This window comes from Cupriavidus sp. PB-02 (assembly GCF_058252315.1).
In genome coordinates this window covers 2490191-2546774 of record NZ_CM177695.1, presented here as the reverse complement: position 1 = coordinate 2546774, position 56584 = coordinate 2490191, and the positions used below count along the sequence as shown (strand labels likewise).

49 protein-coding genes and 1 pseudogene (2 of these 50 cut by a window edge) are annotated in these 56584 nt (G+C 68.0%); 15 read left to right on the top strand and 35 right to left on the bottom strand.

Translation table 11 applies throughout. From position 1 onward, the window contains the following. The 4 genes in view from AC10V3_RS32330 to copD are tightly spaced (at most 37 nt apart) and all read left to right on the top strand, a layout consistent with a single transcriptional unit that may run on beyond the window. Nucleotides 1-1739, top strand: partial view of a copper resistance system multicopper oxidase gene (locus tag AC10V3_RS32330; RefSeq protein WP_022539482.1) — the 3' portion only. Its footprint begins 148 nt before the window's first position; only the last 1739 of its 1887 coding nucleotides appear in the window; its start codon lies beyond the left edge, outside the window; it ends in the stop codon at nt 1737-1739. Continuing rightward, the gene (locus AC10V3_RS32325; protein ID WP_022539481.1) at nt 1739-2779 is read left to right on the top strand and encodes a copper resistance protein B; all 1041 of its coding nucleotides are present in this window, start codon (nt 1739-1741) and stop codon (nt 2777-2779) included. Before AC10V3_RS32330 ends, AC10V3_RS32325 begins: the two co-directional genes overlap by 1 nt. 37 nt (nt 2780-2816) lie before the next feature. Continuing rightward, a complete protein-coding gene (copC, locus tag AC10V3_RS32320) occupies nt 2817-3203 on the top strand; it encodes a copper homeostasis periplasmic binding protein CopC (RefSeq protein ID WP_022539480.1) in 387 nt (128 codons plus the stop codon). 6 nt (nt 3204-3209) lie between these two features. Beyond that, nucleotides 3210-4133 (top strand): copper homeostasis membrane protein CopD, encoded by a 924-nt coding sequence (gene copD, locus AC10V3_RS32315; protein WP_022539479.1) that lies wholly within the window; start codon nt 3210-3212, stop codon nt 4131-4133. Between the two features lie 27 nt (nt 4134-4160). Here the strand turns inward: copD and AC10V3_RS32310 are convergent, their stop codons facing one another. From AC10V3_RS32310 to AC10V3_RS32295, 4 genes are all read right to left on the bottom strand, one after another. Continuing rightward, nucleotides 4161-4673 (bottom strand): c-type cytochrome, encoded by a 513-nt coding sequence (locus AC10V3_RS32310; protein WP_022539478.1) that lies wholly within the window; start codon nt 4671-4673, stop codon nt 4161-4163. Between the two features lie 74 nt (nt 4674-4747). Beyond that, nucleotides 4748-5260, bottom strand: a complete 513-nt coding sequence (locus AC10V3_RS32305) for a DUF6644 family protein (protein ID WP_022539477.1) — start codon at nt 5258-5260, stop codon at nt 4748-4750. Between the two features lie 15 nt (nt 5261-5275). Then, on the bottom strand, nt 5276-5644 hold the full coding sequence (locus AC10V3_RS32300) for a DUF6152 family protein (RefSeq protein WP_022539476.1): 369 nt from the start codon (nt 5642-5644) through the stop codon (nt 5276-5278). A 68-nt stretch (nt 5645-5712) separates the two neighbouring features. Next, nucleotides 5713-7041, bottom strand: coding sequence for a tetratricopeptide repeat protein (locus AC10V3_RS32295; protein ID WP_022539475.1), 1329 nt, complete (start codon nt 7039-7041; stop codon nt 5713-5715). Between the two features lie 233 nt (nt 7042-7274). Here AC10V3_RS32295 and AC10V3_RS32290 point away from each other — a divergent pair, with 233 nt between their 5' ends. Beyond that, complete coding sequence (locus AC10V3_RS32290) at nt 7275-7727, top strand: FKBP-type peptidyl-prolyl cis-trans isomerase (protein WP_022539474.1); 453 nt, start codon at nt 7275-7277, stop codon at nt 7725-7727. Between the two features lie 33 nt (nt 7728-7760). Here the strand turns inward: AC10V3_RS32290 and AC10V3_RS32285 are convergent, their stop codons facing one another. Continuing rightward, nucleotides 7761-8609 (bottom strand): MlaA family lipoprotein, encoded by an 849-nt coding sequence (locus AC10V3_RS32285; RefSeq protein ID WP_022539473.1) that lies wholly within the window; start codon nt 8607-8609, stop codon nt 7761-7763. Nucleotides 8610-8664: 55 nt separating this feature from the next. Then, nucleotides 8665-11301: a hopanoid transporter HpnN gene (hpnN, locus tag AC10V3_RS32280; protein WP_022539472.1), complete on the bottom strand. Its 2637-nt coding sequence runs from the start codon at nt 11299-11301 to the stop codon at nt 8665-8667. Between the two features lie 178 nt (nt 11302-11479). On the opposite strand from hpnN, the gene AC10V3_RS32275 reads away from it, so the two are divergent. Next, nucleotides 11480-12115 (top strand): MlaC/ttg2D family ABC transporter substrate-binding protein, encoded by a 636-nt coding sequence (locus AC10V3_RS32275; protein ID WP_022539471.1) that lies wholly within the window; start codon nt 11480-11482, stop codon nt 12113-12115. Nucleotides 12116-12289: 174 nt separating this feature from the next. Here the strand turns inward: AC10V3_RS32275 and hpnH are convergent, their stop codons facing one another. Both hpnH and ispH read right to left on the bottom strand, forming a co-directional pair. Further along, nucleotides 12290-13459, bottom strand: coding sequence for an adenosyl-hopene transferase HpnH (hpnH, locus tag AC10V3_RS32270; protein ID WP_022539470.1), 1170 nt, complete (start codon nt 13457-13459; stop codon nt 12290-12292). Nucleotides 13460-13480: 21 nt separating this feature from the next. After that, on the bottom strand, nt 13481-14500 hold the full coding sequence (ispH, locus tag AC10V3_RS32265; protein ID WP_022539469.1) for a 4-hydroxy-3-methylbut-2-enyl diphosphate reductase: 1020 nt from the start codon (nt 14498-14500) through the stop codon (nt 13481-13483). 237 nt (nt 14501-14737) lie between these two features. On the opposite strand from ispH, the gene hpnA reads away from it, so the two are divergent. Continuing rightward, nucleotides 14738-15742: a hopanoid-associated sugar epimerase gene (gene hpnA, locus AC10V3_RS32260; protein WP_022539468.1), complete on the top strand. Its 1005-nt coding sequence runs from the start codon at nt 14738-14740 to the stop codon at nt 15740-15742. Nucleotides 15743-15766: 24 nt separating this feature from the next. Here hpnA and AC10V3_RS32255 read toward each other — a convergent pair whose 3' ends face one another. The 5 genes from AC10V3_RS32255 to AC10V3_RS32235 form a co-directional block, all read right to left on the bottom strand. Continuing rightward, nucleotides 15767-16915 carry a glycosyltransferase gene (locus AC10V3_RS32255; protein ID WP_022539467.1) on the bottom strand — a complete coding sequence of 383 codons (1149 nt, stop codon included), beginning with the start codon at nt 16913-16915 and terminating at the stop codon, nt 15767-15769. 9 nt (nt 16916-16924) lie between these two features. Continuing rightward, nucleotides 16925-17335 carry a hypothetical protein gene (locus AC10V3_RS32250; RefSeq protein WP_349608723.1) on the bottom strand — a complete coding sequence of 137 codons (411 nt, stop codon included), beginning with the start codon at nt 17333-17335 and terminating at the stop codon, nt 16925-16927. Nucleotides 17336-17550: 215 nt separating this feature from the next. After that, on the bottom strand, nt 17551-18930 hold the full coding sequence (locus AC10V3_RS32245; RefSeq protein WP_022539465.1) for an amino acid permease: 1380 nt from the start codon (nt 18928-18930) through the stop codon (nt 17551-17553). A gap of 332 nt (nt 18931-19262) precedes the next feature. Further along, a complete protein-coding gene (locus AC10V3_RS32240) occupies nt 19263-20045 on the bottom strand; it encodes an AraC family transcriptional regulator (RefSeq protein ID WP_022539464.1) in 783 nt (260 codons plus the stop codon). Beyond that, complete coding sequence (locus AC10V3_RS32235; RefSeq protein ID WP_022539463.1) at nt 20029-20940, bottom strand: DMT family transporter; 912 nt, start codon at nt 20938-20940, stop codon at nt 20029-20031. The genes AC10V3_RS32240 and AC10V3_RS32235 overlap by 17 nt, the downstream gene beginning before the upstream one ends. 195 nt (nt 20941-21135) lie before the next feature. Between AC10V3_RS32235 and AC10V3_RS32230 the strand changes: the two genes are divergently transcribed. Both AC10V3_RS32230 and AC10V3_RS32225 read left to right on the top strand, forming a co-directional pair. Continuing rightward, nucleotides 21136-22731: a DUF1800 domain-containing protein gene (locus AC10V3_RS32230; RefSeq protein ID WP_022539462.1), complete on the top strand. Its 1596-nt coding sequence runs from the start codon at nt 21136-21138 to the stop codon at nt 22729-22731. 18 nt (nt 22732-22749) lie between these two features. Next, nucleotides 22750-24072 (top strand): DUF1501 domain-containing protein, encoded by a 1323-nt coding sequence (locus AC10V3_RS32225; protein ID WP_022539461.1) that lies wholly within the window; start codon nt 22750-22752, stop codon nt 24070-24072. A gap of 42 nt (nt 24073-24114) precedes the next feature. Here the strand turns inward: AC10V3_RS32225 and AC10V3_RS32220 are convergent, their stop codons facing one another. Beyond that, on the bottom strand, nt 24115-26742 hold the full coding sequence (locus AC10V3_RS32220; RefSeq protein WP_022539460.1) for a penicillin-binding protein 1A: 2628 nt from the start codon (nt 26740-26742) through the stop codon (nt 24115-24117). Nucleotides 26743-27099: 357 nt separating this feature from the next. On the opposite strand from AC10V3_RS32220, the gene AC10V3_RS32215 reads away from it, so the two are divergent. Next, on the top strand, nt 27100-28170 hold the full coding sequence (locus tag AC10V3_RS32215; RefSeq protein WP_022539459.1) for a porin: 1071 nt from the start codon (nt 27100-27102) through the stop codon (nt 28168-28170). A gap of 170 nt (nt 28171-28340) precedes the next feature. Here the strand turns inward: AC10V3_RS32215 and AC10V3_RS32210 are convergent, their stop codons facing one another. Beyond that, complete coding sequence (locus tag AC10V3_RS32210; protein ID WP_022539458.1) at nt 28341-28826, bottom strand: DM13 domain-containing protein; 486 nt, start codon at nt 28824-28826, stop codon at nt 28341-28343. Between the two features lie 186 nt (nt 28827-29012). Between AC10V3_RS32210 and AC10V3_RS32205 the strand changes: the two genes are divergently transcribed. Then, the gene (locus AC10V3_RS32205) at nt 29013-29246 is read left to right on the top strand and encodes a hypothetical protein (protein WP_022539457.1); all 234 of its coding nucleotides are present in this window, start codon (nt 29013-29015) and stop codon (nt 29244-29246) included. Next, nucleotides 29234-30031 carry a CDP-diacylglycerol diphosphatase gene (locus tag AC10V3_RS32200; RefSeq protein ID WP_022539456.1) on the top strand — a complete coding sequence of 266 codons (798 nt, stop codon included), beginning with the start codon at nt 29234-29236 and terminating at the stop codon, nt 30029-30031. Before AC10V3_RS32205 ends, AC10V3_RS32200 begins: the two co-directional genes overlap by 13 nt. Before the next feature lie 12 nt (nt 30032-30043). Here the strand turns inward: AC10V3_RS32200 and AC10V3_RS32195 are convergent, their stop codons facing one another. Both AC10V3_RS32195 and gltS read right to left on the bottom strand, forming a co-directional pair. Then, nucleotides 30044-31588, bottom strand: a complete 1545-nt coding sequence (locus tag AC10V3_RS32195) for a TAXI family TRAP transporter solute-binding subunit (protein WP_022539455.1) — start codon at nt 31586-31588, stop codon at nt 30044-30046. A gap of 1 nt (nt 31589) precedes the next feature. Further along, nucleotides 31590-32780 (bottom strand): sodium/glutamate symporter, encoded by a 1191-nt coding sequence (gene gltS, locus AC10V3_RS32190; protein ID WP_022539454.1) that lies wholly within the window; start codon nt 32778-32780, stop codon nt 31590-31592. 317 nt (nt 32781-33097) lie between these two features. Between gltS and AC10V3_RS32185 the strand changes: the two genes are divergently transcribed. Then, nucleotides 33098-34489: an IS4 family transposase gene (locus AC10V3_RS32185; protein WP_022535542.1), complete on the top strand. Its 1392-nt coding sequence runs from the start codon at nt 33098-33100 to the stop codon at nt 34487-34489. A gap of 192 nt (nt 34490-34681) precedes the next feature. On the opposite strand, the gene AC10V3_RS32180 is transcribed toward AC10V3_RS32185, so the two are convergent. From AC10V3_RS32180 to AC10V3_RS32120, 13 genes are all read right to left on the bottom strand, one after another. Beyond that, the gene (locus AC10V3_RS32180; RefSeq protein ID WP_022539452.1) at nt 34682-35848 is read right to left on the bottom strand and encodes an ABC transporter permease; all 1167 of its coding nucleotides are present in this window, start codon (nt 35846-35848) and stop codon (nt 34682-34684) included. Nucleotides 35849-35859: 11 nt separating this feature from the next. Beyond that, the gene (locus AC10V3_RS32175; protein ID WP_022539451.1) at nt 35860-37014 is read right to left on the bottom strand and encodes an ABC transporter permease; all 1155 of its coding nucleotides are present in this window, start codon (nt 37012-37014) and stop codon (nt 35860-35862) included. Nucleotides 37015-37020: 6 nt separating this feature from the next. Beyond that, complete coding sequence (locus AC10V3_RS32170) at nt 37021-37734, bottom strand: ABC transporter ATP-binding protein (RefSeq protein WP_022539450.1); 714 nt, start codon at nt 37732-37734, stop codon at nt 37021-37023. A 10-nt stretch (nt 37735-37744) separates the two neighbouring features. Further along, nucleotides 37745-38962 carry an efflux RND transporter periplasmic adaptor subunit gene (locus tag AC10V3_RS32165; protein WP_022539449.1) on the bottom strand — a complete coding sequence of 406 codons (1218 nt, stop codon included), beginning with the start codon at nt 38960-38962 and terminating at the stop codon, nt 37745-37747. A gap of 139 nt (nt 38963-39101) precedes the next feature. Beyond that, a complete protein-coding gene (locus AC10V3_RS32160; RefSeq protein WP_022539448.1) occupies nt 39102-39461 on the bottom strand; it encodes an ArsR/SmtB family transcription factor in 360 nt (119 codons plus the stop codon). Continuing rightward, entirely contained in the window at nt 39430-39894 is a 465-nt protein-coding gene (locus tag AC10V3_RS32155) for an SRPBCC family protein (RefSeq protein ID WP_022539447.1), read from the bottom strand. Before AC10V3_RS32155 ends, AC10V3_RS32160 begins: the two co-directional genes overlap by 32 nt. Nucleotides 39895-39996: 102 nt before the next feature. Then, nucleotides 39997-40950 (bottom strand): PDR/VanB family oxidoreductase, encoded by a 954-nt coding sequence (locus tag AC10V3_RS32150; protein ID WP_022539446.1) that lies wholly within the window; start codon nt 40948-40950, stop codon nt 39997-39999. 73 nt (nt 40951-41023) lie between these two features. Further along, nucleotides 41024-42670 (bottom strand): trimethylamine N-oxide permease, encoded by a 1647-nt coding sequence (locus AC10V3_RS32145; RefSeq protein ID WP_022539445.1) that lies wholly within the window; start codon nt 42668-42670, stop codon nt 41024-41026. A gap of 343 nt (nt 42671-43013) precedes the next feature. Continuing rightward, on the bottom strand, nt 43014-43316 hold the full coding sequence (locus AC10V3_RS32140) for a CBU_0592 family membrane protein (protein WP_022539444.1): 303 nt from the start codon (nt 43314-43316) through the stop codon (nt 43014-43016). Nucleotides 43317-43355: 39 nt separating this feature from the next. After that, nucleotides 43356-44246 carry a TorF family putative porin gene (locus AC10V3_RS32135; protein ID WP_022539443.1) on the bottom strand — a complete coding sequence of 297 codons (891 nt, stop codon included), beginning with the start codon at nt 44244-44246 and terminating at the stop codon, nt 43356-43358. Between the two features lie 169 nt (nt 44247-44415). Then, nucleotides 44416-46152, bottom strand: coding sequence for a choline dehydrogenase (betA, locus tag AC10V3_RS32130; RefSeq protein ID WP_022539442.1), 1737 nt, complete (start codon nt 46150-46152; stop codon nt 44416-44418). A 93-nt stretch (nt 46153-46245) separates the two neighbouring features. Beyond that, the gene (locus AC10V3_RS32125) at nt 46246-47712 is read right to left on the bottom strand and encodes an aldehyde dehydrogenase family protein (RefSeq protein ID WP_022539441.1); all 1467 of its coding nucleotides are present in this window, start codon (nt 47710-47712) and stop codon (nt 46246-46248) included. 28 nt (nt 47713-47740) lie between these two features. Then, a complete protein-coding gene (locus tag AC10V3_RS32120; protein ID WP_022539440.1) occupies nt 47741-48862 on the bottom strand; it encodes an aromatic ring-hydroxylating oxygenase subunit alpha in 1122 nt (373 codons plus the stop codon). A gap of 237 nt (nt 48863-49099) precedes the next feature. Here AC10V3_RS32120 and AC10V3_RS32115 point away from each other — a divergent pair, with 237 nt between their 5' ends. Together AC10V3_RS32115 and AC10V3_RS32110 are read left to right on the top strand one after the other, a co-directional pair. After that, a complete protein-coding gene (locus AC10V3_RS32115) occupies nt 49100-50578 on the top strand; it encodes a helix-turn-helix domain-containing protein (protein WP_022539439.1) in 1479 nt (492 codons plus the stop codon). 186 nt (nt 50579-50764) lie between these two features. Continuing rightward, nucleotides 50765-52108: an aspartate aminotransferase family protein gene (locus AC10V3_RS32110; RefSeq protein ID WP_022539438.1), complete on the top strand. Its 1344-nt coding sequence runs from the start codon at nt 50765-50767 to the stop codon at nt 52106-52108. 16 nt (nt 52109-52124) lie between these two features. Here the strand turns inward: AC10V3_RS32110 and AC10V3_RS32105 are convergent, their stop codons facing one another. The 5 genes and pseudogenes from AC10V3_RS32105 to AC10V3_RS32085 all read right to left on the bottom strand — a co-directional run. After that, nucleotides 52125-53222, bottom strand: coding sequence for a methyl-accepting chemotaxis protein (locus tag AC10V3_RS32105; protein ID WP_022539437.1), 1098 nt, complete (start codon nt 53220-53222; stop codon nt 52125-52127). 219 nt (nt 53223-53441) lie between these two features. Then, nucleotides 53442-54197: an anaerobic ribonucleoside-triphosphate reductase activating protein gene (locus tag AC10V3_RS32100; RefSeq protein WP_022539436.1), complete on the bottom strand. Its 756-nt coding sequence runs from the start codon at nt 54195-54197 to the stop codon at nt 53442-53444. After that, nucleotides 54160-54333 carry an anaerobic ribonucleoside-triphosphate reductase gene (gene nrdD / locus AC10V3_RS32095; protein WP_022539435.1) on the bottom strand — a complete coding sequence of 58 codons (174 nt, stop codon included), beginning with the start codon at nt 54331-54333 and terminating at the stop codon, nt 54160-54162. The genes AC10V3_RS32100 and nrdD overlap by 38 nt, the downstream gene beginning before the upstream one ends. Nucleotides 54334-54383: 50 nt before the next feature. Then, nucleotides 54384-56054: pseudogene (locus AC10V3_RS32090) on the bottom strand (ribonucleoside triphosphate reductase); the annotation flags it as partial. A gap of 283 nt (nt 56055-56337) precedes the next feature. After that, nucleotides 56338-56584 carry the final stretch of a flavodoxin family protein gene (locus AC10V3_RS32085; protein WP_022539433.1) on the bottom strand. The gene runs 377 nt beyond the window's last position, so the window shows 247 of its 624 coding nt (coding positions 378-624); its start codon lies off the right edge, out of view; it ends in the stop codon at nt 56338-56340.

Genomic DNA, 56584 nt, shown 5'->3' with positions numbered 1-56584 from the left:
CGGCCGCGGGTACGGCGCCCGTGCTGCGCGGCACGGAATTCGACCTGGTGGTGGGCGAGTCGCTGGTCAACTTCACCGGCCAGGCGCGGGTCGCCACTACCATCAACGGCATGCTGCCCGGCCCCACGCTGCGCTGGCGTGAAGGCGACACCGTCACCATCCGCGTCACCAACCGCCTGCGCGAGGCCACTTCGATCCACTGGCACGGCATCATCCTGCCGTTCGGGATGGACGGCGTGCCGGGCATCAGCTTTGCCGGCATTCCTCCCGGCGAAACCTTCACCTACCGCTTCAAGGTCGCGCAGCGCGGCAGCTACTGGTATCACTCGCACTCGGGCTTCCAGGAGATGACCGGCGTGTACGGCGGCATCGTCATCGATCCGCCCGCGGGCCAGCCTGGCATGCAGGCCGACCGCGACTACACCATGCTGCTGTCCGACTGGACCGATGAAGACCCGATGCGGGTGCTGACCAAGCTCAAGGTGCAGGGCGACTACTACAACTACAACCAGCCGACCGTGGTCGATTTCTTCCGCGATGCTTCGCGCGATGGGCTGAAGCAGGCGCTGGACAAGCGCCGGATGTGGAACCAGATGCGGATGAGCCCGACCGACCTGGCGGACCTGTCCGGCGCCACGCTGACCTACCTGACCAACGGCGTCACGCCGGCCGGCAACTGGACCGGGCTGTTCCGCCCCGGCGAAAAGGTGCGGCTGCGCTTTATCAACGGCTCGGGCAATACCTTCTACGACGTGCGCATCCCCGGGCTGAAGCTGCGGGTGGTGGAGGTCGACGGGCAGGGCATCGAACCGGTCACGGTGGATGAATTCCGCTTCGGCCCAGGCGAGACCTGCGACGCCATCGTCGAGCCACGCGGCGATGCCTACACCATCTTCTCGCAGGCGATGGACCGCACCGGCTATGCGCGCGGCACGCTGGCCGTGACGCAAGGGCTGAGCGCGCCGGTGCCCGCGTTGGACAAGGCGGAATGGCTGACCATGACCGACATGATGGGCGAGATGGGTGGCATGGGTGGCATGGGGGGCATGGATCACGGCGGTATGGCGATGCACGGCATGAACCACGGCGCAATGCAGGGCATGGATCATGGCGCGATGGCGATGGACCACAGCCAGCACGGCGCCGGCGGCAAGGCAATGGACCACAGCGAGCACGCCATGGCGAGCATGGCCGGCAATCCGCTCAAAGTCCCCAGCAAGACCGCCCGCCATGCCCGCACCGAATACGGCGCCAGCACCGACATGCGCGTCGATATGGCCCGCACCAACCTGGATGACCCCGGCATCGGCCTGCGCAACAACGGCAGGCGGGTGCTGACGCTGGCCGACCAGCACACCATCGGCGGCGCGATGGACCCGCGCGGCCCCGGGCGCGAGGTCGAACTGCACCTGACCGGCAATATGGAACGCTACTCCTGGTCGCTCGACGGCGTGGAGTTCGGCAAGTCGACGCCGGTGTATTTCAAATACGGCGAACGGCTGCGCGTGATCCTGCACAACGACACCATGATGACGCACCCCATGCATCTGCACGGCATGTGGAGCGAACTGGAAGCGCCCGACGGCAGCTTCCTGGCGCGCCGCCACACCATCCCCGTGCAGCCGGCGCAGCGCATCAGCTTCCTGGTCACCGCCGATGCATTGGGACGCTGGGCCTGGCATTGCCACCTGATGCTGCATATGGATGCGGGCATGTTCCGCGAAGTGGTGGTGGCCTGATGTCTGCATTCCGATCCGCAATCCCCTTGCTGCAAACCACCAGGATCCTTGCCGCGGTGCTGGCCCTGGCCGCCACGGGCGCCGCCTCGGCGCAGGACCCGCACGCCGGCCACGCTCATCACCACAACGCGCCCGCCACCAGCGCTGCGGCCCCGATGACGGAAATGGACCACAGCCAGATGGAAGGCATGGAGGCAGCCAGCGCACCGATGACGGACATGAAAGGCATGGACACCATGGAGCAGGGCAGCGGCGTGTCCGCACCGGCCATGGACCACGGCGACATGAAGATGCAGGGCGGCAGCGCGCCGCCCGACGCCCGCGATCCGCATGCCTATTCCGGCGGCTACCAGTTGGGCGTCGGCAAGTACGCGCACGGCGACAAGCGCCAACTGGTGATGGCTGACGAGCACTTGTTCGCGTCGGTGCTGGTCGACCGGCTCGAATGGGCCCACGCCAGCGGCAGCAACGCCGCCGCCTACGAGGCGCAGGCGTGGTTCGGCACCTCGTACAACAAGCTGGTGCTCAAGGCCGAGGGCGAGGCATCGAAGGGCAAGCTGCACGAGGCCCGCACCGAACTGCTTTGGGGACACGCCATCGCCAGCTACTGGGATACCCAGCTGGGCATCCGCAACGACGCCGGCAGCGGGCGCCCGGCGCGCAACTGGCTGGCGTTCGGCGTGCAGGGACTGGCGCCGTACTGGTTCGAGGTCGATGCCACCGCCTATGTCGGCACCAGCGGCCGCACGGCGATGCGGCTTTCCGCGGAGTATGAGCTGCTGCTGACGCAGCGCCTGATCCTGCAGCCGCGCATCGAGGCCAACCTCTATGGCAAGAACGACCCGGCGGTCGGCATCGGCAGCGGTTTGTCCAGCGGTACGGTGGGCCTGCGCCTGCGCTATGAGTTCAGTCGCCAGTTCGCGCCGTATATCGGCCTCGAGCGCTACCAGGCCTTCGGCAACACGGCCGACATGATCCGCATATCCGGCGGCCGGGCAGGCGAGACCCGCTTCGTGGCGGGCGTCCGGATCTGGTTCTGACAAGACACGCTCACCAACAAAATTTCCGGAGTAGACCATGCAAGCCAAGCACCCCCTGATTCGATCGATGGTCGCCGCGACAGTCGCGCTGGCCAGCAGCATCGCCATGGCCCATCCCAAGCTGGTGTCATCCACACCGGCGGACAAAGCCGAGGTGGCCGCCCCGCAGAAGATCGAACTGCTGTTCTCGGAGAACCTCCTCACGCAGTTCTCCGGCGCCAACCTGGTGATGACCGGCATGCCGGGCATGGCCGACCATGCGCCAATGAAGGTCGCCGCGAAGGTCTCCGGCAGCGACGACCCGAAGGCGATGGTGATCACGCCCGCGCGTGCGCTGTCGCCCGGCAGCTATCGCGTGGACTGGCGCGCCGTGTCGTCGGATACCCATCCCGTTACCGGGAATATCGCTTTCACCGTCAAGTGAGCGCCGATGGACTGGGTCGCTGTCGGGCTGCGCTTCGCGCTGTATGTCGACCTGGCCTTGCTGTTCGGGCTGCCGCTGTTCTGCCTGTACGCGCTGCACGGCCATGAACGTGCTTCGTGGATCGCGGCCCGATGCCAGGTCATGGCACGGGCAGGTGCGATAGCCGGCATCCTGCTTTCGCTGGGCAGCATCGCGGTGATGGCCAAGGCAATGAGCGGGGCTGCCGGGTATTCGGCCTTGCAAAGCCATGTCTTCGGGATGATTGTCACCGGGACCGATTTCGGCGTGGCCTGGTCGGTGCGCCTGGTTGCCCTGGTGCTCTGCCTGCCAGCCGCCCTGCCAGGGCGAGCGCGGCCCGGTACGCGGCTGGCGGCGCTGGCAGCGTTTGCCGGGATTGCGCTTGCCACGCTGGCATGGGGCGGGCACGGTGCGATGCATGACGGGGCCGGGCGCTACCTGCACCTTGGTGCCGACGTGGCGCACCTGCTGGCCGCGGGCGCGTGGACCGGCGCGCTCGCTGCCTTTGTACTGCTGTCGCTGGCAAAGCCGTCATCGGGCCCGCAGGCCATGGCGTTGCTGAGCCGCACGTCGAACGGGTTTGCCCACATCGGCACCGTCATTGTCGCCACGCTGGTGCTGACCGGCGCCGTCAACTACTGGTTCATCGTGGGCCCGGTCCTGCCAGACCTGGCGCCGATGTCCTACGGCGGACTGCTGGCCGGCAAGCTGGCGCTGTTCGTGGCGATGCTGGGCCTGGCCGCGGCCAACCGCTTCCGTCTGAGTCCCCGGTTGGCACAGGCGCTGCAGGCAGGGAATCAGGGCGTGGCGATTCGCGCGCTGCGGCGCAGCCTGATGATGGAGTCCGGCGCCGCCACGCTGGTCCTGGCGCTGGTGGCCGTGCTCGGCACGCTGTCGCCGGCGACCGTCTAGCGCGCCGAAGGCAAGCGGCAGGGGGCGCTACTGTCCCGCCCTGGACTGCTCCGTCACGTCGCGCTGGGCTGCCGCCATCTTTGCCGGCCAGGTGCTCTTGATATAAGCGAGCACGGCAATGATCTCGTCGTCAGACAGGATCGCGCCGAACGCCGGCATATCGCTTGTATAGCCTTGCGGCGCCGTCACGCCGGGCACCAGGCCGTTCTTCGTGATCGCAAACAGCACGGCATCCGGGTGGTGCCAGGTGTGGCCGGACGCGTCATGCGGCGGGGCCGGCATGCGGCCGCTGGGCAGGCGCTCGCGCCAGTCCGGCTGGCCTTCCAGTTTGGCGCCGTGGCATGCGGCGCATTGCTGTGCGTAGATCAGTTTGCCGCGGCTCACGCGCGCGGTGTCCGAGGCATCGATGCGCAAGCCGCCGGCGCCTGGCGCCGACGAATCGAGATAGGACTTTGTCTTCAGCGCAATGGCCGTGGCTACAATCGCGCCCAGCGCGAGCAGGCCGCCCACGAGCCAGCGTGTTCTTGTCGAATGTTCCATCAGCGTTGTCTGGCAGTGCCAGGGGCTTGCAGCGCGGGCAAGGGACGGCAAGGCACGCCAGTGTGCCGCGCGGCTCAGACATAGGCAATCAGGCGTCCCGCACAGATCACCAGCGACCACGCCACCAACGACACGATCGCGCTGATCCGCGCGCCCGCCGGCGGCACGGTGCCGACGTCCCATCCCCGTTGCGCGTCGCGCAGGCTGCGATAAGGCCCGGTGTGGAACCACACCACGTTCACCAGCGCCAGCGCAATCAGGCACAGCTTGACGAGAAAGGCAGGGTTGCCGGCCAGCTCATCCGCATGGGCCAGGAACAGCAGCGCACCACTGCCCACCACCGCGACAAAGGCCGCGACGGAAAACGGCAGCGCGTGGCGCAGCAGCAGGGTCACCGGCAACTGCCGGCCAAGCCCCGCCAGGCGCATGTCCACCACAACGATGGAACCGAACAGCAGTGCCATGCCCGCCAGGTGGACGATCTCCACCGCAGGGTAGGCCCAGGCTGAGCCACGCAGCGCGGCCGAGAACGGCAGGCGCGCCAGCGTGGCGCCCCACTCAGTCCATTGCGCCAGCAATGCCTGCATGCCGCGCGCAGCGGGTCAGCGCAGCTCGACGGTCTTGCCGTCCACGGTGATGCGTTCGGCGCGCAACTCGTCCGCCTTTTCCTTGCTGGCGTAGCCGACCAGCGTGACCTCGCGGCCCACGGCGACCTTGTCGGCGGTGGCGCCGCGCGCCTCCATCCGTGAGACGGGGGCCAGGATGGCCAGCCAGCGCTTGCCGCCGGCCTCGATGCGGATGTGCGCGTGGGGGTTCTCGTAGTGGCTTTCGACGATCTTGCCGGTCAGCGTCAGCGGCTTGGTTTGGTCGTAGGTGGACCAGCCGTGATGCGCCACGGCGGGCAGGGCGGCCAGCGCCAGCGCAGCGGTAACCAGGGCGGGGCGCAGCAGGTTGCGGACTAGCTTGGGCATGGGGCAGGGCTCCGTTCAGGGCTTGTGCAGTATAAGCGGCGATGCGTTGTCCGGGGCACCGGGTCGCGCTACACGCGGCACGCGTCTGCGCGCTGCACCAGCCGGTACAGGCTGGGGCTCATCGGCTTGAGTGCGGCGCGTTCGGCAGTGAGCGCATTGGCCAGGTTCGAGCGGCCGGCGCGCAAGGCGGCCTCGATCAGGGTCAGGCTGATGACGTCGCGCTGCGCATGGCTGCCGCCGAAGCGGTGCGCGACCAGGCGCACCGGCGCCAGCAGCTCGATGGCGGTGCCGTAGTCGCCCTGCTCGAACGCGATCAGGGCGTCGGCCACCGGCAGGCCCACGTCATGCGACATCATCGCATTGGTGCCGTCACCGAGTTCCGCGCGCTGCAAGGCGGCACGCCCTGCGGCGGCGGCCTCGGGCCGGCCCGCGCCAAGGCTGGCCATCACGGCATGGACGTCGTTGAAGGCGTAGTAGCCGGCCGCGCCGCGGCCCAGCCAGTCATCCGCCACGGGCTGCCAGCGCTTGCCGACGTCGACGCCGCGCAAGCGCAGGCGCCACAGCAGCGCGGTGGCGTCCACCAGGTCCAGCGCGATGGCGGGCGCCGGGCGGCTGATATAGCGGTCGTAGAGCGCCAGCACGTCTTCGATCCGGCCGTCCTCCAGCTGGAACAGCGCCAGGTGCCACCAGTTGTGCACCGCCAGCATGTTGTCGTCGGCCCAGTCGTCGCGGCGCGCGTCCAGCCAGGCGATGCCATCCGCCAGCCGGCCCTGCATCTCCATCACGTGCGCCACGGCATGCACGGCCCACGGGTCGCGCGGATTCAGTTCCAGCGCGCGGCGCCCGCGTTCCTCGGCGCGCTCGTAGAGCTGGGTTTCTTCCAGCCCGAAGGCGTGCATGCCGAGCAGGTAGCCATAGCCGGGCATGCCGGCATCCCAGTGCGGCAGCGCCTGGGCGACGCGGTCGCGCAGCATGGTCGACTGCCCGAGCAGGAAGTCGCCGAGGTGGGCGACCTGGAGCGCCAGCAGGTCGCGTGGATGGTCGATCACGATTTCGCCGTACAGCTGGTTGGAGCGGCTGAAATCGCCATCGAGCCAGGCGCGCGCGGCAGCTATATGGCGGCGCTCGCGGTCATTGGCAAGGTGGTGCAGGGCTTCGCCGGCTTCCACGCTCTGGCGCAGCATGGGTTCTACCGTGCCGTCGCCCGAGGTCACCATCAGCGCCGCGCGCAGCGCGTGGCCCATGACGAAGTCCGGGTTCTCCGCCAGGGCCGCGTCGATGACGGCGAGCGGGTCGCCGTAATAGCCGTTCAGCAAGCGCAGGGCCGTCTCGAACCGCTCGACCGACCGGGGGCTCTGTGTCGAGACCGCGAGGTCCCTGGAATCCGTCTGTGCCATGGCACCCTCCGTGCGCCCGACAGGTGCCGGGCTGTCAACAACCATCGTAGACGGCAAAACGGCATGTGTAACGGGCGAGGGCGTGCAAATCCGGCCCAAAGGGCCAGGCGCGCGCATGTTGTGCGCTATGTGCCGCTGCGGCCAAGGGGCGGTCGCTGCTCTTCCCACCGGGGCCGGCTTCCGGCCTCGGTTAAACTGCCACAACCCCATCACGACATCACAACGGGCTACCCATGAAGACACTCGCGCTTTTCCTCGGCTCCCTGACCTTCGCCTGCGCCGCTTCCGCGGCTGCCCCGGCGGCATCGGCTCCGACGGCCGCGGCGGCCCCGGTCGCGCCTGCGGCCGCACCGCAGACGCTGCCTTCGGGCATGACCATCCAGCACCTGGTCAAGGGCAACGGCGCCTCGCCCAAGGCCACCGACACGGTGCAGGTCCACTACCGCGGCACGCTGGCCGACGGCACGGAGTTCGACAGCTCGTACAAGCGCGGCCAGCCGATCTCGTTTCCGCTCAACCGCGTGATCCCGTGCTGGACCGAAGGCGTGCAGGCGATGCAGGTGGGCGGCAAGGCCAAGCTGACCTGCCCGGCGTCCACTGCCTACGGCGCGCGCGGCGTGCCGGGCACGATCCCGCCGAATGCCACGCTGACGTTCGAGGTGGTGCTGCTGGGCATCGGCAGCTAAGGCTGCGGGTGTGCGACAGCAGCTTAGGCTGCCTTAGCGCGGCGCCGCTTGCTGCGCCGGCGCCGGCGTGCCCGTCGGTGCGGCTGGTGCGGCCGGTGCGGCTGGCGCGGCTGGCGCGGTTGGCGCGGCGGCCGGTGCAGCTTCGCCGCTGTCCTCGTCTTCGCCGTAGTCCGGCAGCGCCGTGCTCTCGCCCAGCAGGTAGCGGCGCCGCTGCAGGTACCCGTCGCGCACGAAGGCGTACCTGTCCAGCGCCGCCAGCCTGAGCAGGTCGGTGGCGCCCAGCAGGTTGGTGCGCACATCCACCACGTTCATCGCGAACAGCGAATTGCGCACCGCCGGCTCGGCATAGGTGATCGGGTCAAACTGGAAATTCACATACAGGCCCACGCCGTCACGGAACGAGCTGGGACCGAACAGCGGCAGTACCAGGTAGGGTCCCGATGGCACGCCCCACGTGCCCAGCGTCAGGCCGAAGTCCTGCGAATGCTTCAGCAGCCCCGCCGGCGTGGCGATATCGATCAGCCCGCCGATGCCAAGCACCGAATTCATCGCCACCCGCATAAAACTCTCCGCCGCGTCCACGCCCTTGCCCTGCAGCACGTTGTTGGCAAAGTTGCCCACGTCAGCGAGGTTCGAGAAGAAGTTGGTGACGGCGGTGCGCACCGGCTCAGGCGTGACCGCCTTGTAGCCCTTGGCGACGGGCATGGCCACATACTCGTCGAGCTTGTCGTTGACGGTGTACACCACGCGGTTCATGGGCTCAAGCGGATCGTCCGGATTGGCATTCGGGCCGGTCGCGCAGCCGGCAAGCATGGCAGTGGCGACGGCGATGGCGGCGACGACCGGGCGCCCGGCTTGCGAGAGGGGTGTGGGGGGAGGCATCGGGTAAGGCGAAGCGAATCGCTCTGCGGGGAAGGGGGGGCGTGATCGATGGGCGCTATGGCCGGACGGGTTTGTCATGGGCGAGGTGCGCGTCTTCGCGCGGCCGGCCCATCAGGATCGGCTGGAAGAACACCGCGCCGATCAGCGTGCACACCAGCGCCAGCGCCAGCAGCTTGCCCATGCTGGCAGTGCCGGGATGTTGGGACAGCCACAGGCTGCCAAACGCGGTGGCGGTGGTGGCGGCGCTGTAGAGCACCGCATGCGTCAGGCTCGACTGCAGCAGCTTGGTCTTGCCGTGCCGCCAGGCAATCACATAGTAGATTTTGAACGCCACGCCGATGCCCAGCAACAGCGGCAGTGCGATCACGTTGGCAAAGTTCAGCGCAATGCCGAACAACACGCACAGCTCCAGCGTGACGATGGCCGATACCAGCAGCGGCACCAGCGTGCGCAACACGTCGGCAAAGCGGCGCAGCGTGATCCACAGCATGATGGTGATCGACACCACCGCCCAGGCACCGGCCTGTGCGAAGGCAGTCATGATGGTGTCGGCCGAGCCGCGGATGGCGATGGGCCCGCCGGTGGCGTTGGGTTCCACGCGCTGCACGGCGGCGATAAAGCGGTCCAACGCGGCTTCGCGCTGCGCGCTGCCGGCCGGCGGCAGCCTGGGACTGATGCTGACCAGTGCACTGCCATCGGGCGTGAGCCAGTCGCGCACCAGTTCGGGCGGCAGCGTCTGCTGGCTGACCGGCTGCGGGCCCAGCGCCAGCTTCAACTTGGCAAGCGCCAGCTGCAGCGGCAGCGCGATGGCCCGTTCGGCGTGGTCGCGCATGGCGGCGTCGGCGGCGGCGAGCGTCTTGAGCGTGGCGGCCAGGTGCGCGGCCTCGGCGGCGCCGGGGCCGGGATGCTCGTCGGCGGCGATGGCCAGCTGGCGTGAAGCATTGCGCAGCGCATTCACGCGCGCCAGATCGCTTGCCGGCGTTGCGGTGGGTTGCGTGAGGGCCGGCATCAGCGCGGCCGATGCCTGGCCGATAGCCTGCAGCTTGGGGGGCTGGTCATCGGGGATAAAGGTCTGCAGCGTGACCACGCGCGCCACCTCGGGCAGCGCGGCAAGCTTGCCGGCTGCCCCGCGCGCGGCCTCCAGCGACGGTGCCAGCACGCTGACATCGTCGGTGCCGGCTTGCGGCGCGTCCTTCAGCGCCAGCAGTGTTGCCATCGATTCCGACTTCGGGTCCTTCAGGTGCAGTGGGTCGAAGTCGAAGCGCAGGTGCGGCAGCAGCGGCGCGCCCGCCAGGATCGCCAGCAGCGTGACCAGCAGCACCGGCTTGCGGTAGCGCTCGAAAAACAGGTCCACCGGCGCCAGCCAGGCAAAGCCCGGTGCCTCGGCCTCGCCGCCGGGGTGCAGCACGGTGATCAGCGCCGGCACCAGCGTAAAGGTGGTGGCAAAGGCCACCATCATGCCGACGCCGGCGATCAGGCCCAGCTCGGCCACGCCGCGATAGTCGGTCGGCAGGAAACAGAAGAACGCCGCCGCCGTGGCCGCCGCGGCCAGCGCCAATGGCGTACCCACCGCGCGTGCGGCCAGCCCGAGCGCTTCGACCACGTGGTTGCGCTCATGGCGCTCGGCGCGGTAGCGCACCCCGAACTGGATGCCAAAGTCCACCCCCAGCCCGACGAACAGCACCGCGAACGCCACCGAGATCATGTTCAGCGCGCCGACCATCGCCAGCCCCAGCGCGGCGGTGATCAGCAACCCCGCGAACAGGCTCGCCAGCACCGCCACGATTAGCCGCACCGAGCGCAGCGCCATCCACAGGATCAGCACGACCACCAGCATCGTCAGCACGCCGTTGAGCAGCGCGCCCTCGCTGACCGAGGCGAACTCATCGTCGGCCAGCGCCTGCGGGCCCGTCAGCCGCACCGTGGCCTGGTAGCGCTGCGCCAGCTGCAGGTCCGCGGCGGCCTGTCGGATCGCACGCGAGGCAGCGGCGCCGGCCTGCAGGTCGCTGTAGTCCAGTACCGGGCTGACCGCGACAAAGCTGAAGACCTGTCCATCGGGGCCGGGCTTGAGGCTGTCGTCGAGCATGCCGGCCCACGACAGCGCTGCGGGCTTGCCGGTCAGCACCTGGTCGAGCGTATCGGCACTGCTGTCGAGCATTTTCGCCATGTCGCCCAGCCTGACCTGGCCCATCTGCAGCGGCAGCGTCAGCGTGGTGGTGAGCGTATCGGCCAGGCCGCGCAGGGTGGGGTCGTGCGCCAGCGCACCGACCAGCGGGCGCGCCTGCGCGAGCTGTTGCGTAAGCTGGCGGACTTCGTCCGTGCTGGCGAACAGCAGCCCATTGCGTTCGAAGAACGGCCCGCTGCCGGGCTGGCTGACGGCGTTGAAACGTGCCGGCTGCCGGCGCAGCGCCTCGGCCAGCGCGCTGGCGGCGGCGTCGGCCAGTTCCGTCGCTGGCGCCTGCACCACCGCCAGGATCAGCTGGTTGCGCTGCGGGAAGGCGTCACCGATGGCGGCGTCGCGTACGGCCCAAGGCGCATCCGAGTCCAGCAGGCGGCCGATATCGGTGTTGATCGCAAAGTTGCGGGCCACGTAGACGCCGCTGACAGCAGTCAGCAATGCCGACAGGACGATGACCCGCCACGGCCAGGAGGTGGCAAGCCGGACGATGCGAGTCAGCAACGAAGTCAGCATGGGCGGATCCGGAAGGAGCACGAACCCGGAGTATATCGGCTGGCGCGCGCACGGGAGGGCGGGCGTGGCGCATGCGGCATGCCGGGGCAGAACCGAGGCGATCCGCTATAAACTGTCAGGCATGCGCCGTCATACAGCGACGACGCTGCCCCCACTGTCTTTTCCGGCACTCACGTCCATGAAGATTCACGCATTGTTTCCCCTGGCGCCGCTCGCGGCGGTGGCCATGGTTTGCACGGTGCACGCCCAGGCCGTCCAGCCCGGCGACCTGCGCGCCAGCCCCGAGCGGCTGGTCCAGGCCGCGGTGGAGGGTGTGATCGGCACCATCCAGTCCAACCCCGACACCCGCGCCGGCGACCTCGACAAGATCACCACGGTCGTGCAGAAGCAGTTCCTGCCCTATACGGATTTCCAGCGCACCACGCGGCTGGCGGTGGGCAGCGCCTGGCGCACGGCCACGCCTGAACAGCAGAAGCAGCTCTACGAGCAGTTCGAGGTGCTATTGGTGCGCAGCTACGCGGTGTCGCTGGCGCAACTGCGCGAGCAGAACGTCAAGTTCCGCTACCAGCCGGTCAAGGCCGCCAGCGGCGCGACCGACGTGGTGGTACAGACGCGCGTGATCAACAGGGTTGACGAGATGCAGATCGACTACCGGCTGCAGCGCACCGCCAACGGCTGGAAGATCTATGACATCAATATGATGGGGGCGTGGCTGATCGAGGTTTACCGGAAGCAGTTTGCGGATATCGTCGCGCGCAGCGGGGTGGAGGGGCTGGTCAAGTACCTGACCACTCACAACGCGCGCCAGGCCTGACACCTGAGCGCGGGGCGCTGCCAACACTTCGTGGCGCCGCGGGCCCGGTGACTTGATCTCGCGCCTGGCCTGGTAGCGCGAGCCGGCACCGCCGTCGAAGCCGTCGAAGGAGGGTGCCTGGAGGAAGAGGTTTTACGTCCGCCGCGTGTACGCCGCGGCCATCGGCAGTTGCCTTCAGTGGGTGACGGCGGCGTTGGCCTTGGCCCCCCGGTTGCGGTTCGCGGGCGGCTTCGCGCGCTGGATCTGCTCCAGCTTGATCTCGACGTGGCGCGAGAACACGTATTCCGCCGGCCGCTGTTTGTCCAGCGCAATATCTGGCGCCATCGGCCCGTTCGTGCGCACGCCGCGCAGGCTCACTCCCAGCGCCTTGAGCGGATGGGCAAAGGTGTCGGCGACCGCAGTGGCCTCATAGCCGCTGTGCACCATGCAGTCGGCGCACTTCTCGTAGTTGCCGGTGCCGTAGGCGTCCCAGTCGGTCTCATCCATCAGCTCACGGAAGGAGGCGGCGTAGCCTTCGCCCACCAGGTAGCAGGGGCGCTGCCAGCCGAACACCGTGCGTGCGGGGTTGCCCCACGGCGTGCAGTGGTAGGTCTGGTTGCCAGCCAGGAAGTCCAGGAACAGCGTGGACTGGCTGAAGGCCCAGTTCTTGCCGCTGCGGCCGCGGCTGAGGATGTCGCGAAACAGCTGGCGGGTCTTGCCGCGGTTCAGGAAGTGCTGCTGGTCCGGCGCGCGCTCATAGGCATAGCCCGGCGACACCGTGATGCCGTCCACGCCCAGCGCCTTGACCGAGTCGAAGAACTTCGCCACGCGCTCGGGCTGGGCATCGTTGAACAGCGTGCAGTTGATATTGACGCGGAAGCCTCGTTGCTTGGCCAGCCGGATCGCTTCGACGCAGCGGTCGTACACGCCTTCCTGGCAGACCGAGCGGTCATGCATCTCGCGGTCGCCGTCCAGGTGCACCGACCAGATGAAATAGGGGCTGGGCTCGTACTGGTCCAGCTTCTTTTCCATCAGCAGGGCATTGGTGCACAGGTAGACGAACTTGCGCCGTGCCATGATGCCGCGCACGATCTCCGGCATGTCCTTGTGCAGCAGCGGTTCGCCGCCGGCGATCGACACCACCGGCGCACCGCACTCGTCGACCGCGTCCAGGCATTCCTGCACCGACAGGCGCTGGTTCAGGATGGGATCGGGATAGTCGATCTTGCCGCAGCCCGAGCACGCCAGGTTGCAGCGGAACAGCGGTTCGAGCATCAGCGCGAGCGGGTAGCGTTTCTGCCGCGACAGATGCTTGCCGACGATGTAGGCGCCCACGCGGGCGACCTGCAGGAGCGGGATGGCCAAGGCAGCTTCCTCAGGTTGGGTTCAGCCGGCGATGTTCTCGCTGGCGGGCGCGGGCGCGGCGGCGGTCTCTGCCGTGGCAGCGCCCTTCCCGGGTTTGCGCGGGGCCGATGACGGCTTGACGTCGGCCAGCTCGGCCGGCAGGCGGAATTCGGCGTGTTCTTCGCGCCCGGCCATGGTGGTGACGTCCACCGGGCCCAGCCGGCGCAGCGCGGCAATCACGTCCTCGACCATTTCTTCGGGCGCGGAGGCGCCAGCGGTGATGCCGACCACGTTGGCGGCGCGCACCCAGGCGGGATCGAGTTCGCTGCCGTCGGCGATCAGGTAGCTGGGCACGCCGCTTTCGGTGCCGATTTCGCGCAGGCGGTTGGAGTTGGAGCTGTTGGTCGCGCCGATCACCAGGATCACGTCGGCCAGCTTGCACAGGTCGCGCACCGCGCTCTGGCGGTTCTGCGTGGCGTAGCAGATATCGCGCGTGTCCGGGCCGACCAGGTCGCTGAAGCGGCGCCCGAGGGCGGCGATGATATTGCGGGTGTCGTCCACGCTCAGCGTGGTCTGGGTGACATAGGCAACCGGCGCGTCTGCGGGCAGGTCGAGCTGCTCGACCTCGGCCTCGTTCTGCACCAGGATCACCTTGCCGGGGATCTGGCCCATGGTGCCTTCCACCTCGGGGTGGCCGGCATGGCCGATCAGGATCACCGTGCGGCCGCTGGCGGCGTACTGGCGGCCCTGGGTGTGGACCTTGATTACCAACGGGCAGGTGGCGTCGATCGCATGCAACTCGCGCTGGCTGGCTTCGGCGACCACCTGGCGCGACACGCCGTGCGCGCTGAAGATCGTCACCGCGCCGGCGGGCACCTCGTCCAGTTCTTCGACAAAGCGCGCGCCTTTTTCCTTCAACCCCTCTACCACATGCTTGTTGTGCACGATCTCATGCCGCACGAACACCGGGGCGCCGTGCTTGACGAGGGCGCGGTCGACGATTTCGATCGCGCGCACCACGCCGGCACAAAAGCCCCGGGGCTGAGCAAGAATCACCTGCATAGAGAAGACCCCCAACTCTTTGCAACGGGTTTCATGTATGGGACGGCGGGATGGAGATGCACGCAGATCCACCGCAGATCACATTTCCACCGCACGGTGGTTACTATATACCCGACACGCCGGCTTTGTCTGGCAGCGCTGCGGCCCTGCGGGCGGCTTCCGGGTGGTTCGTTGGCGATTGGCTGGCGATTCCCGGGCAGGATTGCGGCGCATTCATCTCACCGGGAAAACGGCTTTATGGCGATAAACGATGACGTGCTGGTGACAGGAGCCTCGGGTTTTCTCGGCTCGGCTGTGATGCGCCAGGCGCTGGCGCGCGGTTTCCGGGTGCGGGTGCTGGTGCGCCCGCAAAGCCCGCGCACCAACCTGGCCGGTTTGCCGGTAGAGGTGGCGGAAGGCGACATGCGCGACCCGGCCGCGATGGCCGCCGCGCTGCGCGGCATGCGCTACCTGTTCCATGTCGCGGCCGATTACCGGCTATGGGCCCCGGACCCCGAGGCCATCGTGCGCACCAACGTCGACGGCACGCTGGCCGTGATGGAGGCCGCGCAGCAGGCCGGCGTGGAGCGCGTGGTCTACACCAGCAGCGTGGCCACCTTGCGTGTGGCCGGCGCCCAGGGGCCGGTGGATGAAACCGCGCCGTTGACCCCGCACGAGGCCATCGGCGCGTACAAGCGCAGCAAGGTGCTGGCCGAGCGCGTGGTGGAGAAGCTCGTGGCCGAGCGCGGCCTGCCGGCGGTCATCGTCAACCCGTCCACCCCGATCGGCCCGCGCGACGTGCGGCCCACGCCGACCGGGCGCATCATCCTCGAGGCGGCCAGCGGCAAGATCCCGGCCTTTGTCGATACCGGGCTGAACCTGGCGCATGTGGATGACGTGGCCGAGGGCCATTTCCTGGCGCTGGAGCGCGGGCGCACCGGCGAACGCTACATCCTGGGCGGCGAGGACGTGATGCTGCAGCAGATGCTGCGCGATATCGCGGGGTTGTGCGGGCGGCGGGCGCCGACCATGCAACTGCCGCGCTGGCCGCTGTACCCGCTGGCGCATGCGGCGGAGGCGGTGGCGCGGTTTTCCGGCAAGGAGCCGTTTATCACGGTGGACGGGCTCAATATGTCGAAGTACCGGATGTTCTTTACGTCGGAGAAGGCGCGACGGGAGTTGGGGTATGTGCCGCGGCCGTATCGGGATGGGTTGCGGGATGCGTTGGAGTGGTTCCGGGCGCAGGGGTATCTTGGCAAGTAACGGTGCGGCCCTGAACCACAAACCTCAGGGCCGCACCGGCGCCTGCGCCCGCCCTTTCCACTGCCCACCCCGCCGCAACCAGTAGCGCCGCGCCGAATCGATCGTCGCCCCGAGATAGAACAGCGCCGTCACCGGCAGCAGCGGTGCCAGCCACGCCGGCTGCCGGTATTCGCGCAGCATCGGCAGGTAGGCGCACGCCATCGCACCCCACGCCAGCCACGCCGGCCAGAACTGCCCGCCCCCCGCCAGCGCCAGCACGGGCGGAAGCAAGTAGGTAATCACCATCCCCGCCCCAGCCCCCGCCAGCAGCAGCGGCGAGTAGCGCAACTGCGTATAAGCACTGCGCGCGATCATGTCCCACAGGCTGCGCCAGTCGTTATAGGGGCGCAATGAATGGCTGTCGTCCGCCAGGTCCAGCCGGATCGCGCCGCCGGGCTTGATGCGCGCGGCCAGGCTGCAGTCGTCGATCAGTTCGCCGCGGATCGCGGCAAAGCCGCCGATGCGCGCCAGCGCCGCGCGGCTGGCCAGCATGCAGCCGCCGGCCGCGGCGGCCACGCGGCTGCGCGGGTCGCGCACGCGGGCAAACGGGTAGAGCTTGGCGAAGAAGAACACGAAGGCCGGCACGATCAGCCGTTCCCAGGCCGACTCGCAGCGCAGCCGCACCATCAGCGAAACCAGGTCGCGCCGCTCGTGCTCCGCGCGCGCGACCAGCGCGGCCAGCACGCCGGGTCCGTGCCAGATATCGGCATCGGTGAGCCAGACGTAGCGCGCCTGCGGCGCGAGCCGGTCGGCTTCGGCCAGCCCCTCGGACTGGGCCCACACCTTGCCACTCCAGCCGGCCGGCAGCTCGCTCGCGCCGATGACTGCCAGCGCCTGCGGGCGAGCCGTGGCCGCGGCTGCGGTGCGCGCCATATCGGCGGTGCCGTCGTGGCTGTGGTCGTCCACCACTACCAGCGAAACCCGGCCCGGGTAGCGCTGGCCCAGCACGCCCGCCACGGCGCGGCCGATCACCTCGGCCTCGTTGCGCGCGGGGACGATGGCGACGACTTCAGGCCAATGCGCCGGGTCCGGCGCGGCATGCGGCTTGCGCACCCGCCAGAAGCCGGCGCGGGCAAAGAGCAGCGCCAGCCAGACCGCCAGCGACAGCAGCGACAACGCAAAAGCCATGCGCATGGCTCGCGCTTACTTGACGAAGCGCCGCGCCAGGCGGGCCAGCCGTGGTACGGTTTCCGGCCGCAGCAGGCGCGCGTCGTAGCCGGCCATGCGCCGCTCGTTCTCCACCAGGCACAGGTCGATCATCGCGCCCGGCGTCAGCGCCTCGCCCAGCGCCGCCGAGCCGTTCATGGTGAAGTTGGCGTCCTGCGCCGCGCCGTCGGCATCGATGCCGCGCGCGATGCCGATGCGCTCCCGGATCAGGAAGGCCCACACCCGCGCCACCTTCAGCGCGAACAGCGGGCGGCGCCACCCCGGCCAGTCGATGACGGCGGGTTTGTAGGGGTTGTGGGTCTGCTGCAGCATATGGCAGAACATCTGCAGGTGCTGTGCGGAGCCGATGCGCACCGGCCCCGGAGTGGGGTCGGTCCAGTGGCGCATGGCATGGTCGGCCTGCTCGACGGCAGTGCGCGCGACTGTATCGGCAACCGCGATGGCGCGGGCCTCAGCATCGGCGGCGCTGTTGCGCAGCGGCGCAGCGGCCGCGCGGCTCGCAATCTCGGTGGTCTCGGACATTCGGCCCCCTGGCGTTGGATTGCCCGGGGGCCATTGTAGCGAGGCGCGCCGGCCGGCGCACCCCGCTGGCTACAGCCAGGTCAGGCGCTGTAGCTGACCGGACCGCGCGAACGCATGTCCAGCGCGTAGTAGCACACCGTCAGCAGGACCAGCCAGCCCGGGCCCACGTACAGCGCCACGCGGGTGTCCGGGAAATAGGCCATCAGCGCCACCACCAGCGCCAGGAAGGCCAGCGCGATGTAAGAGCCATATGGCCAGAACGGCATGCGGAAGGCCAGCGCCTTGCGCTCGGCCGGCGCCAGGCTGCGGCGGAAGTTGATCTGCGTGACCAGGATGATGGCCCAGGTCCAGACCGCGCCGAAGGTGGAAATCGCCGTCACCCAGACGAAGACCTTCTCCGGCACCAGGTAGTTGAGCAGCACGCCGCACAGCAGCGCGGCGATCGACACCAGCAGCGCACGGCGCGGCACGCCGTTGCGGTCGACCCTGGCAAAGGCGGCCGGCGCCTGACCCTGCTGCGCCAGGTTGTACAGCATGCGCCCGGTGCTGAAGATGCCGCCGTTGCACGACGACAGCGCCGCGGTCAGCACCACGAAGTTGATGATGCCGGCGGCGGTCTTGATGCCCAGCCGCTCGAAGGTCAGCACGAACGGGCTGCCCTGGGCGCCGATCTCGTTCCACGGGTACAGCGACAGGATCACGAACAGCGCGCCCACGTAGAAGATCAGGATGCGCCAGAACACCGAGTTGATTGCGTCCGGAATCGACTTCTTCGGGTTGCGCGCCTCGCCGGCGGTCAGGCCGATCATCTCCACGCCGAGGTAGGCGAACATCACCATCTGCAGCGACATCAGCACGCCCGAGGCGCCGTTGGGCATGAAGCCGCCGTGCTGCCACAGGTTGGCGATGCCGGTGGCGACACCGCCGTTGCCAAAGCCGAACACGATCATGGCGCCGCCGCCGATCAGCATCAGCACGATGGTGACGATCTTGATCATGGCGAACCAGAACTCGAACTCGCCATAGGCCTTGACCGCCATCAGGTTGACCGAGCCCATCGCCGCCAGCGCGGCCAGCGCCCAGATCCAGCGCGGCACGTCGGGGAACCATATGCCCATGTAGATGGCCACGGCGGTGATTTCCGCCACGCACGTCACCAGCCACAGGAACCAGTAGTTCCAGCCGGTCAGGTAGCCCGCCAGAGGGCCTATGTGGTCCTGCGCGTAGCGGCAGAACGAGCCGGCCACCGGGTTCTGCACGGCCATCTCGCCCAGCGCGCGCATGATCAGGAAGATCACCGCGCCGCCGATCAGGTAGCCCAGCATGATGGAGGGCCCGGCCATCTTGATGGCGTTGCCCGCGCCAAGGAACAGGCCCACGCCGATGGCCGAACCCAGCGCCATCAGCCGGATATGCCGTTCGCCCAGGCCGCGTTGCAGATGCTCTGCGCTTGCACTCATGTCTCGTTGTCTCCGTGTGATCAGAATGGCCGCGCCGGCCCTTGTGGGGTCGGCGGGAGCAGGTCATTTTCGCGTTTACAGGGGTAGCTGCCGCGAGCAGTCTAATCGGCACATCGCGCAATCGGCGCACGCCAACGCAGCCTCGCCCGATCGGACATTGCTGACGGACCGCGTGCCGCAAACGGAAAATAGCGGGCAGATTAATAAGATTGCGGGGGCATTTGTTGCTGAATTCATTCCGAAATTCAGAAAAGATTGCTCGCTGAGCAGGGCTCGATCATCGTCAGCCAGGCATTCCGGAGCCCCAGCACCACCGACTGAGCGCTGTGTGTTCAGCCCCGGCGATCCCGTGACGCTGCCTCGCGCCATGCCCCGGGCGGTTGCCCGAAGCGCCGCGTAAAGCTGCGCGTGAAGGTGGTCTGGTCCGGATAGCCCGAGGCCAGCGCGATCTCCGCCAGCGGCAGCGTGGTCTGCGACAGCAGCTGCACCGCCCGGTCCAGCCGCAGGCGGGTCTGGTAGCGATGCGGTGTATCGCCGAAGGCCTCGGCAAAGAGCGTCTGGAAGCGCCGCACGCTCCAGCCGAAATGCCCGGCCACTTCCGCCACGTGCAGTGTGGAGGCCAGGTTGGCGCGCAGGTAGGCGTCCACCGCCATCAGTGGGAACAGGTCCTGGTCGCCCGGCATGCCCAGGCAATCGGCCAGCGCCGCCGCCAGCGTGGCGGCGAGTTGCCAGTCAGTCTGCGGGCCGCGCGCCGCGGCCGCGGCGCGCCATGCCGCCAGCGCGCGCACCCGGCTGCCGAAGGCGCCGTCCAGCGAGAACGTGCGCGAGCGCGCCATCAGCCGCGCCGGCAGCGCCACCGAGTGCGCGGGGAAGTCCGCCACCAGCTGCAGGTTGCCGTCGAAGCCCAGAAATTCATGATGACTGCCGGCCGGCACGATCAGGCCGGTGCGGTCGTCCACGCGGTAGACGTGGCCGTCGATCTCCAGCTCGGTGGCGCCGGCCAGGCCGAACAGCAACTGGTGGTAGCCGTGCTGGTGGCCGTCCGGTTGCGGGCGGTAGCGCCGGTGCTCGACCAGCGGGGACGCGTGCGAGGAGGGTTCAGCGCGCTTCGGCATGCCGCAACCTGCCCCGGGTCTGGCACAGCCAGACGCCTGCCCCGGCCACCGCCATGCCGAGCCCCTGCACCGCGTCGAGCCGCTCGCCGAACAGCAGCCACGCCTGCAGCGCGGCCAGCGGCGGCGCCAGGAACATCAGCGCGGCGGCGTTGGCGGCCTGGCCGCGCCGCACCAGGCTGACCAGCAGCCAGGTGCCGGCACCGGACAGGCCAAGCGCAGCCCAGGCCAGCGTGGCCCACAGTGTCGCGCTGCCGTGCCAGTGCAGTGGTGCGTCAGCGGCCTGGATCGCCACCATGACGCCGGCGACCAGCATGGCGCCAAGGTTCTGCCACGCCGAACTGGCGCGCAGGTCACAGGCGGCGATGGCGGATTTCTGCAAGAGGGTTCCCATGGTGATCGAGACGATGGCCAGCACGCCCAGCAGCACGATCCACGGCGAGACCGGCTGAGAACCGACCTGCATCGCCGGGGCGACCACCAGCGCGACGCCCAGCGCACCGAGCGCCAGGCCTTGCCACGTCCGCCTGGAAGGTAGCTCCTTGAGCAGGGGGATGGCAAGCAGCGCGGTCAGCAGGGGCTGCAGCGCGCCCAGCAGCGCCATGATCGCCGGCGGCAGCCCTTGCGCCACGGCGCCGTAGCCGGCGCACAGGTAGATGCCCTGCATCAGCGCACCGGCCAGCAGGTGGCGCGGCGCCTCGCGCAGCGGCGGCCACGCCGCGCCCGCGGCCAGCGACCACCCGACGAACATCAGCCCCGCCACGGCAAAGCGCGCCAGCAGGAACAGGCTGGTATCGGCCAGCGGCACGATGGCCTTGCCGACGATAAAGCCGGTGGACCAGACCAGGACGAAGGCGAGGCTCGGGAGCCAGGCGGTGGCGGGGAGGGGGCGCGACATGACAGCAGGCATTTCCGCCCAAGGGGCGCGATCGGGATGGCAAAGCGCAAGGCTAGCCAGCCGCGCCGCCGCTGTCTTGGCAATTCCGGCAATCGCCCGCTGGAAGCATTGGTAACACTCCCCCCACACTTACGGGTCAACGGAAACGCGCTTGCCACGTAACATCGTCATAGGCGATACAGCGAAGGAGCGGGCATGGATGCAGTGCAGCATGCGAAACAACCCGGCACGGCCGGCTGGCTGGATGCGAGGTACGCGGCCTGGCGCGCCGCCGCGGCGCTGGCCCTGGCCGCGTGCCTGGGCGCCTGCGCGCAGCTGCCGGCCGGTGCCACCGACAGCACCGCGGACCTGCACTGGCTCAACACCGTCACCTACGGCGCCGACCAGACCAGCCTGGCCGAACTGCGCCAGCTCGGCCGCAAGGGTTATCTCGACCGGCAACTGGCACTGCCGCTGGCCGATCCGCCGGAACTGGCAACGGCCATTGCCGCACTGCCCGGCCTGCAGGCCGATGCCGCCGCGCAACTCAAGGCTGCGCGCGAGGCCCGCGAGCGCATCGACGCGCTGCCCGACGACAGCAAACAACAAGCCCGCCAGGCACTGAACGCGCAGGGCCGCGAGCTGGTGGCCGATACCGCGCGGCGCCACCTGCTGCGCGCGCTGTATTCGCCGGCGCAGCTGCGCGAGCAGATGACGTGGTTCTGGATGAACCATTTCAACGTCTACGCGGGCAAGGGCCAGGTGCGGCTGCTGCTGCCCGACTACGAGGAACGCGCGATCCGCCCGCACGCGCTGGGCCGCTTCCGCGACCTGCTGATGGCCACCGTCACCGCGCCGGCGATGCTGCTCTACCTGGACAACGCCCAGAGCAGCGCCAACCGCATCAACGAGAACTACGCGCGCGAGCTGATGGAACTGCATACGCTGGGCGTATCGGGCGGCCCCAGCGGGTCACGCTACACTCAGCAGGACGTGCAGGAGCTGGCGCGCGTGCTGACTGGCGTGGGCGTCAACCTGCGCGGCACGCCACCGCCGCGGCTGGCCCCGGCGCGCGCGGCGCTGTATCGCAGCGAAGGCGTGTTCGAGTTCCATCCGGGCCGGCATGACTTCGGCGTGAAGACGCTGCTGGGCCAGCGCATCGAGCCCGCCGGCTTCGCCGAGGTGGAGCGCGCCGTGTCGATCCTGGCGCGCGAGCCGGCCACGGCGCGCTTTATCAGCGCCAAGCTGGCCACCTACTTTATCGCCGACAACCCGCCGCCGGCACTGGTCGAGCGCATGGCGCAGACGTTCACGCGCAGCGACGGCGATATCGCGCAGGTGCTGCGTACGCTGTTCCTGGCGCCTGAGCTGGACCGGCTGCTGGCCTCGCCCGCGCGCAAGTTCAAGGACCCGATGGTCTACGTGGTGTCGTCGATGCGCCTCGCCTATGACGGCCGCCCCGTTACCAACCTGCGCCCGGTGCTGAACTGGCTGAACCAGCTCGGCGAGCCGCTGTACGGCCACGTCACGCCTGACGGCTATCCGTCGGCGGAGAGCGCGTGGGCCAGCTCGGGGCAGATGGTGCGGCGCTTCGAGATCGCGCGTGCGATCGGCTCGGGGCCGGCTGGTCTCTTCGCCGGCGATGCGGGCAAGCCGCGCGGCGCGCGCTTCCCGATGATCGGCAACAAGCTGTACTACGACACCATCGAAGCCACGCTCGGCCCCGCCACGCGCGCCGCGCTGGCACAGGCCGAATCGCAGGCCGAATGGAACACCGTGCTGCTCGGCTCGCCGGAATGGATGCAGCGCTGAGGGACAAAGGAGCGAACCATGCAACGCCGACAATGGCTGAAGACGATGGGCGCCGCCACGCTCGGGCTGGCGCTGCCCGCCATCGCCTCGCGGGTCTATGCGCTGCCGGCGCAGGCCGATGCGCGCTTCCTGCTGGTATTTCTGCGCGGCGGCTATGACGCCGCCAGCGTGCTGGTGCCGGCCGGCAGCGAGTTTTACTATGCATCCCGGCCCAACATTGCCATCCGGAAACCGGTGACAGGCGCGGACGCCGACCCCAACGCGGCCGTGGCACTGGCGCCCGCCTTTGCCGCCGACAGCGCCGCGCGCGGCATTGGCGACTGGGCGCTGCACCCGGCGCTGGCCCCGACCATGCTGCCGCTGTGGCAGCGCGGCCAGCTCGCCTTCGTGCCGTTCGCCGGCACGCACGACCTGTCGCGCAGCCACTTCGAGACCCAGGACGGCATCGAGGCAGGACTGCCGGGCGAGGGCGAGGATCGCAAGGACGTGGCGTCCCTGCGCGGCAGCGGCTTCCTCAACCGGCTGGCACAGGCGATGGGCGGCCAGGCCGCACCGGTGGCGTTCACCGATGGCCTGCCGGTGGTGCTGTCTGGCCCGCGCGACGTGCCCAATGTCTCGCTCAAGGGCAGCGGCCGCACGCCGTTCGATGCGCGCCAGTCGAAGCTGCTGGCGCAGATGTACCAAGGCACGCGCTTCGAGTCGCTGATCGATGAAGGCTTCGAGCTGCGCGAGACGGTCGCGCGCCAGGCCCGGTCTGCGCAACCCGCCATGTCAGGTGGCGATCCCGGCACGATGGCGTCGCGCCAGCAGGAAATGCAGGCCGCCAACCGCCGCTCGCTCAGTGCGCGCGGCTTCGAGGTCGAGGCGCGCCGCATGGCGGGGCTGATGCGTGAGCGCTTCAACCTGGGCTTTATCGACGTGGGCGGTTGGGATACCCACGTCAACCAGGGCGGCGCGCAGGGACAGCTTGCCGGCCTGCTCGACAACCTTGGCCGCGGCCTGTCGGCCTTTGGGGCGGAGATGGGCCCAGCGTGGAACAAGACGACGGTGGTGGTGCTGTCAGAGTTCGGCCGCACCTTCCGCGAGAACGGCACGCGCGGCACGGACCATGGGCATGGCACGGTGTACTGGGTCACCGGCGGCGCGGTGCGCGGCGGTCGTATTGCGGGCGAGCAGGTGGCGGTGGAGCAGGCTACGCTGAACCAGAACCGGGACTGGCCGGTGCGCAATGAATATCGCGCCTTGCTGGGCGGCGTGTTCCGCAGGCTCTACGGGCTGGATGATGCGCGGCTGGCGCAGGTGTTTCCCGGCGTGCGGGCACGGGATATCGGGCTGGTGTAGCGGCCTGGTGCAGCGGCCCGCGCGGCTGGCCGTGGCCGGTGCTCAGTAGCTGCCGTTCCCGGAGGTGATGGTTGCCGGCGCGACGGGGTAGACCGGTGCGGCAGACGAGGGTGCCGATGGCTGCGGGGCGGGCGCAGGCGGCGCGGCCGGAGCGGGCGGATTGACCGGAGCAGCCGGATAGGCGGGCGCGGCAGGAGCCGGTTGTTCCGCCGGCGATATCGGCGCAGCGGGCGCACTGCCGGCGCTCACGCCCGGCGGCACCGCGATCACCGATTCCCCCCGGTCCAGCGCCAGGCTGGACTCCTCCGGGCTCATCTCCGCGCCTGGCGCCGAAGCAGTCGCCGGCGCGCTCGCCGGCGGCGCAACCTCAGCCTCCTGCGCCGGCAACGCCTGCCGGCGCGGCGCCGGGCGCGGGGCCGGCGCTTCGGCCGGCTTGTCGCGGCTGAACAGCTGGCTGAACCAGCCACGCACCTGCGTGCCCAGCGACGCAAGCAGGCTGGTTTCCTCGTGCTCGGCAAAGCGGGCGCGGCCGTCGACGATGCGGGCGCGCAGCGCGCGCTGGTAGAAGTCGCCCACCATCGGCAGCGCGCTGTGCGCGCCCTGGCCCCAGTAGTCGCTGCGCAGCGTGACGCGGCTGTCGTTGAAGCCGACCCAGGCCCCTGCCACCAGCTCCGGATGCATCAGGATGAACCAGCCGTCGGCGTTGTCCTGCGTGGTGCCGGTCTTGCCGGCAACGTCGGCGCGGATGCCGAAGCGCGAACGGATGCTGGCGCCGGTGCCGCGGTCGATCACGTCGCGCATCACGTCGAGCAGGGTCTGCGTGGTGGCCGCGGGCAGCGCGTGTTCGGCGCGCGCCTGGCGGAAGGTCTGCAGCACGTTGCCGTTGCGGTCTTCGATGCGCGTCACCATGGTTGGCGCGATGTAGTCGCCGGCGTTGGCGATGGTGCCGTAGGCGGCCACCATCTCCTTGAGCGTGACCGGGCTGGTGCCCAGCGCCAGCGACGGCACCACGTCGAGCTGGCTCTCGCGCACGCCCATCTCGCGCGCGAGCCGCGCCACGCGGTCCGGCCCGACCTGCTGCATCAGCTGCGCGGTGATGGTGTTGCGCGAATAGACCAGGCCGTCGCGCAGCGTCATGGCGCGGCCGGTGGGACGGCCCTCGTCGGTGGGGCGCCAGATTTCGCCGCCGGCCAGCTCGATCTCGACCGGCTGGTCCATCAGGGTGTCGTCGGGCGACTTGCCTTCTTCGAAGGCCGCGCCGTAGACAAAGGGCTTGAAGGTCGAGCCCGGCTGGCGGCGCGCCTGCTGCACGTGGTCGAACGCGTCCTGGGTGTAGTCGCGGCTGCCAACCCAGGCGCGGATCTCGCCGTTGCGCGGGTCGATGGCGATAAAGCCGGCCTGGATGCGCGTCTTCTGCTGGTGCAGCGCGCGCATGAAGGCGCCGTCGGCGAGCAGGTGCTTCATGACCTCTTCAGGCGGGGTCCCGGCGGCGGTGGCGGCGCGGTATTCCGGTGTTTCGCGCACGAAGGCCTGCACCAGCGCCTTGTCGGCGGCCCAGCCCGCGCGCGGCGCCCACGCCGCGTTGGCGACCGCCTGCAGCCGGTTGCCCTGCTGCACCACGGCCTGCGTGGCCATGGCCTGCAGCCGTGCGTCGATGGTGGTGCGCACCACCAGCCCGTCGGCGTAGATGTCGTAGCCGTTGCGGTCGGCCCAGCCGATCAGCCACTTGCGCAGCTGCTGCGCGAAATGCGGCGCGGGGCCGGGCGGCTCGGTCTGGCGTTCGAAGTCGATGCGCAGCGGGCGCTTCTTCAACTGTTCATAGCGGGCCGCATCGAGCTTGCCGCGCTTGACCATCTGGCCCAGCACGGTATTGCGCCGGTCCAGCGCGCGCTCGGGGTTGAGCACCGGGTTGTAGTAGCTGTTGCCCTTGAGCATGCCGATCAGGGTGGCGCTCTGCAGCACGTCGAGCGACCGGGCCGGCTTGTCGAAGTACGTGCGCGCGGCCATCTCGATGCCGAACGCGTTGTACAGGAACGGCACCGTATTGAGATAGGTCTCGAGGATCTCGTCCTTGGTATAGAGCGCCTCGATCTTCAGCGCGGTGATCGCTTCCTTGAGCTTGCGCGTCAGCGTGGGCGCGCGCCCGATCTCATCGGGATAGAGGTTGCGCGCGAGCTGCTGCGTGATGGTCGAGCCGCCCTGGCGGTCGCCGGTGAAGGTATGCACCGCGGCCGAGGCGATGCGGCGCCAGTCCAGCCCGTGGTGCTGGTAGAAGCGATGGTCTTCGGTGGAGATCAGCGCGGCCAACACATTGGGCGAGATCTGCGCCAGCGGCACCCAGTCGCGGTTGGCCCACTTGAAGACGGCCAGCTCCTTGCCGTCGGCGGACAGGACTTGCGCTGGCTGCTCGGACTTGGCCTTGCGGATGTCGCTGATGCCGGGCGTGAACGGGACCAGGATAAGGACATAGAGCAAGAGGGCCGCCGGGATGGCGGCCACGCCCACCAGCACGCCGCGCCGGGTCGGGCGCAGCGAACCGGGCTGCGTCAGCCCGAGGCGCGCGGTGCGCGCGCCCAGAGAGGACAGCCGTTGCTTCAGGGAGGCAGGCAGCAAGGCCTGCATTGAGGCAAGCCGCGGGGCAAGCCGGGTCTTGATCTCTGCCAGCCTCATGACGCGAAGCTGTCGAGGCAAAGGCACATGGCGGCACGGGGCACTGGCATTACCGTCGTCGGAAAAGCCTGCATCCTACCAAATCGTTCCCGTTGCTCACAGGGAAAACCCCCATCCGAGAGCTATGCGGCACATCTTGCTGCCAAGCATGCGTCACAAGGCTTTCATATTGCGCCAGCACAATGCGCAGGCCGCCACTCGTGCGGACGATGCGCCGTTGCCGGGTTGATCGGGTTAGTCGCTTTAAGCAAGTTGAGCGGAATAAGCGGAATAAGCGGATTAAGCAGGTTGGCCGGGTCTGGCTCGGGACGGGTCCGGCGCAGTGTCATGAATCAAACAGAATACAGAGAAACTACAGTGAAGAAAGCTCTCCTTGCAATGACGGCAGCAGTGGCCGCTTCGGCGGCATCCGGGGTGGCGTCGGCCCAGACCGCGTCGAACGTGACGCTGTATGGCATCGTGGATGCCGGCGTCGAAGTGATTAACAACATGCCGGGCAGCAATGGCGCCGAGGGTACGGCCGTGCGCATGAACTCGGGCAACCTGTCCGGTTCGCGCTGGGGCCTGCGCGGCACCGAAGACCTGGGCGGCGGTCTGAAGGGTATCTTCGTGCTGGAGAGCGGCTTCGACATCGACACCGGCACCTCAGCCCAGGGCAACCGCCTGTTCGGCCGCCAGGCCTACGTCGGCCTGCAGAACGGCTTCGGCGCCGTCACGCTGGGCCGCCAGCAGAACGCGCTGTACGACCTGTTCGGCGCCTTCGACCCGATGGGCGTGGGCCCGCGCTACTCGCTCAACAGCGTTGATTCGGCCTTCAACGGCCGCGCCGACAACGCCATCAAGTACACCGGCAAGTTCGGCGGCCTGACCGCCACCGCGTTCTACAGCTTCGGCCGCGACAACAACGGCGAAGTGCCGGGCGAATTCAAGGTCGCGAAGAGTTTCGGCGGCGGGCTGTCGTATGCCGCCGGCGGCTTCTCGGTCGGCGCCGCCTATGACCAGTTCCAGGGCGCCACCGTGGCGCTGCAGGACCGCGCCGCCAAGCGCGCCGCGGTGGGCACCGCCTATGCCTTCGGCGACGCCAAGGTGTTCGCCGGCTACCGCTGGCTGCTCGACGACGGCGTTTCCAGCGCCACCGCCGCCAGCACCCGCAGCAACGTCTACTGGGCCGGCGCGCAGTATCGCTTCACGCCCGCGTTCCAGCTGACCGGCGCCGCGTACTACACCGACACGCGCAACAGCGATGCGGATCCGTGGATGTTCGTGTTGTCGGCCGATTACTCGCTGTCCAAGCGCACCGACGTGTACCTGAACGTGGGCTACGCCAAGAACAAGTCCGGCTCCGCGCTGGGCCTGAACGGCGTTGGCACCGTGGTCGCCGGCGAGAACCAGACCGGCGCCACCATCGGCCTGCGCCACCGCTTCTGATCGTAGCCGCCCGACGCCCGCCCGGCACGTTCTCGACACGCGCACGGGCGGGCGCGTGATGTTCATATCGACGCCTGCGGTTTGCATTGCGGGATTCGTTGGGCCGGTTCCTCGATCGGTCCTTTTTTCCCTTTCCTTCCCGCCCTGGCGAGGGGTCATTGCCGCTTCGCTTACCGGTACGCCGCCGCGCTGATGAACTGCCCGAAGCGCTCGCACCAGATCACTACCGCCTTGTATTGCGACGGATCCACGCCGGCGGGCAGCGTCGCGGTAAAGTTGCCGAAGGTCTTCAGTTCTGCCACCTGCAGCGCTCGCTCCTTCAGGCTGAGGAAAGCAGCCTCGGTGTCGACGAATTCCGGCGCAAGGTAGATGCGGTAGTCCGGCCCGGGTGCCACCTCGCCTTCGAAGGCGATGGCCTGCGGCGAGACATGGAGGCGCCCGCTGGCCCAATGGAAGGCGTCGCTGCCGGCCAGGTCCTTGCGGAAGGTGCCAGAATAGCGGGCCTGCTGTGACACTTTCTGCACTTGTTCCGGGCTGGCGCCGGCCTGTGCCGTCAGGATCGGCAGCACGTAGATGCCGGCCGCGAAGCCGGCCGCCAGTGCGGCCAGGTGCGAAAACACGAGAATCAGTACCTTTCGATAGGTTGGCGCCCGCATCGCTGTCTCCCGGCGTTCAAGATTGCTGCAGATTGTCCGTCAATTCATTGTTGCCCGGCAGCCTCGTCCCGAGGGAATGGTGGGATGATGGGAGGGCGGCCGAGGCCGCGAACCTGTACAGTCGGTCATCAAACCAACACACGACTGTGGATAAGATTTCAGAATCTCCACGACGAGACGATGCCTATGCCGCTCCACGTCACGATCCGCACCATCCGCACCGGCGAGCTGCAAACCGCCCGCTACCAGGCGCGCGTCTACCCGACCACCGACGCTGAAGCCGCGCCGTTGCTGGCGACGGCATGGAGCGAGCGTGAGGCCGAGGCCTTCCGCACCGCGCAGTTCTGGGCGCAGCGCAACGCCTATGTGGTATCCAACCCGCGCGCGGGCACCTTCTACGGAGTGACATGCCGGCGCTGAGGCTGCGCGGCATGCAGTTGTGGTGGTGGCTCGCGGCGGCCCTGGCCTTGCCGGGCTGTACCGCCGAGGGCGTGATCGGCACGCTGTCGGGCGGGCGCGACGGCTTGTGGCGCAACGTGCAGCAGCGTTGCCTGGCCAGCGCCCCGGCATCGCATCCGGACTGCGCCCAGGTGGACCGGTCGCGCGGGCTGGTGCTGTACAAGGACGCCATTGGCGTGTCGCACTACCTGGTGATCCCGGCACACCCGGTGACCGGCGTGGAAGACGGCAAGGCGTGGGACGGCGCGGGCGCCAACCCGTGGGCCTTCGGCTGGGAGGCGCGCGGCATCGTCGGCCAGGCGCTCGGCAAGGCGGTGCCTGACGACATGCTGGGCCTGGCGATCAATTCCCGCAGTTCGCGCAGCCAGGACCAGTTGCACATCCACCTCGATTGCATCAGCGCGGCTGCGCGGGCGCTCGTCAATGGCGGCAGCGGCGCGATCGGCACGGGCTGGACCGCGCTGCGCCACGACGGCAAGCCGGTACGCGCGAAGTTTGTACCGGCCAGCACGCCTGTGCTGACGGTCGATCCGTTCCTGCTGGTGCGCAACGGGGCCAATGACGGCGCCGCGGCGCCGCCGCCCGACCGCGGCATCTTTGTCACCTATGTGCGTGACCGGCAGGGCCGGACGGGGTTTGTCGTGGTCGACCAGCCGGTCGACAAGACAGCCGGCAGCAACGGGCATGCGAGCGATTTCCTGGACCGGCGCTGCCGGTTGGCGCAGGAACTGGCCGCGGCGGCGTGAGCGTGCCGCGGGTCACCGCGCCCGCGCACCCGAGGCCGGCGGTGGAGCAGGCGGCGTGGCCGGCGCAGCCGCACCGCCGCGGGCCATCCCATCCAGCACCTTTGCCGCCGCCAGGTGCTGCGGGATCACCAGCCCCTCGCGGGAGGTGGCCACGCTGATCTGCCCGCCCTGGGCGCTGCCGCGCGCGACAAAGTCGCGGCCGTGCGCATAGACCAGCCGGGTGAGTTCGGCCACCTCGGTATCCGACAGGTCCGGCCCGGTTACCAGGATGGCGGCCGTGGCCAGGCTGCGCACCGGCTCGTGCAGGCCGGGATAGGTGCCTGGCGCGATGGTGGCGCGGAAATACCCCGCCTTCTGCGCCACCATCGCGGCGATCGCGCGCTCATCCAGCGGCAGCAGCCGCAGCGGCATTTCGCCGATGGCCTCGCGGATACTGTCGGACGGCACGCCGATCACCTGCATCACGGCGTCGACCTGGTTCTGGCGCAGCGCCACCAGCGCCGGGCCCAGCCCGACCTCCTCGGCCTTGAAGTCCTTGTCTGTCAGGCCATGCGCGGCCAGCACGCGCAGCACGGTGACGCGCGATGCGGAGCCGCGCTCGCCCACGGCGATGCGCTTGCCGCGCAGGTCGGAGACCGACCTGGCCGGATCGGCGCCCCGGACCAGCACATGGACCGGTTCCGGGTACAGGCTGCCCACGGCGCGCAGCGACGCATGCGGGCCGTCGCCGGCGAACACGCCCTTGCCCTCGTAGGCCTCCAGCGCGGCATCGGCCTGCGCCAGCGCCACCGAGACCTTGCCGGCACGCAGCAGCCGCAGGTTTTCCTCGCCGCCGCGCGTCACCAGCGGGATCGCGCGCACCTTGACACCGTCCACCAGCGCCTGCGCAAAGCGCAGGTACTGGCCGTGTTCGGCGCCGGCGGCGATGGCATAGCCTTCGTTGGCGCGCGCCAGCCGGGCGCGGATATTGGCGTGCGCGGTGGTCAGCTCCTGCTCGATGATCGCGCGCTGTGCCGGCGAGGCGTCTTTCTGCACGGACTCGATCACCTTGCGCATTGCGTCGAGGATGGCTGCGGGGCCGCTCGGCGCATTGGTGGCGACGGCGGGGGCTTCGGCCGGGCGGTAGCCGGCCGGCAGCACGCTGACCCAGCGTTCCCCTTCGCGCTTGTACAGCGCGGTGCCGTGCGCGCGGATGATGTCGCCCGCCTTGTTGCCGCCGCTGGTGATGCCGGTGATGCCGCGCGGGCCTGAGCCGAGCGCGGACACCAGCCCCGCCACGCCGGGCGAATCCCAGGCGCCGAAGTCGTAGTCGCGCAGCAGCTTCAGCTCCGCATCGAAATACACCACCCGGCGCGTCTCGCCGGCCGGCGCCTTGGTGTCGGACTGCGAACCGCGCCGGTCGATGCCGACCAACTCCACCGTGCCCGGCGGCAACGCCTGTGCCAGGCGCTCGTTCAGGCCGGTACGGATGCCTTCGGCGGGCGGCCCGCCGCCGCAGCCTGCCAGCCAGGCCGTAGCCAGCAGCGCGAACAGGATGGCAAAGAAGGCGCGGCGCATGTCAGCCTCCGATCAGCGGCAACGCCAGCATCATGGTCAGCACGAACGCATTCATCAGGTCGACGAAGAACGCGCCGGCCAGCGGCGTGATCAGGTAGCTGGTGGGCGCCGGCCCGTAGCGGGAGGTGATGGCGCGCATATTGGCCATGGCGGTGGCGGTCGAGCCCATGTTGAAGCCGATAAAGGCGGCCGAGGTCACCGCCGCCTCGTAGTCGCGCCCCATGAAGCGGAAGCACACCAGCACCACGTAGAGGATGATGAACACCACCTGCATGGCGATGATCAGCAGGAAGGGCCCGGCGGACAGTGCCACCTCGGCCAGGTCCAGCGCCATCATGGTCATCACCAGGAACAGCGACAGGCAGACATTGGTGATCAGGTCGGTGGCGCGGTCGTCAAAGCGCAGCCCGATAAAGGGCAGCAGGTTGCGGATGGCGATGCCGAGCATCATGCACCACAGGAAGCCCGGGATGGTGATGGGGCCGGCGGGCATCTGCGCGGCGATCCAGCGCCCGCCGATCACCGCGGCCAGCATGCCGGCCAGCGCCGCCAGCGCGCCGACGGTGGTGATGGGCGAGATGGCGGCGGCTTCTTCCTCGGTGTCGCCGGCCTCGCGCGCGGTCGAGCGCAGCTTGTAGCGCGAGATCAGGTACTGCGCCACCGGGCCGCCGATGATGCCGCCGACGATCAGGCCGATGGTGGCCACGGTCATCGACAGGTCCATCACCGCCTGCAGGTTGTTGACCTCGGCAAAGCGCTCGGCATATGCGGCGCCGGTGCCGTGGCCGCCGACCAGCGTGATGGAGCCGCTCACCAGCCCGAAGATCGGGTGCAGGTCCAGCGTCTTCGCCATGGCCACGCCCACCACGTTCTGCACCAGGATATAAGGCAGCAGGATGATCAGGAAGATGACCAGCGCCTTGCCGCCGCGCTTGAGCATGCGCAGGTCGGCGCCCAGCCCGACGCCGCCGAAGAACATCAGCAGCAGCACCGGCTTCATGCCGGGGTCGATGACCACGCGGAAACCTGTTGTCGCCAGCGCCAGCGACGCCACGATCGCGAACAGCAGTCCGCCGGTGACGGGGTCGGGGATGTTGTAGCGCGACAGTACGCCGACGCTCCGGTTGACCAGCGTACCGATCAGCAGCACCACGACGGCGGTCAGCAATGAGGCCAGCAGGTCGAGATTCATCGGGGGCGTCCTGGCTGATAGTCCTGCGGTGAAGCGCCGCTGGCCGTGCCGGGTGCGCACTGGCCGCCAGCGATGCCTGGCGAGTAGCATGCATCACTAGGGGTTGTAGTCGGGCGGGGGGAAGAAGGCAAGGAAAGGATTGGCGGCCCCTAGACCCACCCCGCAAGGCCAAGCCAACGGTTTTGGGTGCTCCAACGCCGCCCGAGCTTGTCTGGGCCTTCTCCCTCTCCCCTCAGGGCTTGCCTTTACCCACATCTCGATAGGAAAGGTTGTAAACCGGATTGGACGGTGTTAACTTCGGGTGAAGTTGACAATCAGTGGTGGCAATTTTGCCTGATACGGAAGATCTGGAAGATTGGGCCAGCGACGAATTCGGTGGCGCTCAGTTGGGCGATGCACGTCGCACGCAGCGCCTTGTGGCATTGGCGCGCGGACTGGCGCAAAAGGCCCATGTTTCGTTCCCGCAGGCCTTGAGTGGTGCCCAACTCAAGGCGGCATATCGCTTCTTTGATAATGAGGCGGTTGACCCGGACGGAATACTGGCGAGCCACGTCGCTCAAACCGTGGGTCGCATGCAGCAGGTGCCTGTCGTCCTGACGGTGCAGGACACCACGGAATTCAATCTGGCAAATTTGCCCGCGACTGAGGGACTTGGTCACGGCACGGGCGGCAATTTGCACGGATTCATGTTGCACAGCGTGCTGGCGGTGACGCCTGAGGGCCTGCCACTGGGCGTGTTGAGCATGAAGACGTGGGTGCGTGCGCCGCAAGCATCGGGCAAGGCCAGGCAGCGCCGGGCGCTGTCCATTCGCGAGAAGGAAAGCGTGAAGTGGCTGGAGGGGCTGGAATGCCTTGAGCCGCTCAAGATGCAGTGTCCGGACACGCACCTTGTTGCCGTCAGCGATCGCGAGGGCGATGTGTATGACGTGTTTCTGGCGCCGCGCCCAGCGGGGGTGGACTGGTTGGTGCGGGCCGCCTGGAATCGGGGCGTGGACCACCCAGAGAAGTATCTGTGGGAGACGGTTGCCGCGGCTCCTGTACTTGGGGAGACCGTACTGCACGTGCCCAGGTCCGGCGCCAGGCAGGCACGTAGTGCCCGACTGGCTTTGCGCTGTGTGCCGGTCCAACTGCGAGCGCCGCGCAGCCGCGGTGCAGAGGGGCTACCGAGTCTCGAAGTGTTTGCCATTCACGCGCTGGAAATCGAGCCGCCCGAAGGCGTTGAGCCGCTCGAATGGATGTTGCTCAGTTCGATGCCCACCCAAACGCTGGAAGATGTGCTCGAACGGCTGAGCTGGTACGCCCGGCGCTGGACCATTGAATCCTGGCATCGTGTCCTGAAAAGTGGCTGCCAGATCGAGGCCCGGCAGTTCGGGACGCTGGAGCGGTTCCTGCGGGCCACGGCGCTGTTCGCCGTGATCGGCTGGCGCATTATGTACGCGACCATGCTGGGCCGGCTCGAAGCCGATATCCCTTGCTCGGTGCTACTGCAATCGCTCGAATGGCGGGCTTTGTACTGCCGCACGCACGGCACCACCAAGCCACCGGAGCAGGCGCCCAAACTCAGCGAAGCTGTCCTTTGGATCGCCAAGCTCGGTGGCTACCTGGGTCGCAAAAACGACGATCCCCCGGGAGCCACCGTCCTGTGGCGCGGCTTCCTCGCCCTGCACGAAATCACCGAAATGTATCGGATCTTCCAGAAAAACGAGTAAGCCGCCGGAAGTTGTGGGTAAAGGCAAGCCTCAGGGGGAGAGGGGTGGGCTAGCACGGAACCACGTCAAGCGAAGCCTTCGGCTTTGCCGAGCATAACTTTCCTTGCAGCGCCTGCCCTCTCCCCCGCCCCCTTTCCCGCAAGCGGGAGAGGGGAGCACACCGGCGGGAGGCGACCGCTTATCGGCTACTCACTACCGCGCCCGCAACGCATCCACGATATTCATCCTCGCCGCCCGCACCGCCGGCAGGAAGCCGCCCACCAGCCCCATCGTCATCGAGAACGCCAGCGTCTGCAGCGCAATCACCGGCGTCAGGATGAAGCGGAAAGACAGGTCGGCGAAGGTCTGGAAGTTGGTGGTCGAGAACGACGCGAACTGCATCAGCGCCGCGCACGCGAGCCCCGCCACGCCGCCCACCAGCCCCAGCAGCGCGGCCTCGATCAGGAAGGCCACCAGCACATTGGCGCGCTTGAAGCCGAGCGCGCGCAGCGTGCCGATCTCCGCCACGCGGTTGGCCACCGACGCGTACATGGTGATCATCGCGCCGATCATCGCGGCGATCGAGAAGATGGTGGACAGCGTGAAGCCCAGGATATTGATAAAGCTGGACAACGCCTTGGACTGGTCACTGTAGAAGGTCTGCTCGCGCTTGGCCTCGTCCGCCAGGCGCGGGTCGACGTCGATTTCGGCGCGAAAGCGCTCGAACTTCGCGGTGTCGGCCAGCCGCACCACCATCGACGAATACGCGTTGCGCCGGAACGACTGCATCAGCTGGTCCACGTCGCCCCAGATCTCGGAATCGAAGCCGCTGCCGCCGGCGTCGAAGTGGCCGACCACGGTCCAGTCGCGCTGGGCAAAGCGCAGGTGTTCGCCGATCTGCACGCCGGCAAAGCCGCCGGCAATGCTGCTGCCGACGATGATCTCGGCCGAGCCCGGCCGGAACATGCGCCCCGCCACCAGCTTCACCTGCGGGCGCAGGTCCATGCCCAGCGGCGAGATGCCGCGGATCACCACGTTGGAGGGTTGCCCGGTACTGGCCTTGGTCAGCGAGATCAGCACCACCGCCTCGCGCGAGGCCAGCGGCTGGCCGGTGCCGCTCATGGCCACCGCAGGATGCATCTCCATGATGCTGGCCTGGTCGCGATTGACCGAGCTCTGGATCTCGGTCTCGGCGCCCTTGCGGATCACCACCACGTTGTTCTGCTCGCCGGTGGTGACCAGCGTCTTCTTCAGGCCCGCGTCCAGCATCAGCATGGTGGCGAAAACAAAGACCACCAGCGCCAGCCCGCCCGCGGTCAGCGCCGTGGTCAGGCGCCGGGCCCACAGGTTGCGCGCGATATAGGTCAGGGGGATCGCCACGGCCGCCTCCGCTAGCCGATGGCCCGCAGGCCTTCGACGATGCGCACGCGCGCGGCCTGGACCGCGGGCACGATGCCGGCAAAGACTCCCACCGCCAGCGCGCATGCCGCCTGCAGCTGCATGGTTTGCGGCGACACCGTGAACACCGGGAACACGCCGCCCACCGCCTGCTTGAAGGCCGTTGCCATCGGTGGCGTCGCCAGCATGCCGAGGGCGCCGCCGACCACGCAGATCGCCAGCGATTCGCCAAACACCAGTATCGCCAGGAAGCCGGGCCCGAAGCCCAGCGCCTTGAGCGTGGCGTACTCAACGGTGCGCTCGCGCGCGCTCATCGCCATGGCGTTGGCCATCACCGCCATGATGATCAGGATCACCACGTAGGAGACCACGCGGATCGCAGCGATGATCTGGTTGGACATGGCGACAAAGCCCAGCTGGAAGGCCTGCTCGGTTTCGGTCAGGGTCTCGGCCAGCGAGTTGCGGAACACGGCGTCGACATTGCGCGAGATCGCCGCGGTGTTGTCAGGGTTGTCGACACCCAGCACGAAGACGCCGACCTGGTCGGCCTGGCGCGAGGTGCGCTTGCGCACGGTCTCGTTCAGGTACTCCCAGTGGAACACCATCTGCCGCGTGATGATGCTCTCGTCGCGCCCGTCCATGATGCCGCGCACCACGAACTCCCAGGTGCCGGGGTAGATGGTGCCCTTGATCGGGATCACGTCGCCGATCTTGAAGCCAAACTGGTCCGCCAGCTGGCGCCCGACCAGCGCGCCCTTGCGGTCGCGCCGGTAGTCTGCGCGCTGCTGCTCGGGCACGATGAACTCGGGATAGAGGTCGAGGTAGTTGTCCGAAACCGCGAACTGCGCGAAGAAATTCTTGGGATCGCGGTAGACGCCGCCGAACCAGTTGGAGCGCGCCACCATGGTCACGCCTTCGACGCCCTTGATGCGGTTCTCATAGCTGAGCGGCAGCGGGAACACCAGCGAGATCGCGTTGCGCGTCACCAGCCGTGCGCTGGACGCGGCCGAGGCGCCCGCATACCAGGCGTCGATCACGGTCTGCAGCAGCCCGAACGCCAGCACCGCGATCACCAGCCCGAACACCGTCAGCGCGGTGCGCAGCTTGTGGCGCAGCGCGTTGCGGGCGATCAGCTTGAGCGCGTACATGAGCAGTCAGGCGACCTCGCCACGGATCAGCTCCCCTTTCTCCAGGTGCACCAGCGAGCCGGCCGCGGCGGCCGCATGCGCATCGTGCGTGACCATGATGATGGTCTTGCCGACTTCCGCATTGAGCCGCTGCATCATCGCCAGGATCTCCGCGGCGGAGGTGCGGTCCAGGTCGCCGGTGGGTTCGTCGGCAACGATCAGCGTCGGGTCGGTGATCAGCGCGCGCGCGATCGCCACGCGCTGCTGCTGGCCGCCGGACAGCTCCGACGGGTAGTGACTCATGCGATCGGACAGGTTCACCATGCTTAGCACCAGTTCCACGCGCGCGCGCCGTTCCGCGCGCGGCAGGCCGGTCAGCATCAGCGGCAGTTCCACGTTCTCGAACGCGGTCAGCACCGGCATCAGGTTATAGAACTGGAAGATAAAGCCAACGTTGGCGGCGCGCCATTCGGCCAGCGTGGCTTCCGGCAGCTGGGTGATGTCGAGCCCAGCCACGCGCAGCGTGCCGCTGTCGGGCCGGTCGATGCCGGCGATCAGGTTCAGCAGCGTGCTCTTGCCCGAGCCGGACGGCCCCATCAGCGCGACAAAATCGCCTTCGCCGATCTCGAGCGAAATATCGGTCAGCACCGGCACGGTCTGCACGCCGCGGCGGTAGGACTTGGCGACGTGGCTGATCTGCACCAGCGGCGTGGCGCCAGGGGGAGGCGAGGGGGCGTTCATGCCGCCATCCTCATGGCTTGGCCGGCGCCACGCGGTCGCCGTCGCCGATCTTGTCGCCGGGCGAAAGCACCAGCACGTCGCCGGGCTTGACGCCATGCACCGCAACCAGCTCGCCCAGCTTGTCGCCGGTCTTCACCTGCACTTCGTGGGCCTTGCCGTCCTTCACCACATAGGCTACCTGCCGGCCGTCGCGCGTGACCACGGCGGCAGCCTGCACTGCCACCATCGGCTGGCGGTCCTGCGCCGTGGCCGCGCGCGACAGGAATGCGATCTTGGCGCTCATGTCCGGCAGCACGCGCGCATCGCGGTCGACAAAGCGCACCTTGACCAGCACCGTGGCCTTGGAACGGTCCACCGTCGGCACGATGCGCGACACCTGCCCGGCCAGCCGCAGCCCGGGCAGTGCATCCAGCAACAACTCGCACGGCTGGTCGACGCGGATCTTGCCGATATTGGATTCGGCGACGTCGGCTTCCACCTCCAGCGTTTCCATGTCGGCGATGGTCACGATCGCACCCTTGGTGTCGGCGGCGGCCGAGAACGGCGTGATGTTGTCGCCCACGTTGGCATGCTTGACCAGCACCACGCCGTCAAACGGAGCGCGGACCACGGTCTGTTGCACCGCCACTTCGGCGGCGCGCGCATTGGCCTGCGCCGAGTCGATCGAAGCTCGCGAGCTGTTGATCGACGCGCGCGCCTTGTGGTACCGCGCCACGTCGGCGTCGTACTGGTTGCGCGAGATCGCGTTGGGCACGATCAGGATCTCGGAGCGGCGCAGGTTGACTTCAGCGTCGCGCAATTCGGCCTGCTGCAACTCCAGGTTGGCCTGCGCCACCTTCACCTGGGCCTGGGCCTGCGCGAACGAGGCTTCCACGTCCTTGCTCTCCAGCCGGGCGATGATTTCGTCCTTCTTGACGCGCGAGCCTTCCAGCACGCCCAGCCATTCCAGCCGGCCCTGCGCCTTGGACGCGACCGCCGCCTTGCGTTGCGGCACGACGTAGCCGGTGGCGTTGAGCAGCGTGAAGTTCTGCGTGGGATAGGCGGAGGTGACGGTGGTGGTCTGCACAGCCTGGGGGCCGGCGAGCCGGATGGCGATGCCGATGACGGCGAGCAGGACCAGCGCGATCACTGCATAGCGCACCCATCTGCGCCGGGGACGGATGCGGGCGCCGGGCGCGGCGGTGGCGCTGCGGTCGATTTTCAGCCTTGCCAGGTCTTGATCAGCCAATTGCGCGCTTCCTCCGGCAGGACGGCGCGGGCCTGACTGCGCCTGCCTGCGAGTTGCTGTGTGGGCGGGCTCTCAGTATAGCGGCGGGTGATCCAGTGTCCATTGCCCGCGCGCAAGGCGGGGCGCGGGCAGGGGGGCGTTAGTGCTCTTGCTCCACCGCCAGCTTCAGCTTCATCAGCGCATGGTCCCACTGCCGCCCGATCGTCTCCAGCGAACGCCGCGCGGCGTCGAGTTGCTCCGGCTCGAACTGCCACAGGCGTTCGCGCCCGGCCTTGCTGTCGCGCACCAGGCCCGCCTGCGACAGCACCTCCAGGTGCTTGGTGACCGCCTGCCGCGTCATGGCGCTGCCCGCGGTCAGCTGCGCGATCGACATCGTGCCGCCGGCGCACAGCGCCGCCACCAGCCGCAGGCGGGTTTCATCGCCCAGCGCGGCAAAGACCACTGCAGACTGCCGCACGTCCAGGGCTTCAGGCAGCGCCGGTGAGATGCTTGCGGACATTGTTCACTTGTTCATCCCAGCCGCTGCTGTTGATGCGAAAGGCGTCCATGCGGCGTTCGGGCGGGATCTGGTCGAAGCCGGACTCCACCACGGTCAGCATGGTGCCGCCGTCCACCTCCCGGAGCGTGAATTCCACCAGCGTGGCCGGTTCGTCGGAATAGTCGCGCCCGCGTTCCAGCGGGGCCGGGTGCCAGCGCCAGGACAGCAGCTTTTCCGGCTCCATGCGTTCGACCTGCACGTCGAACTTCAGGTATTCGTAGCCGGGGTAGGTGATGCTGCCGACAGCGCGCTGGCCGGGGGCGAAAGTGACGCCGTCAAACTTGACGCCAAACCAGCTGCCGAAGGTGTCGGCATCGGTCAGCGCGTGCCAGACGCGCGCCACGGGGGCTTCTATCAGGATGCTGCGTTCGATGCGGTCGGTTTCGGTCGGCATGTCCGGTCTCCTGTCAGGGTTCGATATGCAACGCTGTGGTTGCATATTAGGAGACCGGGTGGGGAAATGCAACCGAAAGGTTGCTGATAGTGCCGGGCCTGCTTAAAGATCCAGCACCAGCCTCTGCCCCTTGCAACGCGACACGCACAGCATCATGGTCTTCTGCGCCGTCTTCTCCGCATCCGACAGGTACTGGTCGCGATGGTCGGCCTCACCGTCCAGGATGGCGGTCTCGCACGACCCGCAGATGCCCTCGCGGCACATGCAGTCCACCTTGACGCCGGCCTTCTCGATGGCGCGCAACAGCGACTCGTCCGCCCCGACCTGCAGCGTCCGCCCGCTCTTCTGCAGCACGGCCTCGAACGCGCCGCCGGTGGCGTCCACCTCGTTGCGGAACTGCTCGAAGTGGATGCGGCCCGCGTCCCAGCCAGCCGCGCGCGCCGCGTTGACCACCGCATCGTTCAGTACCGACGGCCCGCACACATAGACATGCGTATCGGCCGGCTGCGCGGCGATCAGCGCGGCGATGTCGAGCATGGTGCCGGTATCGCTCTCATAGAGATGGAGCTGGCCGGGCTGCAGCGTGCCCGGCAATACGTCCAGGAAGGCCGCGGACTGCCGGTTGCGGAAGCAGTAGTGCAGCTGGAACTCGGCGTTGCGCGCCGCCAGCGCCTGGATATGCGTCATGAACGGCGTGATGCCGATGCCGCCGGCGATCAGCAGGTGGCGGCCGGTGCCGTGGTCCAGGCCGAACAGGTTGGCCGGTGCGCCGATGTGCAGCTCGTCGCCCTCGCGCACCCGCTCGTGCATGTAGCGCGAGCCGCCGCGCGAGGCCTCTTCCAGCCGCACGGCGATCTGGTAGTGCGCCGGGTTGTCCAGCGCGCTGGTCAGCGAGTAGGCGTTGCGCAGCCGGCCGCCGTCCATATGGACAACCACGTGGCTGCCGCTGTCGAAGGCGGGCATCGCACCGCCGTCGCAGGGTTGCAGGGTGAAGCGCTTGATGCCGGCGGCCAGCGGCTCGACGCGGCCGACGCGTACGCGGAGCGTGTCAGTCATGGCGGTACCTCGGAAATTCAGGGAAATCGGGAAGGGAGGCAGGCCGGCCAGGGCGCCGGCCTGCCGAAGGCCGTCAGGTGATCACCGTCAGCTTGGCAGCGATCCACACCACCAGGCCGCCGACGATCAGCGCCACGTAGGGCAGCACGCCGGCGCGGGCATTGGGCAGTTCCATGTCGCGTCGCATCGACTTGGGGAACCGGCCCTTGTCCTGGATGTAGTGGCGGTACACGAACACCGGCACGATCAGCAGCGCGGCGATCAGGCCGTTGCGCAGCGTGTTCTCGCCCTGGAAGTTGGCCCCGGCGCCGACGAAGGCCAGGTCGAAGAACCCGAAGAACGCGCCCAGTGCCAGCAGCCAGTTCTTGCACTTGTACGGGCGCGCCCAGTCCGGGCGGTCCATGCGGTGGATCCAGCCCGACTGCAGGTTCAGGAACACGAAGATCATATAGCAGACGTTGGAGATCGACAGCACCGCCATGTAGTTCGACATCAGCAGCAGGAACAGGTTGAACACCAGGTCCGTCCACATCGCGCGCGTCGGGGCGCCGTGCTCGTTGACGTGCGAGAGGTAGCGCGGCAGCCAGCCGTCGAGCGAGGCCTGGTACAGCGTGCGCGACGAGCCCATCATCGAGGTCATCACGATCAGCAGGATCGCGAGCACCAGCATCACCACGATCACGTTGAACACCACCGCACCGCCGCCGACGAAGCGCGCCATGGCCGCGCCCACGCCGGAGCCGTCGACGATGGACGGTTCCAGCATTCCCGTTAGCCCGAGCGAGCCCTGGAAGGCGATCGGCACCGCGATGAACATGAACAGGCACAGCACGCCGGACCAGAAGATCGCCTTGAAGGTGTCCTTCTGCGGGTCCTTGAACTCGCGGGTGTAGCAGACCGCGGTCTCGAAGCCGAAGGTCGACCAGCACGCCAGGAACATCGCGCCCATCGCGGTGCTGATGCCGGCGGCGTTCCAGCCACCCAGCACCGCGGCGCCCGAGGCATCGTGCGTCAGCGGCAGCAGCGGCAGGAAGCTGGTGGACGGCATGTCGCCGGTGAACATCGGCACCAGCGCGATCACCACCAGCGGCGTCAGCGAGGCGATGCCCAGGATGCGCTGCGTGGTGGCCGCGGCCGACGCGCCGCTGTGCTGCAGCTTGAAGGTGATCAGCAGGAAGGCCGTGGCCAGGATAAAGGTGGAGTTCACCCGCAGCGTCAGGCCTTTGCTGACGAAGCCCAGGTCCAGCAGCGTCAGTTGCCAAGTATTGATGACCGAATCGGGCGGGAACAGCGCGCTCAGCATATAGCCGGCGGCAAGACTGGTGCCCAGCGCCAGCATCGGCGACCAGGCCACCCAGTTGCACCACACCGATACCGGCGCGACGAACTTGCTGTAGCGCACCCAGCCGAGCGCGCCATACACCGAGGCGCCGCCGGACTTGTGCGGATACAGCCCCGAGATCTCGGCGTAGACGAAGCACTGCGCAAAGCCGACCAGGATGGCGATGATCCAGATCACCCACGCAGGGTTGCCAATGGTGGCGGATACGCCGCCGATGGTGAAGAGCACGCCCGCGGGCACGCCGCTGGTAACCCAGAAGGCATCCTTCCAGGTCAGCGTGCGCTGCAGTTCATGGGGTTGGGTTGATTGCGTCTGTTGCTGGGCAGGGGCGAGCGGCGCCTGCGCGCCGAGCGACAGCGCGTCTTTCTGTGAATACACGATTTGTCTCCTTGCTTCCCGGGGTGCCGTTTGTCTGGAGCGGGGCTCCGTCACGGTCTGCCGTCTGCGGTCTGGGTAGGTACTTGAGGGGTACTGCCTGCCGGTCGGTTACGACGGTCGGGAATGTCTGTCGGGGATTCTGGGGGCGTTTCTCATCCTTGTCTCCTGTTGTCATCCCGGGTTGCCACGCGGCCAATTACAGGTCTTGCGGCTTCCGGTTTGGCTGTAAATTCACTAATAGTGAATTAAGTTACTATTGGTGTTTAGAGTGAGTATAGGAGCGGCCCTGCGCCAAGGCAACGGAAGATTGATTGCGTTGCAAACAGCGCCGGCCGCCTCCCGGTTACTGCTGCACAGGCTGTCCCGGCCGCGGGCCGCCCAGCGTTTCCACCACCGGCCGTCCCGCCCGCCGGTTGCGCCACCACCCCACCAGTGTCAGCCCCAGCCAGAAGCACTGGGTGAGAAACGACGCCAGGTTGAAGGCGCCGGTCAGCGAAACCAGGATGCAGCTCGGCCCGATCACGTTGAGGACGACGGCCAACCTGCCGGTCGGGGATTTGTGCAGGACCTGCACGGCAAAATGCGCGGCAACGTAGGCGGCAACGCCGACAAGTCCGGTCGCGTCGGTAAGACCCAGGGAGGCCATGGTGGTATGAAGCGGTAAAACAGCGGTTGAGGATTGCCGTCAGAACGTCTTGGTCAGCGAGACCAGGAACGTGCTTTTCAGCGGGTTGGAAACGGAAGGGTTGCCGGACGAATCCAGCGCCCCGGTGGTGTAGTTGTCATAGACGTCGGTACGCCCCCAGCCGCGCGTATAGGCGCCGGTCAGCGTCCAGCCACCCTCGAAGGCCTTGGATACCGCCACGCGCACGTCGCGGAAGCTGTAGGCGGCAAAGTTGCGCACGCGCTCCTGGCCGTAGTGCAGCAGCAGCGAGACGCCGTGGCCGAGGTCGAAGGTGCCGTTGATGTCCAGGTAGCCCGAGCCGCGGCTGTGCAGGTCGTTGCCGCTCAGCAGCGAGGCGCTGTTATACCCGAAGTAGTCGCGGGTGTAGGTCAGCCAGTACTTGACGTTGAACCACTTGTAGGTCAGCGACGCGACCGCCTCGCCGTAGTTGTATTTGGTCTGTGCGTACTGCAGCTTCGCGCCCGGGTACAGGTAGTAATAGATCTGGCCGGCATAGACGAAATCGCCCACCGTGCCGGTGTAGCCCGCATACAGGTCCCATTCGACCGTGCCGCCCTCGATGAACTTGTCGCTGATGCTCGACATCCAGGTGCCGGCGGAGAAGCCGCTCGGATGGGCGTAGTCGATGCCGCCCTGCACAGCAGGCTTTCCCCAGGTCTGGCGGAAGCCGCGCGAGACGTACTGAGAGGTCAGGGTCATGTTGGCCGTCAGCGGCGACGGTGCGGCAGCCTCGGCCGGCGGTACGGTAGCAGTGACCTGCGGCACCGGCGCGACGGCCAGCGTGGTTGCAGCATCGTCGGTCGCCTGCGCCTGCGCGGCCAGCGCCTGGCACAGCATCAGGGGCAGGGCGCCTTGCAGGGCCCGTCTTGGAGCAAAGCATTTGCGCAGCATGGAAGTCTCCTCCTTGCAGCCGGTCTGGGTTTGTTATGGGAGCCGGCTATGTGGGGTGAGGACGCGACGCGTCAACCGGGCGCACGCTGCCCGCCGGGACGTTGGTCCCGGCAGCAGGTGTGCCGCAGTCAGGGATCTGGTAGGGAAACCCGGGCGCCGCGCCGCCGTGTCAGGCAGGCATCGGCATCGGCATTCGCGCGGCCGACGGCTGTTGCCCTGGCGCGTCCGCGAGCGTGGCGCTGCGCGCGGGTTTGGCCTTGTAGTAAGGCGCCGTCGAGCGTTGCAGTGGTGCCCGGCCGCGGATCACATCGGCCAGTTTCTCGGCCATCATGATCGTGGGCGCGTTCAGGTTGCCGGTGATGATCTTCGGCATGATCGAGGCATCGACCACGCGCAGGCCCGACAGCCCATGCACCCGGCCCTGGTTGTCCACCACGGCCATCGGGTCGGAGGCGTCGCCCATCTTGCAGGTGCAGGACGGGTGCAGCGCGGTCTCGGCGTGCTCGCGCACGAAGGCGTCGATCTCGGCATCGCTCTGGATCATCATGCCGGGCTTGATCTCGCGGCCGCGGAACTGGTCCATCGCCTGCTGGCCGATGATCTCGCGCGTCAGGCGCACCGCGGCACGGAACTCGCGCCAGTCGACGTCATGCGCCATGTAGTTGAACAGCAGGCGCGGCTTCGCGCGCGGATCGCGGCTGGCCAGCTTGACAAAGCCGGTGCTGGGCGAGCGCATCGAGCCGACATGGCACTGGAAGCCATGCGACTGCACCGGGTTGCTGCCGTCGTAGTTCATCGCCAGCGGGATGAAGTGGTACTGCAGGTTGGGCCAGGCGAAGTCATCGCTGCTGCGAATAAAGCCGCCCGCCTCGAAGTGGTTGGACGCGGCGATGCCGGTGCCGCGCAGGTACCACTCGATGCCGATGGCCGGCTTGTTCCACCACTTCAGCGCGGGATACAGCGAGACCGGCTTGGTGCATTCGTACTGCAGGTACATCTCGAGGTGGTCCTGCAGGTTTTCGCCGACGCCCTTCAGGTCTGCGACCGACTCGATGCAGAAGGCGCGCAGTTCGTCCGCATTGCCCACGCCCGAGCGCAGCAGCAGTTGCGGCGAGGCGATCGCGCCGTTGCTGACGATCACTTCGCGGCGTGCGCGGGCTTCGCGCACGTGGTCGCCCTGCATGTACGAGACACCGATGGCGCGCTGCCCCGAGAACAGGATGCGATTGGCCAGCGCACGCGTATGCACGGTGAGGTTCGGCCGGTCCTTGGCCTGGTCCAGGTAGGCGAGCGAGGTGCTGCAGCGGCGCCCGCGCGCGGTGGTGGTGCGGTCCATCGGGCCGAAGCCTTCCTGCCGGTAGCCGTTCAGGTCGTCGGTCTGGCCGTAGCCGGCCTGCTCGCCGGCCTGGATAAAGGCGCGGAACAGCGGGCTGATATCGGCCTTGGGCGTGGTCACGTGCAGCGGGCCGTTGCTGCCGTGGTAGTCGTTGGCGCCCTTGTCGTAGGTCTCCGCCTTGCGGAAGTAGGGCAGGCAGTCGGCGTAGCTCCAGTTCTCCAGCGACCGGTTTGCGGCCCAGCCGTCGTAGTCCATCGCGTTGCCGCGGATATAGACCATGCCGTTGATCAGCGACGAACCACCCAGCCCCTTGCCGCGGCCCTGCGTCATGCGGCGGTTGTTCATATGCGGCTCGGGCTCGGTCACATAGGCCCAGTTGTAGGTCGTGCCCTGCAGCGGATACGCCAGCGCGGCCGGCATCTGCGTGCGCCAGTCCAGGCGCCAGTCGGGGCCGCCGGCTTCCAGCAGCAGCACCGAGACATCGGCATCCTCGGTCAGCCGCGCGGCCAGCACGCAGCCGGCCGAGCCCGCGCCGACGATGATGTAGTCGTACTCATGGATTGCCTGCATGGTGCAATCTCCTTGTTTGCTTGACGCCGTGCGTGGCAGCCCGGGGGCGGGCAGGATTCCACTCGGCGCACGCGATTGCGAAGTCAGCTGCGCTCAGGCGCCAAACCAGCCCATCGCCTTGGGGGCCAGGTTGATATAGCTGTGCTTGAGTTCGGTGTACTCGTCCAGGCCGACGCGGGCCAGCTCGCGGCCGATGCCGCTCGCCTTGTAGCCGCCCCACGGCGCTTCCGGGAAGTACGGGTGGTAGTCGTTCACCCATACCGTGCCGAAGCGCAGGCCGCGCGACATCCGGTTGGCCTTGTCCAGGTCGCGGGTCCAGACCGCGCCGGCCAGGCCGTACGGGGTGTCGTTGGCTGCACGCAGCACTTCTTCCTCGGAGCGGAAGCGCTCGGCCGTGATCACCGGCCCGAAAATCTCTTCCTTCGCAATCTTCATCTCGGCAGTCACGTCGGCCAGCAGCGTCGGTTCCAGCCAGTAGCCCTTCTTGAACACGTCCCCCGTCGGCCGCTTGCCGCCATGGACCAGGCGTGCGCCCTCGGCAATGCCGGCCTGCACCATGCCCAAAATCTTCTCGTGCTGTTGCGCCGACTGCACCGGGCCCATCTGGGTCTCGGCATGGAAGCCGTTGCCGATCACGATGCGCGGCAGGCGCTCGGCCAGCCGGCTGATGAATGCATCATAGATGCTGTCTTCGATCATCAGGCGCGAGCCGGCGGAGCAGACCTGCCCGGCATGGAAGAACGCGGCGTTGAGCGCGTAATCGACCGCGGCATCCAGGTCGGCATCGGCAAAGACGATGTTGGGGTTTTTGCCGCCCAGCTCCAGGCCGATGCGCTTGAAGTTGCCGGTGGCGGCCTTCATGATGCTTTCGCCGGCATAGGCGCCGCCGGTGAAGGACACCAGGTCCACGTCCAGGCTTTCGGCCAGCTCGGCGCCGACTTCGGCGCCGGCGGTCACCAGGTTGAACACGCCCGGCGGCAGGTCCAGCTCGGCCACCAGTTGCGTGAAGTGGTGCGTGGTCAGCGGCGTCAGGTTGCTGGGCTTGATCACCACGGTATTGCCGGCGCCCAGCGCGGGCGCGATCTTCCACGCGGCCTGCAGCAGCGGGTAGTTCCACGGCGTGATCAGGCCGCACACGCCGACCGGCTCGCGCAGGGTGCGGCTGATCACATGGTGCGGCGCTTCGTTGACGGCGCCCGACTCGGATGCGACCAGCCCCGCGAAGTAGCGGAAGGTTGCGGCGATATCGCCCATGTCGGTGCGGCTCTCGGTCAGCGTCTTGCCGGTGTTGAGCGACTCCAGGTGGGCGAGCTTCTCGGCATCGCGGTCGATCAGTTCGGCGATCTTGTTCAGCAGTCTGGCGCGATCACGGATCGTCGTCTGGCGCCAGGGACCGTCGAAGGCCTTGCGCGCAGCGGCGATGGCCAGGCGCGCATCGGCGCGGGTGGCTTCGGCGGCCTGCGCGATCACGGACTCGTCGGCCGGGCTCAGGATGGCGCGCGTGCCGTGGTCGATGGGCGACTGCCACTGGCCGTCGATATAGAGCTGGGTCTGGATCATTGCTGCGGTTCCGGTTCAGTTGTTCGTTTCAGGCGGCCAGGGCGTCGAGCACCATCTGCTGGAAGTGCTGCACGCCGTGCTCGCCGATGGCGGAGGTTTTGTCGTCGGTGACCAGCAGCGGGCCCTGCCCGTTGCGGTAGCCGCGCGACTTCAGGCCGCGCTGCACCGATTCGACGATGCTCAGATCTTCCGGCTTGAGGACGTTCTTGTAGTACTCGATCAGCTGCTCCTGCTCGGCCGTGGGCGTGCTGTCGCGGAAGTAGAACTCGAAGTGCTGGATGGTGGTGTCGGCATCCACCGGGAACATATAGAACACGCCGTAGTTGCCGTCGCCCGGCAGCACGTTCAGCGTGACGTTGGGCCACAGCCAGTAGGCAGCGAAGTCGGTGTTGGGGGCGTCGCTGTCATAGGTGAAGGCATCGCTGCCCGAGCGGGTCTGGCCGACCTGGCTGGTGAAGAGGCCGCGCACTTCGTGCTTGTAGGTCTCCATCCTGATTGACTCGACCAGCGCCGGGTGCGCGGTCTGGCAGTGCAGGCACTCCAGGTAGTTGTCGACCACCACCTTCCAGTTGGCCTTCATCTCGTAGGTGAGCTTGTGCGCCGGCACCAGCTTGTCGACATCCGGGCAGCGCGCGCGGATCTCGTCGTTGAGGCTGCCCGCCAGCTCGGCCAGCGGCTTGGCGTCCATGTCCAGGTTGACGAAGACCAGGCCGCAGAACTCCTCCACGCGCACCGGCGTCAGGCCGGCGTTGTCCTTGCAGAAGCCCGGCACGTTCTCGGCGTTGCGCACATGGATCAGCTTGCCGTCCAGGCCGAACGACCAGGCGTGGTACGGGCAGGTGATGACGTTCCTGGCCTTGCCGGCGCCGTCGGCGAACAGCTCGTGGGCGCGGTGCGGGCAGACGTTGTAGAACGCGCGCAGCACGCCGTCGCGGCCGCGCACCACGAACACGTTCTCGCCGGCCACCTTCACCGTGGCGTACTGGTTGTTCTCGGCCACCTGGCTCTTGTGCATCACGCACACCCAGCTGCGCGCGAAGATCGTCTTCTTTTCCTGCTCGAAGACTTCCTGAGAGGTGTAGTAGTGGGCCGGCAGCGTGTAAGCCAGCGGGGCGGCGGTGCCGCAGACGGGGGCGGTGGTCTCTTGCATGGGGATTGTCTCCTCGTTTGTCTCGGTGCTTTGGCGATTCACTATTAGTAAATTAAATTACTATTGGTGATGTGAGTGAAGTCTAGTGAGGAGCAAGGTGGCCCTGCAATATCAAAAAATCGATGAGATCCGGTGTGCTGATTGTTCGACGCTATCAATTCGCGCGTTTTGCGGTGATGGTGTAAGGTTCGAGTTACTCAATTCACCATCGGTTGAAAAAAAGTGGAGGGGATGCCCATGACCGAAGACACTTTTGCCACGCGCCTGAAAGGGGTGCTGGAAGGCAAAAGGATCATGCTCAAGCAGGTGGCCGAGGCGCTGTCGGTATCGCCGTCGGCGGTGCACAAGTGGACCCGCGGCGGCGAGATCGAGTACGAGCGCCTGCTGGCGCTGGCGCGCTTCCTGGGCGTCAACTGGCTGTGGCTGCGCTACGGCGAGCAGGCCATCGCCGACCTGGAGGCGAGCACGGCCTCCGATCCGCACATCAAGGAACTGCGCCAGAAGCACCTGGCCGAGATCATGGAAAGCGAGGCGCGCATGAAGTTCGCGCAGGAGGTCTCGGGCATCGTCACGTGGGAATGGAACGTGCTGACCGACGGCCTCATGTACTCGTCCAACGACGTCACGCTGTTCGGCCGCCATATCCGCAACATGGACGACTTCTGGGCCTGCGTGCATCCGGCCGACGTGCCGCGCCTGAAGGAAGTGCTGGAGCGCACGCTGCGCGCGCAGGAAATGCACGAGTGGGAATTCCGCGTGGTGTACGAGGACTCCACGCGCTGGATCTCGTCGCGGGCCACGCTGGTGCGCGACTTCGACCAGCGCCCGGTGAAGATGATCGGCGTCAGCCTCGATATCACCGAGCGCCGCCGCGCCGAGGCTGCGCTGCGCCAGAACGAGGCGCTGCTCGCCAAGGCGCAGGAGATCGCGCACCTGGGCGGCTGGTACTGGAACATCCAGAACGACGACTGCGCCTGGACCGACGAGGCCTACCGCATCTTCGGCTGGGCGCCGCAGGCGTTCAAGGTGACCATGGACCGCTACCTGTCATCGATCGTCGAGGCAGACCGCCCGCGCGTGCAGGCCGCCATCCGCGCCGCCATCGTCGACAAGGCGCCGTACCGCGTCGACTACCGCATCACGCTGCCCGACGGCAGCCACCGCGATATCCACGAGGAAGGCGAGGTCACGCTGGACGAGCACGGCAACGCGCTGACCATGGTGGGCGCCTCGCAGGACGTCACCGACCAGAAGCGCGTCGAGGACGCGCACCGCGACAGCGAGGAGCGCTTCCGCGCGACCTTCGAGCAGGCAGCGGTGGGCATTGCGCACGTCGACCTGAACGGCCACTGGCTGCGCGCCAACCGCAAGCTGTGCGAGATCCTCGGCTATGACAACGCCGCGCTGTCGCAACGCACCTTCCAGGAGCTGACGGTCGCGGAAGACCTGGACGAGAACCTGGCCCTGTACCAGCGCCTGCTGGACGGCGAGGTGGAGACCTATACGCTGAAGAAGCGCTTTATCCGGCCCGATGGCTCGACGGTGTGGACCAAGGTGACGACGTCGCTGAGCCGGCGGCCTGGGGATGGCGAGCCGGGGTACCTGATTGCGATTGTGGAGGCGCTGGACGACGGCGTGCCGCAGGGTGAGGCGGCATCCGGCTCAACGCGGGCGCCTCGGCGGCGGGCGGCGGACAAGTCGCGCCAGGCGGTGTGAAGCGGGGTCCTTGTCGGTCAGGTGATGCGTCTGAAACAATTGTTTCTCGTAGTTCTCTGTGAGCCGGATTGTGGGGTGTTGCACGGATTGGGCGGCATAGTGGGTGCGGGAAAATAAGCATGAAACAATTGTTGCGCAGCTGGCCGGCTCGTACTTATACTGCGAGGACACCGCCTCCACACCACCATGACCCACGTATTCCATCGCAATCCGCGCCAGAAGCTGCCCGTTGCCGTCGCCGGGCAGGGGATCGAACTGATCGACAGCGAAGGCCGCCGCTATCTCGACGCCTCGGGCGGCGCGGCCGTCTCTTGCCTGGGCCACGCCCATCCGCGCGTGATCGCGGCGATCAAGGCGCAGCTCGACACCATCGCCTACGCGCACACCTCGTTCTTCACCACCGAGGTGTCGGAGACGCTGGCCGACACGCTCGCGCAGGCCGCGCCGGGCGACCTGGACCATGTCTATTTCGTCTCGGGCGGCTCCGAGGCGGTGGAGTCGGCGCTGAAGCTGGCGCGCCAGTACTTTGTCGAGCTGGGGCAGCCCAGCCGCCGCCACTTCATCGCGCGCCGGCAGAGCTATCACGGCAATACCCTGGGCGCGCTGGCAATCGGCGGCAATGCGTGGCGGCGCGAGCCGTTCCTGCCGCTGCTGGTGCCGGCGCACCACGTATCGCCGTGCTACGCCTATCGTGACCAGCAGGCCGGCGAAACCGATTCGCAGTACGCCCAGCGCCTGGCGGATGAACTGGAAGCGAAGATCCTGGAACTGGGGCCGGACACCGTGGCCGCCTTCGTCGCCGAGACGGTGGTGGGCGCCACGGCCGGCGCGGTGCCCCCGGTGGGCGACTACCTCAAGCGCATCCGCGCCGTGTGCGACAAGTACGGCGTGCTGCTGATCCTGGACGAAGTGATGTCAGGCATGGGCCGCACCGGCTACCTGTTCGCGTGCGAAGAGGATGGCGTGGTGCCCGATATCGTCACCATCGCCAAGGGCCTGGGCGCGGGTTACCAGCCGATCGGCGCGATGCTGTCGACGCGTCGCATCTACGACACCATCGTCGGCGGCAGCGGCTTTTTCCAGCACGGCCATACCTATATCGGCCATGCCACGGCATGCGCCGCAGCGCTGGCGGTGCAGCGGACGATCGCTGAAGACAACTTGCTGGCCAACGTGCAGGCACGCGGCGAACAACTGCGCGCGCGGCTGCGCGAAGCGTTGGGCGAGCACCCCAACCTGGGCGATATCCGTGGGCGGGGCTTGTTCGTCGGTGTGGAGTTCGTGGCCGACCGCGGCAGCAAGGCCACCCTCGATCCCGCGCTGAAGACGCATGCGCAGCTGAAGTCGGCCGCGATGCAGAACGGGTTGCTGGTCTATCCGATGGGCGGCACGGTGGATGGCGTGCACGGCGACCACGTGCTGTTCGCGCCGCCGTTTATCTGCACGCCGCAGGATATCGACAGCATTGTCGAGCGCTTTGCCGCCGCGGTGCGGGCGGTGCTGCCGGCCGCGGCGACCGCCACGGCCTGACATGGAAGGACGCCGTTCAGGCGTCCAGCTTGAACTCGCCGACCACCTGCTGCAGCTCGGTGGCCTGTCCAGCCAGCGCGCTCGAGGCGCTGGCCGCCTGCTCGACCAGCGCGGCGTTCTGTTGCGTCACGGCGTCCATCTGCGCCACCGCCTCATTGACCTGCGCGATGCCGGCGCTCTGCTGCTCCGACGCCGCGGTGATCTCGCCCAGCAGCGTGGTCACGCGGCCCACCGACTGCACGATCTCGTGCATGGTCTCGCCGGCCTGGCCTACCAGCGCCGAACCGCTGTCCACCTGCTGCACGGAGGCGTCGATCAGCTGCTTGATCTCCTTGGCCGCCGCCGCGCTGCGTTGCGCCAGTGTGCGCACCTCGCCGGCCACCACGGCGAAGCCGCGGCCCTGCTCGCCGGCGCGGGCGGCTTCCACCGCCGCGTTCAGCGCCAGGATATTGGTCTGGAAGGCAATGCCTTCGATCACCTCGATGATGTCGGTCACCTTGCGCGAGCTGGCGCTGATCGCGGACATGGTCTGCACCACGTTGCCGACCACCTCGCCGCCGCGCGCGGCGATGCCGGATGCGGTTTCCGCCAGGCCGTTGGCGGCGCGCGCGCGTTCGGTGTTCTGGCGCACCATCGCCGTCAGCTCGCTCATGCTCGACGCAGTCTGCTGCAGCGACGCGGCCTGTTCCTCGGTGCGCTGCGAAAGGTCAGTATTGCCGGCGGCGATCTGGTGCGAGGCTGCGCCGATCGAATCGGTGGCGGCCTTGATGCGCGTCACCAGGCCGGTGAGCATGTCTTCCATCTCGCCCAGCCCGCCCAGCAGCCGGCCGAATTCGCCGCCACGCTCGGTCTCGAATTCCTGGCTCAGGTCGCCGGCGGCCACGGTTTCGGCGATATAGACCGCCTCAGACAGCGGCGCCTCGATGCTCCGCGCCAGCCACCAGGTGCCGGCGACGGCCAGGCCCAGCCCTGCGGCGCCCAGTGAGATCAGCAGGTTGCGCGCGTCGGTGGCGCCCTGCATGCGCGGCAATGCCACCGCAATCCCGATCGCCATCAGCGACCACATGGCGCCAAATGCCGCGCCCAGGCGTATGCGAATCCCCAAATTCTGCATGTTGCTACCGTCCCCCCTTAAAGTGCAGACGCCGGCGCGCCCGCGCCGGCGTTTCCCGCTAACCCGCGCCATCTGCCTGTCTCGCGATTTTTCGCTGGTCAACGTTTGCTTAACGGCGGCGGCGGGCGGGGCCTTTAGGGTTTGCTTACCCTGCTTTGGGAGGGGGCGCCCCGGGCTGCGGGATTTCGTCGCGGAGCGGACGGCGGCGCTGGCCGCGCTTCAGGCTTCGCGATAGGCGAACGTCTCGAACCACGACGCCAGCGCGTCCCTTGCTGGTGCGCTGAGGGTTGCGTCCGGCACTGCCACCGTGCCCGCGCGGCATGCCTGCACGGCGTAGTGCCGCACGCCTTGCTCCGCAAGCGTGCGCGCCAGCGTCATCAGGCGGGCTTCGCTGAGCCAGGCCGGATCCCAGGTCGTGCGGCATTCAAACGGACAGGACGCGCGCAGCAGCAGCGCAAGGCTTGCCTGCACGCTTTGGTAGCCGCCGGGCCGGCCCACCAGTGCGTCATGGCTGTCGGCGTCGGCCTTGATGTCGAGTCCGACCCAGTCCAGTGCAGGCAAGACTGCCGCCAGCCGGTCAGGGTAGATGCCCGCGGTGTGCAAGGCCACCTTGAAGCCGAGCGCTTTCACGGTGTTCACGAGCGCCGGCAGTTGCGCTTCGCTGAGCGGCTCGCCGCCGGAGACCACCACGCCGTCCAGCAGCCCTGCGCGGGTCGCAAGCCAGTCGGCTACGGCCGGCCAGGCGTAGGCCGCATGGCGTCGCTGCAAGTGGGCGTTATGGCAATATCCGCAGCGCCACGGGCAGCCGGCGATAAACAGCACCGCCGCCAGCTTGCCCGGCCAGTCGACGCTGGAAAACGGCACCAGCCCTGCCAGCGCCGGCCCGCCGCGCAGCGCCTGCGCCGCCGCAGGCGGGGCGGCGCAGGGGAGCGGTCCGTCAATGGGTCTGGGATTCTGTAAAGAAGCGCCGCTCATGGAATTCGCCCTGCTTGCCGGTGTTGAAGGAGGAGACCGGCCGGTGGTAGCCCATCACCCGTGTCCAGACTTCGCAGCGCGTGCGCAGTGCGGGATCGAGGGCCGGCGTGGCCGGTTGGTGCAGGTCTGTGTTCATGTGAGCTCCTTTTCAAGTTGGGTTTGCGGCGCGTCGGCCGCGGCGTGGGTGCGTGCCAGCAGGTCGGCATCGCATTTGGGACAGAACTCGTGGTGCCCGCTCAGGTAACCGTGCGTCGGGCAGATCGAGAAGGTCGGCGTGACGGTGATATACGGCACGCGGAAGCGCGACAGCGATCGCTGCACCAGTGCCTTGCAGGCCTGCGCGCTGGAGATGGCCTCGTTCATGTACAGGTGCAGCACGGTGCCGCCGGTGTACTTGCCCTGCAGCGGCTCCTGCATCGCCAGCGCGGTGAACGGGTCGTCCGTATAGCCCACCGGCAACTGGCTGGAATTGGTGTAGTACGGATGCTCCGGCGTGCCGGCCTGCAGGATGTCGGGCCAGCGCTTGCGGTCCTCGCGCGCGAAGCGGTAGGTGGTGCCTTCCGCCGGTGTGGCTTCCAGGTTGTAGAGGTGGCCGGTCTCTTCCTGGAAGGCGGTGATGCGCGCGCGCACGTGGTCCAGCAATCGGATCGCCATCGCATGGCCGCGGGGCGAGGTGATGTCGTCCGCGTCGCCGGAGAAGTTGCGGATCATCTCGTTGATGCCGTTCACGCCCAGCGTGCTGAAGTGGTTGCGCAGCGTGCCCAGGTAGCGCCGCGTGTAGGGGTAGAGCCCCTCGTCGATGTAGTGCTGCACCACGCGACGCTTTTCTTCGAGCACGTCGCGGCCCAGTGCGAGCAGGCGGTCGAGCGCTTGCAGCAATGCAGCTTCGTCGCCGTGATGGAGGTAGCCCAGCCGCGCGCAGTTGATGGTGACCACGCCCACCGAGCCGGTCTGCTCGGCCGAGCCGAACAGGCCGTTGCCGCGCTTGAGCAGCTCGCGCAGGTCCAGTTGCAGGCGGCAGCACATGGAGCGGACCATATGCGGCTCCAGGTCGGAATTGACGAAGTTCTGGAAGTAGGGGAGCCCGTAGCGCGCCGTCATCTCGAACAGCGGTTCGGCGTTGGGATGGTCCCAGTCGAAGTCCGGCGTGATGTTGTAGGTCGGGATCGGGAAGGTGAAGGCCCGGCCGCGCGCGTCGCCCTGCATCATCACTTCGATGTAGGCGCGGTTGATCGTGTCCATCTCGGGCTGGAGGTCGCCATAGGTGAACGGCATCTCTTCACCGGCGATATACGGCACCTGGCCGGCCAGGTCCTGCGGGCAGGTCCAGTCGAAGGTGAGATTGGTGAACGGCGTCTGCGTGCCCCAGCGGCTCGGCACATTCAGGTTGAAGACCAGCTCCTGCATGGCCTGCCGCACCGTGCGGTAGTCCATGCGGTCGCGGCGCACGAACGGCGCCATATAGGTATCGAAGCTGGAGAAAGCCTGAGCGCCCGCCCATTCGTTCTGCAGCGTGCCGAGGAAGTTGACGATCTGCCCGACTGCGGCCGACATATGCTTGGGCGGGTTGGCCTCGACCTTGCCCGGCACGCCGTTGAAGCCCTCCGTCAGCAACTGGCGCAGCGACCAGCCGGCGCAGTAGCCGGACAGCATGTCGAGGTCGTGGATATGCAGGTCGCCGTCGCGATGCGCGCGCGCCGCCTCGGGGCTGAAGATATGCGACAGCCAGTAATTGGCCGTGACCTTGCCCGCGACGTTAAGGATCAGGCCGCCGAGACTGTAGCCCTGGTTGGCATTGGCGCGCACGCGCCAGTCGCGCTGCGCCAGGTATTCCTCCATGGCGTTGCCCACGTCTACCTGGTCGCCCTTGCCGGGCCGCTGAAGATCGCTCATGGTTCCCCTTATCTAGTGTGTGCGTGGCAGGTTAGCACTAGATATAGTAGTGCTGAGCGATCGGCGGCCGGGGTTTGCCTGCCGCTTGATGGCCATCAAGCGGGCGTGGCGGGAGGGTTTGCGCGAGTGCCGGACTTGCGCGCGGGCAAATCCATGTCGGCAGCCGGGGAACGTTGGATGGAGGGCGGGCCCCGGAATGACAATCGGCCCCCAGGGGGCCGATCGCGTGAAACAACGCTGCCGGGGATCAGGCGGCTTGCTTCAGCGTCGCCAGCGCGCGGCGGCCTACGGCTAGTTGCTGCGCGACTTCCGCCACGCGTGCGCCGAGGTGTTCGGCGGTGCGCAGGTCGGCCAGCGGCGGCACCACGTCGGCGCTTTCATCCGCGTTGGATTGCGCGGCAGCGCCCAGGAAGAAGCCGTGGCGGTTCAGCGTGTCTTCGGTCGACTTGGAGTTGTTGTGGCCCGGGGGCAGGCCCAGGTTGACCCAGTGCATG

Excerpts from the sequence above, each read along its gene's own strand:
- AC10V3_RS32295 (WP_022539475.1), bottom strand. The coding sequence starts at position 7,041 with ATGGCACAGACGGATTCCAGGGACCTCGCGGTCTCGACACAGAGCCCC.
- AC10V3_RS32100 (WP_022539436.1), bottom strand. The coding sequence starts at position 54,197 with ATGAGCGGCGCTTCTTTACAGAATCCCAGACCCATTGACGGACCGCTC.
- copC (WP_022539480.1), top strand. The coding sequence starts at position 2,817 with ATGCAAGCCAAGCACCCCCTGATTCGATCGATGGTCGCCGCGACAGTC.
- AC10V3_RS32125 (WP_022539441.1), bottom strand. The coding sequence starts at position 47,712 with ATGATCCAGACCCAGCTCTATATCGACGGCCAGTGGCAGTCGCCCATC.
- AC10V3_RS32205 (WP_022539457.1), top strand. The coding sequence starts at position 29,013 with ATGCCGCTCCACGTCACGATCCGCACCATCCGCACCGGCGAGCTGCAA.
- AC10V3_RS32310 (WP_022539478.1), bottom strand. The coding sequence starts at position 4,673 with ATGGAACATTCGACAAGAACACGCTGGCTCGTGGGCGGCCTGCTCGCG.
- AC10V3_RS32230 (WP_022539462.1), top strand. The coding sequence starts at position 21,136 with ATGGATGCAGTGCAGCATGCGAAACAACCCGGCACGGCCGGCTGGCTG.
- AC10V3_RS32235 (WP_022539463.1), bottom strand. The coding sequence starts at position 20,940 with ATGTCGCGCCCCCTCCCCGCCACCGCCTGGCTCCCGAGCCTCGCCTTC.
- AC10V3_RS32120 (WP_022539440.1), bottom strand. The coding sequence starts at position 48,862 with ATGCAAGAGACCACCGCCCCCGTCTGCGGCACCGCCGCCCCGCTGGCT.
- AC10V3_RS32300 (WP_022539476.1), bottom strand. The coding sequence starts at position 5,644 with ATGCCCAAGCTAGTCCGCAACCTGCTGCGCCCCGCCCTGGTTACCGCT.
- AC10V3_RS32155 (WP_022539447.1), bottom strand. The coding sequence starts at position 39,894 with ATGCCGACCGAAACCGACCGCATCGAACGCAGCATCCTGATAGAAGCC.
- copD (WP_022539479.1), top strand. The coding sequence starts at position 3,210 with ATGGACTGGGTCGCTGTCGGGCTGCGCTTCGCGCTGTATGTCGACCTG.
- AC10V3_RS32325 (WP_022539481.1), top strand. The coding sequence starts at position 1,739 with ATGTCTGCATTCCGATCCGCAATCCCCTTGCTGCAAACCACCAGGATC.
- betA (WP_022539442.1), bottom strand. The coding sequence starts at position 46,152 with ATGCAGGCAATCCATGAGTACGACTACATCATCGTCGGCGCGGGCTCG.
- AC10V3_RS32210 (WP_022539458.1), bottom strand. The coding sequence starts at position 28,826 with ATGCGGGCGCCAACCTATCGAAAGGTACTGATTCTCGTGTTTTCGCAC.
- AC10V3_RS32200 (WP_022539456.1), top strand. The coding sequence starts at position 29,234 with ATGCCGGCGCTGAGGCTGCGCGGCATGCAGTTGTGGTGGTGGCTCGCG.
- AC10V3_RS32240 (WP_022539464.1), bottom strand. The coding sequence starts at position 20,045 with ATGCCGAAGCGCGCTGAACCCTCCTCGCACGCGTCCCCGCTGGTCGAG.
- AC10V3_RS32110 (WP_022539438.1), top strand. The coding sequence starts at position 50,765 with ATGACCCACGTATTCCATCGCAATCCGCGCCAGAAGCTGCCCGTTGCC.
- AC10V3_RS32175 (WP_022539451.1), bottom strand. The coding sequence starts at position 37,014 with ATGTACGCGCTCAAGCTGATCGCCCGCAACGCGCTGCGCCACAAGCTG.
- AC10V3_RS32220 (WP_022539460.1), bottom strand. The coding sequence starts at position 26,742 with ATGAGGCTGGCAGAGATCAAGACCCGGCTTGCCCCGCGGCTTGCCTCA.
- AC10V3_RS32250 (WP_349608723.1), bottom strand. The coding sequence starts at position 17,335 with ATGCGCCACTGGACCGACCCCACTCCGGGGCCGGTGCGCATCGGCTCC.
- nrdD (WP_022539435.1), bottom strand. The coding sequence starts at position 54,333 with ATGAACACAGACCTGCACCAACCGGCCACGCCGGCCCTCGATCCCGCA.
- AC10V3_RS32160 (WP_022539448.1), bottom strand. The coding sequence starts at position 39,461 with ATGTCCGCAAGCATCTCACCGGCGCTGCCTGAAGCCCTGGACGTGCGG.
- AC10V3_RS32150 (WP_022539446.1), bottom strand. The coding sequence starts at position 40,950 with ATGACTGACACGCTCCGCGTACGCGTCGGCCGCGTCGAGCCGCTGGCC.
- AC10V3_RS32105 (WP_022539437.1), bottom strand. The coding sequence starts at position 53,222 with ATGCAGAATTTGGGGATTCGCATACGCCTGGGCGCGGCATTTGGCGCC.
- ispH (WP_022539469.1), bottom strand. The coding sequence starts at position 14,500 with ATGCAGGTGATTCTTGCTCAGCCCCGGGGCTTTTGTGCCGGCGTGGTG.
- AC10V3_RS32115 (WP_022539439.1), top strand. The coding sequence starts at position 49,100 with ATGACCGAAGACACTTTTGCCACGCGCCTGAAAGGGGTGCTGGAAGGC.
- AC10V3_RS32275 (WP_022539471.1), top strand. The coding sequence starts at position 11,480 with ATGAAGATTCACGCATTGTTTCCCCTGGCGCCGCTCGCGGCGGTGGCC.
- AC10V3_RS32170 (WP_022539450.1), bottom strand. The coding sequence starts at position 37,734 with ATGAACGCCCCCTCGCCTCCCCCTGGCGCCACGCCGCTGGTGCAGATC.
- AC10V3_RS32290 (WP_022539474.1), top strand. The coding sequence starts at position 7,275 with ATGAAGACACTCGCGCTTTTCCTCGGCTCCCTGACCTTCGCCTGCGCC.
- AC10V3_RS32245 (WP_022539465.1), bottom strand. The coding sequence starts at position 18,930 with ATGAGTGCAAGCGCAGAGCATCTGCAACGCGGCCTGGGCGAACGGCAT.
- hpnA (WP_022539468.1), top strand. The coding sequence starts at position 14,738 with ATGGCGATAAACGATGACGTGCTGGTGACAGGAGCCTCGGGTTTTCTC.
- gltS (WP_022539454.1), bottom strand. The coding sequence starts at position 32,780 with ATGAATCTCGACCTGCTGGCCTCATTGCTGACCGCCGTCGTGGTGCTG.
- AC10V3_RS32255 (WP_022539467.1), bottom strand. The coding sequence starts at position 16,915 with ATGCGCATGGCTTTTGCGTTGTCGCTGCTGTCGCTGGCGGTCTGGCTG.
- AC10V3_RS32140 (WP_022539444.1), bottom strand. The coding sequence starts at position 43,316 with ATGGCCTCCCTGGGTCTTACCGACGCGACCGGACTTGTCGGCGTTGCC.
- AC10V3_RS32225 (WP_022539461.1), top strand. The coding sequence starts at position 22,750 with ATGCAACGCCGACAATGGCTGAAGACGATGGGCGCCGCCACGCTCGGG.
- AC10V3_RS32195 (WP_022539455.1), bottom strand. The coding sequence starts at position 31,588 with ATGCGCCGCGCCTTCTTTGCCATCCTGTTCGCGCTGCTGGCTACGGCC.
- AC10V3_RS32305 (WP_022539477.1), bottom strand. The coding sequence starts at position 5,260 with ATGCAGGCATTGCTGGCGCAATGGACTGAGTGGGGCGCCACGCTGGCG.
- hpnN (WP_022539472.1), bottom strand. The coding sequence starts at position 11,301 with ATGCTGACTTCGTTGCTGACTCGCATCGTCCGGCTTGCCACCTCCTGG.
- AC10V3_RS32135 (WP_022539443.1), bottom strand. The coding sequence starts at position 44,246 with ATGCTGCGCAAATGCTTTGCTCCAAGACGGGCCCTGCAAGGCGCCCTG.
- AC10V3_RS32285 (WP_022539473.1), bottom strand. The coding sequence starts at position 8,609 with ATGCCTCCCCCCACACCCCTCTCGCAAGCCGGGCGCCCGGTCGTCGCC.